The organism is Streptomyces sp. NPDC000880, from assembly GCF_053599675.1.
Genome location: NZ_JBSFMS010000030.1, coordinates 1 through 54,806, shown reverse-complemented (window position 1 = coordinate 54,806; position 54,806 = coordinate 1). Strand labels below are relative to the sequence as shown.

Sequence of the window (54,806 nt, the reverse complement as noted above, 5' to 3'; positions counted from 1 at the left end):
GCCGTGCACGGCGTTGCGGTGGACCCCGTCCAGCGCGGCAGCCGCGTCGGCCAGGCTGGTGGCCGAACGGAGCACGCCGGCGCCCTGCGACATGATCCGCTGGATGTCGGCCCGCGCCTCGGGGGCGATGAGCGGCAGTACGGACGGGGTGGCGGGGTCGGCGGCCGCGCCGGCCAGGAGCGGGGCGCGGGAAGCGATGTCGGCGGCGATGCGCTCGGCGAAGACCAGGCCCTCCAGAAGGGAGTTGGAGGCCAGCCGGTTCGCGCCGTGGACGCCTGTGCAGGCGACCTCGCCACAGGCGTAGAGCCCGGGCACGGTCGTGCGGCCGTGCAGGTCCGTGCGGACGCCGCCGGATGCGTAGTGGGCGGCCGGGGCGACCGGGATGGGCTCGGTGACCGGGTCGATGCCGTGGGCACGGCAGGCCGCCAGGATCGTGGGGAAGCGCTGCGCCCACATCTCGGCGCCGAAGTGGCGGGCGTCGAGGTACATGTGCGCGGCGCCCTGCTCCTGCATGCGACGCATGATGCCCTTGGCGACGATGTCGCGGGGGGCGAGCTCGGCCAGCTCGTGCTGTCCGAGCATGAAGCGGGTGCCGGATGCGTCGACGAGATGGGCGCCCTCTCCCCGTACCGCCTCGGAGACCAGCGGCTGCTGGCCCTCGGAGTCCGCGCCGAGGAAGAGCACCGTCGGGTGGAACTGCACGAATTCGAGGTCGGAGACCTCCGCTCCGGCGCGCAGCGCGAGTGCGACGCCGTCGCCGGTGGAAACGGCGGGGTTGGTGGTGGCGGAGAAGACCTGGCCCATGCCCCCGGTGGCGAGCACGACGGTGGGGGTGTGGACCGCGCCGACGCCGTCGTGCTGGCCCTCGCCCATGACGTGGAGGGTGATGCCTGCCGTACGGCCTTCGGCGTCCGTCAGCAGGTCCAGGACCAGGGCGTTCTCGATGGTGCGCAGACCGGCCGCGCGGACCGCCTCGACCAGGGCGCGGGAGATCTCGGCGCCCGTCGCGTCGCCGCCCGCGTGCGCGATACGGCGGCGGTGGTGGCCACCCTCGCGGGTGAGCTCGATCTCGCCGGCATCGGAGGTGTCGAAGTGCGCGCCTGTGGCGATCAGCCGGCGTACGGCGTCGGGGCCCTCGGTGACCAGGGTGCGTACCGCCTCCTCGTCGCACAGGCCCGCGCCTGCGACGAGGGTGTCGTCCAGGTGCTGCTCGGGGGTGTCGCCGTCGCCGAGCGCCGCGGCGATGCCGCCCTGCGCCCAGCGCGTGGAGCCGTCGTCCAGCCGGGCTTTGGTGACCACGACCGTGCTCAGCCCGGTGGCCGCGCAGCGCAGCGCGGCCGTGAGGCCGGCGACGCCGGAGCCGACCACGACGACATCGGCATCGATGGCCCAGCCGGGAGCGGGGGCGGTCAGCCGTATTCCGGTCACTTGGCGGCTCCGAAGGTCGGGGGTTCGAGGGTCGGGGGATCGGGCGTCGGCGATTCGAGGGGCGGCGATTCGAAGACCGGAGAGCCGAAGGTCAGGGGGACGTTGTCGATCAGGCGCGTCGCGCCGACCTTCGCGGCTACGGCGAGGATCGCCTCGCCGGTGTGGTCGTCGGGGACCTCGGCGAAGGTGGCCGGGTCGACCAGGGCCAGATAGTCGAGGACGAGGGGCGGCACGGCCTGCGCCGCCTCGCCGAGGACGGTACGGGCCGCGGCCCGCACGCCGTCGGCGCCGCCCGGTCCCGCCTGGGCCACCGCGTGCGCGTCGGCCGCGGCGCGCGCCTCACCGATCGCGGAGAGCGCGGCGGCGCGGGCGTGCGTGCCGGGGATGGCCTCGGCGCGGGCGTGCAGCGCCTGCTGGGCGGCGAGCCGGTCGCGAGCCGCGAACAGCGCGCCGGACAGGGCGAGCGCGGTGCGCCTCTCGGCCGCCGACAGGTAGCGGTTGCGGCTGGACAGTGCGAGGCCGTCGCTCTCGCGGACGATCGGCACGCCGACGATCTCGACCGGGAAGTTCAGGTCACGGACCATACGGCGGATCAGGGCGAGCTGCTGCGCGTCCTTCTGGCCGAAGAGGGCGACATCGGGGCGGGTGAGGTGGAGGAGCTTGGCGACGACGGTGAGCATGCCGTCGAAGTGGCCGGGGCGTGCAGCCCCTTCGAGGCGCTCGGCCATCGGGCCCGCGGCGATCCTGACCTGCGGCTCGCCGCCGGGGTAGACCTCGTCGGCGGACGGCGCGAACACCACGTCCGCGCCCGCCTGTTCGGCCGTCTTGAGATCGGCTTCGAGGGTACGGGGATAACGGTCCAGGTCCTCGCCCGCGCCGAACTGCAGCGGATTGACGAAGACCGTGACCGTCACAAAGCCGTCGGGCCCGACCTGCGCGCGGGAGGCGCGGATCAGGGAGGCGTGCCCCTCGTGGAGCGCGCCCATGGTCATCACGACGGCGGTGCGGCCGGGGGTGGTGCGGTGGTCGAGGGCGTACTGAAGCGCCTCGCGCGTCGGTACGAGTTGGAAACCGCGGCTCATCGGGGGTCCCCGTCCGCGAGGACGCCCAGCAGATCCTCCGCCGTCTCCGGTTTGAGCATGCCGTGCGCGAGCGCCCGGTCGGCAGTGGTGCGGGCCATCGCCAGATAGCCGGCGACCATGCCCGGGGCGTGCCTGCGCAACTCTGCGACGTGGGCGGCGACGGTGCCGGCATCGCCGCGGGCGACGGGTCCTGTGAGGGCCGCGTCGCCGGAGCGCAGGGCGTTGTCGAGGGCCGCGCCGAGCAGCGGGCCGAGCATCCGGTCAGGGGCGGCGACCCCCGCCGTACGCAACAGCTCCATCGCCTGCGCGACCAGCGTGACCAGGTAGTTCGCGCCGAGGGCGAGAGCCGCGTGGTAAAGCGGGCGGGCCTCCTCCTCAACCCACTCGGGCTCGCCGCCCATCTCGATGACCAGCGCCTCGGCGGCCAGCCGCAGTTCCTCCGGGGCCGTCACACCGAACGAGCAGCCCGCCAGCCGCTGGACGTCCACGCTCGTCCCCGTGAACGTCATCACCGGGTGCAGCGCGAGCGGCAGCGCGCCGGCCCGCATGGCGGGATCCAGCACCTTGGCGCCGTACCGCCCGGAGGTGTGCACAAGCAGCTGCCCGGGGCGTACCGCACCGGTCTCCACGAGTCCGTCGACCAGCGCGGGCAGCGCGTCGTCGGGGACGGTCAGCAGCACCAGTTCGGCGCGGGCGAGGACCTCTGCGGGGGTCACCAGGGGTACGTCGGGAAGGAGGGCGGCCGCCCGTCGTACGGACGCGTCCGAGACACCGGAGACGGCGACCGGCCGGTGTCCCGCCAGCTGCAGCGACGCCGCGAGGACCGGGCCGACGCGGCCGGCTCCGACGACGCCGACGGTCAGGCGGGCGGGGCGGTCCCGCGGGTCGAGCGGTTCCTGTGGTGCTGAGGCATTCACGCGGCGGGGCCTTCCGTTCCAGTCCGCGGGGGGTACCGGACGATTTCTCGTCATGCTACGCCAGCGCCTCTCGAGCCCTTCCGGTTGTCCACAGCCTGTGGGCGAAGTACGCGGCTGGCGGCGTGGGCGATGATCGGGGCATGGCTGAAGGCGAAGAGGCTGAAGTGGGCGAGCAGGACGAGCGACGGCGCAGGCTCGCCGCGTGGCGGGCCTCGCGCCGGGTGCTGTGGCGGGCCTCCGCGGACCGCCGCGTCGGGGAGCGGCTGACGGCGCTGGCGGCCGACGCGGGGACGGTCTACGACCTGGACGAGTGGACCGATGTGTACGGCAACGGGGTCGTCGCCGAGCTGGAGCAGCGGGTGGCGCAACTGCTCGGCTTCCCGGCCGCGGCGTTCTTCCCAACAGGGACGATGGCGCAGCAGGTGGCGCTGCGGTGCTGGGCGGGGCGTACCGGGAACGCGACGGTCGCGCTGCATCCGATGGCCCATCCGGAGCTGCACGAGCGGGGTGCGTTCGGGGTGGTGGGCGGGCTGCGTACGGTCCACCCGACGAGCGCGCCGCGGCTGCCGACGGCCGATGAGGTACGCGACTTCGACGAGCCCTTCGGGGCGCTGATGCTGGAACTGCCGCTTCGGGACGCGGGTTTCGTGCTGCCCACATGGGACGAGCTGGTGGCGGTCGTGGAGGCGGCGCGCTCACGCGATGCAGTGGTGCACTTCGACGGCGCGCGCCTGTGGGAGTGCGCCCCTCACTTCGGCCGCGCGCTGGACGAGATCGCGTCGCTGGCGGACAGCGTGTACGTGTCCTTCTACAAGTCCCTGGACGCCCTGTCGGGCGCGGTGCTCGCGGGCCCGCCGGAGCTGATCGACGAGGCCATCACCTGGCGCCACCGGTACGGCGGCCAGGTCTTCCAGCAGTACCCCGCTGCCCTGTCGGCGCTGCTGGGCCTGGCACGGGAGCTGCCGCGGCTGCCGTCGTACGTCGCCCACGCAAAGGTCGTCGCGGCGGCGCTGCGGGAGGGCTTCGCGGAGGCGGGCGTCCCGTGGTTCCGCATCCACCCGGAGGAGCCGCACACGCACCAGTTCCAGGTCTGGCTGGCGTCGGAGGCGGACGCGCTGAACGCGGCGGCGCTCGGCCAGTCGGAGGAGACCGGAGTGACGCTGTTCCGCAGGTGGTTCACGGACAACTGCCCGCCGGGGATCGCGGTCACGGAGGTAACGGTGGGGGCGGAGGGGCTGGAGTGGACGGGGGAGGACGTGCGGAAGGCGGTGGGGGAGTTTGTGCGGCGGGTGGGGTAGCTCCCCCGCCCCGCCCCTTCCCGGAACTGGGGATGCTCCCCAGCCCCGTGGAGGGGGAAGGGGAACGTGGGGCTGCCGGCCCCCACGTTCGCCGGGAGCGCCGGCTTCGCGGCGGGGCGCGGCCCGGCCGCGAAGCCGCGGCGGCATCGTCCGGTGCGGCCCGAAGCCGACGTGCTCCGGATCGCAGACGACGCTGCCGGGCAGCCGCCGCCGCAGCTCGTACGCGGTCTGCGTCTTGCCGCCCCCGAACGGGCCGTTGATCCACAACAGGATGCGGCTCAGCCTGCCCCGCCAGCCCGCACCAGCCCCGTCTCGTACGCCAGCACCACCACCTGCACCCGGTCCCGCAGGCCCAGCTTGGTGAGGATGCGGCCCACATGCGTCTTGACCGTGGCTTCCGAGAGCACCAGTCGGCGCGCGATCTCGCCGTTCGACAAGCCCTGCGCGACCAGCAGCATCACCTCGCGCTCCCGCTCGGTGAGCTTCTCGATCTCCTTGTGCCGCGGCTCCTTGCCGCTGCTCGGCAGCAGCGGCGAGAACCGGTCCAGCAGCCGCCGCGTCGTGGACGGCGCGACGACCGCGTCGCCGCTGTGCACGGAGCGGATCGCGCCGAGCAGTTCGCCGGGCGGCACATCCTTGAGCATGAAGCCGCTGGCGCCCGCCTTCAGCCCGGAGAAGGCGTACTCGTCCAGGTCGAAGGTCGTCAGTATCAGCACCTTCGGCGCGTCCGGCTCCGCGCAGATCCGGCGGGTCGCCTCGACGCCGTCCAGCCTCGGCATACGGACGTCCATCAGCACCACGTCCACGGCCGTGGAGCGGAGGTTCTCGATCGCCTCCGCGCCGTCGCCCGCCTCGGCGACGACCTCCATGTCCGGCTGGGCTGCGAGCACCATCCGGAATCCGGTGCGAAGCAGCACCTGATCGTCGACGAGCATCACACGGATGGACATGTCAGGAGGGTCCTTAAGTCTTTAGTGGGCGGGCTTGAGTGGAAGCAGTGCGCTGATCCGGAAGCCGCCGCCGGGCCGCGGCCCGGCGTCCAGCGTGCCGCCGACCATACCGACGCGCTCGCGCATGCCGATGAGCCCGTGGCCCCGGCCGTCGGCGCCGCCGTCCTCGTACATCTCGTGTGCCGCGCCACGCCCGTCGTCCTCCACCAGCAGGCCGAGGCCGTCGTCGAAGTAGACCAGCCGTACGCTGGCGCCGACTTCCGGGCCGCCGTGCTTGCGGGAGTTGGTCAGCGCCTCCTGGACGATGCGGTACGCGGTGAGTTCGACGCCGCTCGGCAGGGGCCGCGGCGTGCCCTCGATCTTGAAGTCCACGGTCAGACCCGCGCAGCGCACCTTCTCGACCAGGTCCTCGATCTGCTGCACATCGGGCTGCGGGACGTACTCACCACTCTCCTTGGCGTCGCCGGTGCGCAGCACACCGAGCAGCCTGCGCATCTCCGCGAGCGCCTGGCGGCCGGTGGTCGAGATGGTCTCCAGCGCCTGCTTGGCCTGGTCGGGCGCGGCGTCCAGGACGTACGCGGCGCCGTCGGCCTGCACCACCATCACCGAGACGTTGTGGGCGACGACGTCGTGCAGCTCGCGGGCGATCCTGGCGCGCTCGGCCGCGACCGCGACCTTCGACTGAGCCTCGCGCTCCTTCTCCAGCCGGGTCGCGCGCTCCTCGAGCTGGGCGAAGTACGCGCGCCGGGTCCGTATCGAGTCGCCGAGCACCCAGGCGAGGGCGAAGGTCGCGCTCAGGACGATGGTGAAGAAGATCTTGCCGCCGGTGCCGGTCTCCTGCATCGGCCAGCGCAGCTGCGCCAACGTGGCCGCGGACAGCCCGCCGACGAGCGCCAGCCGGGACGCCCAGCGCGAGGCGTCGTACGCGGCGACGGTGTAGATGATCACCAGCAACGCGAAGTCGGCCGGGTTGACCTCGACGTCCAGCGCGAGCTGGGCGACGCCCAGTACGGCGGCGAGGACCAGCATCCTCACCGGCATACGGCGGCGCAGGGCCACGACCAGACTCAGCAGGAGAACGATCACGGCTGCCGCCGTCCGGGTCTCGACCCCGACGGGCACCTGGATCACCCACAGCATGGAGAACCCGAAGAGCATGACAGCCCAGAAGCTGTCGACGCCCGTCGGGTGCCTGCGGATGAAGTCATAAAGGCGCTGCACGTAACCCAGCGTAGGGAAGGCAGATAGGTGCAAGGGTCAACCGGAGGAGCGATCCGGTCGGCGGAAGCGTACTCCGCAAGGTGGAGACTTGGTCGTGTGATGGATGACGTAACGGGTGAGAGGTGTAAGTGGCGCGGCTGGCGGGAAGCGGCAGAGACCGCGCTGTACGGGCCCGACGGTTTCTATCTGAAGCCCGAAGGACCGGCCGGGCACTTCCGTACGTCCGTGCACGCCTCGCCCCTCTTCGCCGCGGCGGTCGCGCGTCTCCTCCTCACCGCGGCGGAGGGGGCCGGTCTCGACGAGGTGGCGCTTGTCGACGTCGGCGCGGGCCGCGGGGAGCTCCTCACCGGCGTGCTGGCGGTGCTCCCGTCCGGCTTCCCGGTCCGGGCGTACGCCGTCGAACGTGCCGCCCGCCCCGCCGGCCTCGACCCCCGTATCGAGTGGACCGCCGAACTCCCCACGGGCGTGAGCGGACTCCTCTTCGCCAACGAGTGGCTGGACAACGTCCCGGTTGACGTCGCCGAGGTGGACCCGGACGGGGTGGCGCGCTACGTCCTCGTATGCCCGGACGGCACGGAACGCCTCGGCTCCCCCGTGGGCGGCGCGGACGCGGACTGGCTGGCCCGCTGGTGGCCGCTGACGGAACCGGGCACGCGAGCCGAGATCGGCCGCCCGCGCGACGAGGCGTGGTCGGCGGCGGTGGACACCCTGGAGACCGGTCTGGCGGTCGCGGCCGACTACGCGCATGTACGGGACGCCCGGCCGCTCTTCGGCTCGCTGACCGGGTTCAGGGCGGGCCGCGAGGTCCCTCCCGTGCCGGACGGCAGCTGCGACATCACCTCCCATGTGGCGCTGGACGCGTGCGCGCTGCCGGGCGGGGAACTGCTGCCCCAGCGGGATGCGCTCGCCCGCCTGGGCGTCACGGGCGGACGGCCCCCGCTGTCGCTGGCGACGTCCGACCCCGCGGCGTACGTCCGCGCGCTGGCCTCGGCGGGCGAGGCGGCGGAACTGAGGGCGCGGGGCGGCCTGGGTGACTTCGGCTGGCTGGTGCAGCGAGTGGGCGGCCCGGCGCGATCTTCAAGCTCGTCCGGAGATTGAGGACCGGGGTCTGGGGCGGAGCCCCAGCCGTACCCCGGCCGGGGGATACTGGCGCTATGACGGAGACCACGGTCGGCATCGGCGGCGCGGCGGAAAGCACCGACATGGTGCTCAACATCGGCCCCCAGCACCCCTCCACCCACGGCGTCCTCCGCCTCCGTCTCGTACTCGACGGAGAGCGCATCCAGCACGCCGAGCCGGTCATCGGCTATATGCACCGCGGCGCTGAGAAGCTCTTCGAGGCGCGCGACTACCGCCAGATCGTGATGCTGGCCAACCGCCACGACTGGCTTTCCGCCTTCTCCAACGAGCTCGGCGTCGTGATGGCCGTCGAGCGGATGCTCGGCATGGAGGTCCCGGAGCGCGCGGTCTGGACCCGTACGCTCCTCGCCGAGCTCAACCGCGTCCTCAACCACCTGATGTTCCTCGGGTCGTACCCCCTCGAACTGGGCGGAATCACCCCGATCTTCCACGCCTTCCGTGAACGCGAGGACCTCCAGCACGTCATGGAGGAGGTCTCCGGCGGCCGGATGCACTACATGTTCAACCGTGTCGGCGGCCTCAAGGAGGACCTCCCGGCGGGCTGGCTCGGCCGGGCCCGCGAAGCCGTCGCCGCCCTCCGGTCGCGGATGGACGTGTACGACCGGCTGGTCCTCGGCAATGAGATCTTCCGTGGCCGTACGCGCGACGTGGGCGTACTGTCGGCGCAGGCGGTGCACGCCTACGGAGTGAGCGGCCCCATCGCCCGGGCGTCCGGCGTCGACTTCGATCTGCGACGCGACGAACCGTATCTGGCGTACGGGGAGCTGCAGGACACCCTCAAGGTCGTCACACGGGCGGAGGGCGACTGCCTGGCCCGCTTCGAGGTGCTGCTCGACCAGACCCACAACGCGCTGGAGCTGGCGGACGCGTGCCTGGACCGGATCGCCGAGCTCGCGCCGGGGCCGATCAACCAGCGGCTGCCGAAGGTGCTGAAGGCGCCCGAGGGCCACACCTACGCCTGGACCGAGAACCCGCTCGGGATCAACGGGTACTACCTGGTCTCCAAGGGCGAGAAGACGCCTTACCGGCTGAAGCTCCGTTCGGCGTCGTACAACAACATCCAGGCGCTGACGGTGCTGCTGCCGGGGACGCTCGTCGCGGACATGGTGGCGATCCTGGGCTCGCTGTTCTTCGTCGTCGGCGACATCGACAAATAGCACTCGGACCAAGCAGGACTCCGAGCAGCACTCGGACCGAGCAGCACTCCGACGAAGTAGCACCCGGACCGTCGGCCGGGTCCGTCAGCTGACCGCGTCGCGCAGCTCCGCCACGTCCAGCTGCTCCGTCTCGTCGTGCGCGGTCAGGTCGATGACCTTGCCGACCGCGCGCGAGTCCGCCCTACGCTGCGCGGCCAGCTCCTCGCCCACCACATCCGCGAGGTCCTCGTTCTGCACGGCCTCTATGGCCTTCTGCGTACCGGGACCCGGAGCGCCATCCGCACCCGTGCCGAAGAAGTCGAAGCCGCCCTCGGGGCGCCCCGGCCGACGGCGCTGCGGACCGTACGGAACGATCGCTGTCGCCGCCGGGACGGGACGACGGGCGGGGACGGCGGACGACGGGCGGGTGTGCTGCTCTCCCCCGGCGACCGCCGCGTGCTTCCCCTGCGGCTCGTCCGCCTCACGGGCCCGCTCGGCCAGATCGCGCTTCCGGGCCTCCTCGACGGTGCGTTTGGCCTCCTGCGCGGCGGCGTTGCGCGACAGGTCGTCCAGCGCCTTGGCGGCGCGGAGATACGTGGCCGGCGTGGGCGTGGACCCGGCCGCGGGCAGCGCCTTGACCGGTACGGCCGCTTCCAGGGCCAGCTGGCGGCGGCCCTCGAGCGCACTGGCCCGTTCCGTCTCGGCGGTCGCGTACCGCCGCAGCAGCGCGGCGTGCTCACCGCGCAGCGCGGCCAGTTCGACCCGTTTGGCGCGCAGCTTCGCGTCGAGCTTGGCACGCAGCTCGCGCGATTCCTCGACGTCGGTCTCGAGTTCGGCTATGCGCTCCTCGGTCTTCCACTGGTCGCTCGCGCGGCCGCGGGTGAGCTCGGCGACCCGGCGCCCGGCGGCCCGGTCCCAACTGCGCATCAGGACCGCGCCGGTGACGGCGGCGGCCGCCGCGGCGGTGACCAGCGAACGGAGCACGACTGGCTCCGCCAGAAACCACGCGCCGGCGGCGCACAGCACCGACGCTCCGGCGACCGCCGAGGGCGGCAGCAGCCTGTGAAGGGGCGGGGAATGGCGGTGGCGTCCACGTGGCATGGCCAGAAATTTACCGTGCGTAGACGCCGAATGGGGTGTCGGCCCGGCAAATCTCTCATTGAAAGAAGCCGGGCCGCGCCGCCGCTACTTCTTGAGCAGGCTCTTCGACTCGAGATATGCCTTCGCCGCGTCCTCGGGCTTCGCGCGCTCGGCGTCCACCTTGCGGTTCAACTCCGCGAGATCCTCAGTGGTCAGCACCTTGGTGAGCTTGTCGAGGACGTCGGCAATCTCCTTCGATCCCGCGTCCTTCGCATTGACCACCGGCAGGACGTTGTCGGCGTTCTGGAGCTTCTTGTCGTCTTCCAGGAAGACCAGACCGTCCAGCACCGCGTCGGTGGTCGTGGTCAGCACCAGCTGGTCGGCACCGTCCTTGACCGCCTGCTTGGACTGCGGGGTGCCGACTCCCTTGGGGTCGATGCCCGTGACGTCAATGCCGTACGTCTTCTTCAGCCCAGGCGCGCAGAACGGCCGCACCTCGCACTCGTCGCCCGCCGCGATCTTCACCTTGAGCTTCGACTTGCCAAGATCGGAAAGGGTCTTGAGGTTGGTCTTCTCAGCGAATTCCTTGCTCACCGCGAAGGCGTTCTGGTCGACGGCCGCGCCGGCCGGCAGCACCTTCAGTCCGCGCGGCTCGGCGAGCTTGGTGAGCGCGGCGACGGTGGCGTCGACATCGCCGGACGCCACCGGCTTCTCGTCGGGCGCCTTCGGCCCGTTCACCTTCGCGTTGAGGAATTCGGCGATCGTCGCGGCGTATTCCGGTACGACATCGATCTCGCCCTTCTCCAGGGAGGGTTCGTACAGCTCACGGTTCTTCACCGTGGTGACCGACGTCCTGTATCCGGCGTCGGCCAGGATCTGCGCGTACAGCTCGGCAAGCACCTTGGACTCCGTGAAGGACGCGGCGCCGACGACGAGCGCGCCCTTCTTGCCCGTCCCACCGCCCGATACCGAGCCGCCCTTCGCCTTCTCCAGGCTGTCGCCGCCGCACGCGGCGAGAGAACCCGTCAGGGCCACCACGCCAAGTACCGCACCCGCGATGCGCGAGGTCTTGATCATCAGGTTCTCCGTCCAAGTGTTGTCACACGGTCTTTCGGAGGGGGTTCAGCAGCCGGTCGGCCACCACCAGCGCCCCCTCCACGAGCAGCGCAAGCAGCGCCGCGAGGAGCGCGCCCGCCACCACCTGCGGGGTGTTGTACGTGTTGAATCCAGCGGTGATGATCCGGCCCAGGCCGCCCTGACCGACCATCGAGGCGATCGTGGCCGTGGCCACCACCTGGACGGCGGCCGACCGCAGCCCGGTCATGAGCAACGGGTAGGCCAGGGGCAGTTCGACCCGGTAAAAGAGCTGGCCGCCCGACATCCCCATCCCACGAGCGGCCTCCACCACCGCCTGGTCCACCTCACGCATGCCGACATAGGCGTTGGTCAGCAGCGGCGGGACCGCGAACAGCACCAGGGCGATGATCGTCGGCAGATAGCCGGCGCTGCGCAGCGGTGTGAGCATGAAGAGGGCGAGGACCGCGAAGACGGGGATCGCCCTTCCGGCGTTGGAGATATTGACCGCGAGGGCGCCGCCCTTGCCCAGATGCCCCAGCCACAGCGCGACCGGCAGGGCGATCGCGCAGGCCAGCGCGAGGGCGATCCCGCTGACGTACACATGCTCGCCAAGACGGTGCCAGGCGCCGCTCTCCCCCGACCAGTTGGAGCCGGTGGTCAGCCACGTCCACGCGTCGGCCACTACCCCCATCAGCCCGTCACCTTCACCTTCGCCGTGCGTATTCGGGTCCAGGGCGTCAGCAGCCGCTGGAGTCCGAGCAGCAGCACATCCGCCACGGCCGCCAGCAGCACACAGAGCACGGACGCGGTCAGCACCTGCGCCTTGAAGGTGGTCTGCACCCCGTCGTCGATGAGATTGCCCAGACCGCCCTTGCCGACCAGCGCGCCGACGGTCGTCAGCGCGATCGTCGAGACGGTCGCTATCCGCAGGCCTGCCATCAACACGGGCAGCGCGAGCGGCAGTTCGACCTCCCAGAGCAGCCGCCCCGCTCCGTACCCCATGCCGCGCGCGGCTTCCCGCGCCTCGTCGGGCACCGCGTCGAGGCCCGCCATGATGTTCCGTACGAGAATGGTGAGCGAATAGAGCACCAAGCCGGTCACCACCAGCGCCGCCGAAAGGCCGAAGACCGGCAGCAGCAGCGAGAACATCGCCAGCGACGGAATTGTGTAGAGCAGGGTCGTGAGCCCCAGCACCGGGCCCGCGAACCGCGGCTCGGCGCGGGCGAGCAGCGCCAGCGGAAAGGCCACGGCAAGGCCGATCAGGACGGACACCACCGTGATCCAGACATGCTGGACAGTCGCATCGGTCAACTCCTGGCTGCGGGTGCGGACGTACTCCCCGCAGATCCAGTCATTGGCCGTCAGACAGCTTTGCGCCACAAACTGCGTACTCACCCATCCCCACCTCCCCGGCAGTGCCGAACGCATGTATGCCTGGCGACCATATCCCTGAGTTCTGACAATCGCCGAGGGCCGCCACGTTGCAGCAACATGGCTTTCACACAACACCCGTCACAATGGGGAACCATGATCCGTTTCGAGCACGTCACCAAGCGGTACCCGGACGGGACGACAGCGGTCGACGACCTGTCGTTCGAGGTCGCCGAGGGCGAACTGGTCACGCTCGTCGGACCGTCCGGCTGCGGCAAGACCACCACCATGAAAATGGTCAACCGCCTGATCGAGCCGAGCAGCGGCCGGATATTCCTCGACGGGGCCGACATATCCGCCATCGACCCCGTGCAACTGCGCCGCCGTATCGGCTATGTGATCCAGCAGGTCGGCCTTTTCCCGCACAAAACGGTCCTGGAGAACACGGCGACCGTCCCCCATCTCCTCGGCTGGCAGCGCGGCAAGGGCCGTGAGCGCGCCGCCGAGCTCCTCGACCTGGTGGGCCTGGACCCCAAGACGTACGGCGACCGCTACCCCGAGCAGCTCTCCGGCGGCCAGCGCCAGCGCGTCGGCGTGGCCCGGGCGCTGGCGGCCGACCCGCCCGTTCTGCTGATGGACGAGCCTTTCGGCGCGGTCGACCCGGTGGTGCGCGAGCATCTGCAGAACGAGTTCCTCAGGCTCCAGTCCCAGGTCAAGAAGACCGTCCTCTTCGTCACCCACGACATCGAGGAGGCCGTCCGCCTCGGCGACCGTATCGCCGTCTACGGACAGGGGCGGATCGAGCAGTTCGACGCCCCGGCCGCCGTCCTCGGCGACCCCGCGACCCCGTACGTCGCGGACTTCGTCGGCGCGGACCGCGGCCTCAAGCGGCTGTCCGTCACGCCCATCGAGGAAGGCGATCTGTTGCAGCCGCCCGTCGTGCATCTCGACGACCCGCTGCCCCGGGAGCTCGGCTCCCGCTGGGCCGTCGTGCTGGACAGCGAGGACAATCTGCACGGCTGGATCTCCGCCGAGCAGGCACGGCAGCCCGGCTCCGTGCGTGAACACGCCCACTGGATGGAGGCCTGGCTGCCCGTCGGCGCCTCCCTCAGGCAGGCCTTCGCCACCATGCTCCAGCACGATGCGGGCTGGATCGCGGTCATTGACAAGGAGGAGACCGGGCGCTTCCTCGGGGTCCTCACACCGGCCCGGCTGCACGAGGCGCTGCGCCGCTCGATCGACGCGGACGCACAGGACATCCCCCGTACCGCGGTAGCGCTGGAGACGATCGAAACGGTCAAGACGGCCAGTTAGTCAACAAAGCGCAGTTTACGAAGCGCTGAGCCTGCCGCTGATCCACACCAGGGCCGGCGGGATCTCGCGCCGCCAGGTGTTGAAGTTGTGCCCGCCGCTGTCGAGCGTGATCGACGAGACGCGCGCGGGCGACTTCACCTTGTCGATGAACTGCAGGGTCGACCTCAGGTTCCCCTCGCCCGCCTTGGAACTGGTCACCAGGAAGGACGACTTCCCCTGCGGCAGGTGGTCCAGACTCCACAGCAAGTTGGCCCGGTTCTTCTCCTTCTTGTTGCCGTGGAAGAGATCCCCGGTGGTGGGGTCGTCGGCGGCCTTGTAGTACGCGGAGAGGCCCGCACTCGCGGCGAACTGCTCCGGGTGGTGCAGCGCGATCTTCAGGGCACAGTAGCCGCCGGTCGAGTTCCCGATGAAGCCCCAGTTCCGGGGCTTGGTCCCGACCCGGTAGGTCCGAGAGACCGCCTTCGGCAGATCCTTGGCGAAGTAGGTCTCGGTCTGCGGCCCGCCCGGTATGTCCACGCATTCGGTGTCCCGCGGCGGCGCGACGGTCGGTCGCAGCATGACCAGGATCATCGGCTGCACCTTGCCGTGCTTGGCCAGCCGATACGCCGTCCTGGGGTACTGCAGCCCCTTGAGCAGATTCTCCGCGGTCCCCGGGTACCCGGTCAGCACGACAGCAGCCGGAAATGTTCTCTCCGCGTATTTAGCCTGGAAATACTCCGGTGGCAGATAGACATATGCCGGGCTGTGGATCTTCGACTTCTCGCCCGCGATGACGACCTTCTGAATCTGACCGCCCATCGCGGGCCGCGAGCCGCCCGGCACATCCAGCTTCCGCTTCTCGACGACCTTGATCCGCTTTCCGCCGGCCGAGTGGTCCACGACCACACCGAGGTCCTGCTTCTGACCGAAGAGGTCGGCCCAAGAGCCGTAGAAGAGGAAGGAGCTGTTGGCCGCGAGGCCGACCGCGGCGAAGAGCGCGAGCTGGGTCGCCAGCAGCAGCCCGATCCTGCCGGTCACGGCGCGCCAGCCGTGGCGGGCGAGCCGCGGCCAGAGCCAGATCGTGGCTGTGAACAACAGCACCGCCACGAGGATGGCCAAGGCCAGAACTTTGTTACTGGTCAGACCCATGAGTCAGGTGAGCTTTCTTCCTTGAGAATTTTCTGTGAATGAGTGAACCCACCCCCCGGAAGTCCCGTCCTAGAGAACGCAAATCGTCCGGAGCCCAAAGTTTTACGGCCCACGGACACGGATCTCTCGCGGAGCCACGGGAAGCGATGTCTGTAACGGTAGATGAGGACAAATCAGGATTGGTTCCGTATTGGGTGCGTCGCGTGCTGCGCGGCCCCCGCCCGGAAGCGGTCCCTACGCTGGTCGGCACGGCCTGCACACTCGTCGGCCTGATCGACATCGGCTCCGGGGTCTTCCCCCGCTTCCGGCACAGCCGCATGCACTCCCTCGCCGAGGTGCTGCCGGGGGCCGGGCCGTTTGCCGCGGCGCTCTCGCTGAGCGCCGGCGTACTGCTGCTGCTGCTCGCCCACGGGCTCAAGCGCCACAAGCGCCGGGCCTGGCGGGCCGCGGTGATTCTGCTGCCGGCCGGGGCGGTGGGGCAGTTCATCTACCGGCACTCGGTCATCGGCGTACTGCTCTCGCTGGCGCTTCTGACGCTGCTGGTGCGCCACAGGAGTGAATTCGCGGCGCTGCCAGATCCGCGCAGCCGGTGGAAGGCGCTCGCCAACTTCATCCTCATGGGCGTCGGTTCGCTGGGTCTTGGCCTGGTCATCGTCAGCGCGCACCCGCGCAAGGTGGTCGGCAGCCCGAGCCTGACGGACCGCCTGGAGCATGTCCTGTACGGGCTCTTCGGCTTCGAAGGTCCCGTCGAGTACGGCGACGGGGTCTCCTGGACCGTCGGTTACTCCCTCGGTGCGCTCGGCCTGCTGACCGCCGTCACCACGATCTACTTGGCCTTCCGGCCGGAGCATCCGGCCGCGCGCCTCACCGAGGACGACGAGCGCCGACTGCGCGACCTGCTGGTCAGGCATGGCAGCCGCGACTCGCTGGGGCACTTCGCGCTCCGCCGCGACAAGGGCGTCGTCTTCTCACCCAGCGGCAAGGCGGCGGTCTGCTACCGCGTGGTCTCCGGCGTGATGCTCGCCAGCGGCGACCCGATAGGCGACGTCGAGGCCTGGCCGGGCGCGATCGAGCGCTTCATGGACGAGGCGAAGGCGCACTCCTGGACCCCGGCGGTGATGGGCTGTTCGGAGACCGGCGGCGAGGTCTGGACCCGGGAGACGGGGCTGGACGCGCTGGAACTCGGGGACGAGGCGGTGGTGGATGCCGCGGATTTCTCCCTCACCGGGCGCGCGATGCGCAACGTACGCCAGATGGTGAAGCGCATCGAGCGCAACGGCTATGAGACCCGGGTACGGCGCGCTCGTGACATCTCCGACGAGGAGCTGAAGCAGATACGGCTGGCCGCGGCGGCCTGGCGCGGCACCGACACCGAGCGGGGCTTCTCGATGGCGCTGGGCCGGATAGGCGACCCGGCCGACGGCGACGCGGTGATCGCCACGGCCCACAGGGAGGACGCGGAGTCCCCCTACGGGGACCTGAAGGCGATCATCCACTTTGTCCCGTGGGGCACGGACGGCATGTCCCTGGAACTGATGCGGCGCGACCGCTCGGCCGACCCGGGCATGAACGAACTGCTGATTGTCGCCTCGCTGCAGGCGTCGCCGGGGCTGAAGATCGAGCGGGTCTCGCTCAACTTCGCGATGTTCCGCTCGGCGCTCGCCCGCGGCGAGAAGATCGGCGCGGGCCCGGTCCTGCGAATGTGGCGCGGACTGCTGGTGTTCTTGTCCCGCTGGTTCCAGATCGAGTCGCTGTACAAGTTCAATGCGAAGTTCCAGCCCCGATGGGAGCCGCGCTTCGTGGTCTTCCGCAACACCCGCGACCTCCCGCGCATCAGCTTCGCCGCGATGCAGGCAGAGGGCTTCGTGAACATCGCGCTCCCCCGCCTCTTCCCCCGCCGCCGCCCGACGCGCCAGCCGCGCCCGTGCGCCCACGTCACGCCCCCCCAGCCGGAACACGAGATCCGCGCGGCGTAGGAAAGGGGGCCGGCCCGGCCCGCCCGGACGGCCCAACTGCCCGCCACGGGGCGGCCCGGCTGCCCGCCACGGGGCGGTCCGGCCCGCCCGCCTGCCGTGACGACAGTCGGCCCCGCCCAGCTGCCGCGCAGCGGCACCCCGGGGGTCGGGGGTACCCCGCCGCCCCCGCCGGGCAGCGGGGCCCTGGCCGGCTTCCCGCCCGAAAAGGCTCACCCTCAACCCCGCGGCGCGAGGCTGCCGCACCCGACGGGGCCCGTGGGGGGTGCCCAGTACCCCCACATCTCACGGGCGGGCGGGTGGGGAAACAAACCCTGCCCGAGCCCACCGGCGTGACTGGTGGCCCGACTCGCGGGCCTAGGCTGGGCGTATGAGTACGTTGCGCGGACGGGGCACAGCCAGTGGGCTGCCGGAGTGGGATCGCTGTGCGGTCATGGGGGTCGTCAATGTGACGCCCGATTCCTTCTCCGACGGCGGCCGCTGGTTCGACACCACCGCCGCCGTCAAGCGCGGCCTCGGCCTCGCCACCGAAGGCGCCGATCTCGTCGATGTCGGCGGCGAGTCCACCAGGCCCGGCGCCAGCCGCGTCGACGAGGACGAGGAGTTGCGGCGCGTGATCCCCGTCGTACGCGGCCTCGCCGCCGAGGGCGTCACCGTTTCCGTCGACACCATGCGCGCCTCCGTCGCCGAGAAGGCCGTCGCCGCCGGCGCTGTCCTCGTCAACGACGTCAGCGGCGGCCTCGCCGACCCCCGCATGGTGCCCGCCGTCGCCGCTACCGGCGTCCCCTTCGTCGTCATGCACTGGCGCGGCTTCAGCCACGACATGAACAGCCGCGCCGTCTACGCCGACGTCGTCGCCGAAGTCGTCACCGAGCTGCGCGACCGCATGGACGCCGTCGTCGCCGGCGGCATCGCCCCCGAGCGCCTCGTCATCGACCCCGGCCTCGGCTTCGCCAAGCAGGCCGAGCACGACCTCGCCCTCGTCGCCCACCTCGCCGAGCTACGCGCGCTCGGCCGCCCCGTGCTCGTCGCGGCCTCCCGCAAGCGGTTCCTCGGGCACGTACTGGCGAAGGAGGGCGCTCCGCCACCCGCCAGGGAGCGGGACTCCGCCACCGCCGCGGTCTCCGCCATCGCGGCACACGAGGGCGCGTGGGCCGTCCGCGTCCACGAAGTGCGAGCCACGGCCGACGCCGTCCGCGTCGCCCGGGCCATCGAGGCCGCCCGGTGAGCCGTACCGAGGTAGAGCTGGTCGAAGCTGCCAACACCACGTTCTACGAGACGATGGAGCGCGGTGACTTCGATGAGCTCTCCAGCCTCTGGCTGGACGAGGGCATCTCGTGCATCCACCCCGGCTGGCCCGTGCTCTCCGGTCGCGGCGAAGTGCTCCGCTCGTACGCCCTGATCATGGCGAACACCGAGTACATCCAGTTCTTCCTCACCGACCTCAAGGTGAGCCTCGCCGGCGACACCGCCCTGGTGACCTGTACGGAGAACATCCTCAGCGGCGGCCCCGCCGAGGAGAGCGGTGAACTCGGCCCGCTCGTCGGCCAGCTCGTCGTCGCCACCAATGTGTTCCGTCGCACATCCGACGGTTGGAAGATCTGGTCACATCACGGATCACCCGTACTGGCGGAAAGCGACGACGAAGAGGACGAGGACAGCCCCTCGTAAGTGGGTAAGCGCCCCTATGGAGGTTGGAATTCCGGGCCTCCGGGTAGGGGCGGCTACCAGCCTCGCGGGGCGCCCGGCCACAGTGCCCCCGTGGGCGAGCGCTGTCAGTGCTCGCAGGTAGATTCGATGGTGGACACGGGCCGCCCGCACGCGGCCATGTGCCCGCAAGACCAACGACAGCAGGAGTGATTCGCGTGGATCGTGTCGCGCTGCGCGGCCTCAAGGCCCGCGGGCACCATGGCGTTTTCCCCCGGGAGCGCGAGGAGGGCCAGACGTTCATCGTGGACCTGATGCTCGGCCTCGACACCCGCCCCGCGGCGGCCGACGACGACCTGGCGAAGACCGTGCACTACGGCATTGTGGCGGAGGAGGTCGTCGCGGTCGTCGAGGGCGAGCCCGTCGACCTGATCGAGACGCTGGCGGAGCGGATCGCCCAACAGTGTCTCAAGCACGACGGCGTCGAAGAGGTCGAGGTGGTCGTGCACAAGCCGGACGCACCGATCACGGTGCCGTTCGACGACGTGACCATCACGATCACCCGGAGCCGAGTATGACCGTGTTTTCCAACGGGACGCAGAGCGACCCGACCGTGCAGCCGGTGCCCGCCTCCGTGGTGGAGCAGGTCGACGCGGCGGACATCACCCTGTCCAATCCGAAACGGGCCGTGATCGCCCTCGGCTCCAACCTCGGCAACCGGCTGGAGACCCTCCAAGGCGCGATCGACGCGCTCGAGGACACGCCCGGGCTGCGGGTCAAGGCCGTGTCTCCGGTGTACGAGACGGAGCCGTGGGGGGTCGAGCCCGGCAGCCAGCCCTCGTACTTCAACGCGGTCGTTGTGATCAAAACCACGCTTCCGCCGTCCTCCCTGCTGGAGCGCGGGCAGGCCATCGAAGAGGCCTTCGACCGGGTCCGCGAGGAGCGCTGGGGTCCGCGCACCATCGACGTCGACATCGTGGCGTACGCCGAAGTGGTCTCCGACGACCCGTCGCTCACGCTCCCCCACCCGCGCGCCCACCAGCGCGCGTTCGTGCTCGCCCCGTGGCACGACATCGAACCGGAGGCGCAGATTGCGGGTTACGGTTCGGTGACGCAACTGCTGGCCGGCGTCGGGCGGGAGGCCGTGGTCCCCCGCGCCGACCTGGAACTCCGTCTGCCCGACTAGTCGTTAGGCTCTTGCGTACGGCGGACAGGTGAAGGGCGGCACTCTCGGTGAAGCAACTACGGCTCGGTGTACTTGCCGGTCTCTTCGCCGCGGCGGGGGTGCTGTCCTGGGGCGGCGCCCGCCTGTGGGAGGCGTTCGGCACCCTGCCGAGCGTGCCGCTGGCCGCGCCGATCGTGCTGGCGGTGATCGCCGTCATCCTCACCGCGACCGCGCTCTCGCTCCGCGCGCGGCTGCGGGCCCAGCGGGAACGACGCCCGGGGGCGAAGGGCGTAGAGCCACTGATGGCGGCCCGCGCGGTGGTCTTCGGCCAGGCGAGCGCGCTGGTGGCGGCCCTGGTCTCGGGCATGTACGGCGGCACGGGCGTGTACCTACTGAGCTCCCTGGACATCCCGGCGCGCCGGGACCAGGCGATCTACGCGGCTTTGTCGGTGGTGGCGGGGATCGGCGTGATCGCGGCGGCGTTCTTCCTCGAGCGGGTCTGCAAACTCCCGGAGGACGACGACGGCGAGGGCACGGCCCGCGCGTAGGTCCGGTTTGGCCGTGCTCCGCCTCCCCACGCGGCGGAGCCGCACATCGGCAGTGAGCCTCGAAGGGGCGGGGCTGCACCCCCTCAGCGCGCCATGATCAAGCTCATCGCCTCATTGCGCGTCGCCGGATCCCGCAACTGCCCCCGCACCGCCGACGTGATCGTCTTCGCCCCCGGCTTACGCACTCCCCGCATCGTCATGCACATGTGCTCGCACTCGACGACCACAATCACGCCGCGCGGCTCCAGGATCTCCATCAGCGAGTCCGCTATCTGCGTCGTCAGCCGCTCCTGCACCTGCGGCCGGCGCGCGAAGACGTCCACGAGGCGGGCCAGCTTCGACAGCCCCGTGATCTTCCCGTCCGACGACGGGATGTACCCGACATGCGCCACCCCGTGGAACGGCACCAGGTGATGCTCGCAGGAGCTCATGACCTCGATGTCCTTCACCAGGACCATCTCGTCGTGACCGAGGTCGAACGTCGTCGTCAGGACGTCCTTCGGCTGCTGCCACAGCCCCGCGAATATCTCCCGGTACGCGCGCGCCACACGCGTCGGCGTCTCCCGCAGGCCCTCGCGGTCCGGGTCCTCCCCGACCGCGATGAGGAGCTCGCGTACGGCGTTCTCGGCCCGCTTCTCGTCGAACTCGCCGATCGTGCCCTCGCCGTCCAGCGTCACCGGGTCGGTCATCTGTGCCTCGTTCCTCTTACTCTGACGTGCAGGCATACGGGAATGCCGCGTCCCCCAGGCTAAAACCTGGGGGACGCGGCATCCATTCCGGGCCCTGTGTGGCCACAGCGCAGGACGGGTCAGCTCTCCGGACGCTCCTCCGGGACCGCCTCGATCGCCGGGGCGGCGTCCGTGGGCACCGCCCCATTGGTGCCGACGGCGCCGTTGGTAAGCGCCAGCTCTTTCGGCGAGAGCACCGGCGGCCGCGTCGACGGCGTACGCCGCGAGGAGCCGGTCCACGCCGGGCGGGCCGGGCGCTTCACGATGGGCGCGAAGATCTCGGCGATCTGCTCCTTGCCGAGGGTCTCCTTCTCCAGCAGCTGGAGAACCAGGCTGTCGAGAACGTCGCGGTTCTCGACGAGGATCTCCCAGGCCTCATTGTGCGCGGTCTCGATGAGCTTCTTGACCTCTTCGTCGACCAGTGCCGCGACCTCTTCGGAGTAGTCCCGCTGGTGAGCCATCTCACGGCCCAGGAACGGCTCCGAGTTGTCGCCACCGAACTTGATCGCGCCGAGCCGCTCGGTCATGCCGTACTGCGTGACCATCGCGCGGGCCGTGGTCGTGGCCTTCTCGATGTCGTTGGCAGCACCAGTGGTCGGATCGTGGAAGACGAGCTCCTCCGCCGCGCGGCCACCCAGCATGTATGCCAGTTGGTCGAGCATTTCATTGCGCGTGGTGGAGTACTTGTCCTCGTCCGGCAGGACCATGGTGTAACCGAGCGCCCGGCCACGGGACAGGATCGTGATCTTGTGGACCGGGTCGGAGTTCGGCGAAGCCGCCGCGACCAGGGCGTGACCGCCCTCGTGGTACGCGGTGATCTTCTTTTCCTTGTCCGACATGATCCGGGTCCGCTTCTGCGGGCCCGCCACGACACGGTCGATCGCCTCGTCCAGGGCGTGGTTGTCGATCAGCTTCTTGTCGCTGCGCGCCGTCAGGAGCGCCGCTTCGTTCAGCACGTTCGACAGGTCCGCGCCGGTGAAGCCGGGCGTACGCCGGGCGACAGCGCCCAGGTCGACGTCCGGGGCGACCGGCTTGCCCTTCTGGTGGACCTTGAGGATCTCGAGACGGCCCTGCATGTCCGGACGGTCTACGGCGATCTGCCGGTCGAACCGGCCCGGGCGCAGCAGCGCCGGGTCAAGGATGTCCGGCCGGTTGGTGGCGGCGATCAGGATGACGCCGCCCTTCACGTCGAAGCCGTCCATCTCGACGAGCAGCTGGTTGAGCGTCTGCTCACGCTCGTCGTGGCCGCCGCCGAGACCCGCACCGCGGTGCCGGCCGACGGCGTCGATCTCGTCGACGAAGACGATCGCCGGGGCGTTCGCCTTGGCCTGCTCGAAGAGGTCGCGCACCCGGGAGGCGCCGACGCCGACGAACATCTCGACGAAGTCGGAACCGGAGATCGAGTAGAACGGGACGCCCGCCTCGCCCGCAACGGCGCGCGCGAGCAGCGTCTTGCCCGTGCCGGGCGGGCCGTACAGCAGCACACCCTTCGGGATCTTGGCGCCGACCGCCTGGAACTTGGCCGGCTCCTGCAGGAACTCCTTGATCTCGTGGAGCTCCTCGACCGCCTCGTCGGCCCCCGCCACATCGGAGAAGGTCGTTTTCGGGGTGTCCTTGGTGATCAGCTTGGCCTTGGACTTCCCGAAGTTCATGACTCGGGAGCCGCCGCCCTGCATCTGATTCATGAGGAAGAGGAAGACCACGACGATCAGAACGAAGGGCAGCAGCGAGAGCAGCACCGATACGAACGGGCTCTGCTTCGACGGCGAGACGGTGTAACCCTTCTCGATGTCGCCGGCCTCGTACTTCGTCTGCAGCTTGTTGGCCAGATCGGCACCCTGGGTGCCGATGTAGCTCGCCTGGATCTTGTCGCTGCCCTTGACCTTCTGGTTGCCCTTCAGGTCAACCTTGATGATCTGTTCGTCGCCTGTGGTCAGCTTGACCTGGTCGACCTGGTTCTTGTCGATCGCCTGGACGACCTCGCCGGTGTCCACCGTCTTGTAGCCGCCGGACGAGCCGACGACCTGCATCAACACGACCACGGCGAGGACGGCCAGCACGATCCACATGACCGGCCCACGGAAGTATCGCTTCACGTCCATCCATACGGAGCGAATTCGCCCCGTCCCTCCTGCCCGTAGGTAAATGCTGCTGTGAGAAAAGACTGTTCTTCGGACGGTACCCCAGCATTGTCACCCGCGGCCGCCTTCCCTTGCTCCAACGGCGGGAAGGAGGCAAGGGTTCCCGTTGCCTCTGTGGGGCTTCAGCCGCCGTATACGTGCGGTGCGAGCGTGCCGACGAACGGCAGATTGCGGTACTTCTCGGCGTAATCCAGGCCATACCCGATGACGAACTCATTGGGAATGTCGAAGCCGATCCACTTCACGTCGATCGCGACCTTCGCGGCATCCGGCTTACGCAGCAGGGTGCAGACCTCGAGGGAGGCCGGCTCGCGCGAGCCGAGATTCGACAGCAGCCAGGAGAGCGTGAGGCCGGAGTCGATGATGTCCTCGACGATCAGGACGTGCTTGCCCTTGATGTCGGTGTCCAGGTCCTTGAGGATCCGAACCACGCCCGAAGACTGGGTGCCCGCGCCGTAGGACGACACAGCCATCCAGTCCATGGTGACGGGGGTGGACAGGGCACGCGCCAGGTCCGCCATCACCATCACGGCGCCCTTGAGGACACCGACGATGAGCAGGTCCTTGCCCGCGTACTCTGCGTCGATCTTCGCCGCCAGCTCGCCCAGCTTCGCGTCGATCTCTTCCTTGGTGATGAGCACCGACTGGAGGTCGGTGCCCATGTCCTTCTCGTTCACCCGGGCCACTTTCGTCGTGCTGCGTCAGCCTTGCCGAATGACCAGTCTGCCACCCTGCCGTCGAGCCTCGACGCGGCCGGGCAGATTGATGGCTCCCTGGCCGCGCCAGCTCGTGATCAGGCGGTCGACTTCCTCGACGTGCCGGGCGAAGAGTGAACCGGCGGGCGCACCGGCCTCGATGACGGCCCGGCGCAGCACCCGGCGGCGCACGGCGGGCGGCAGCGCGTACAGCTTCGCGCACTGCAGCTGACCTGTGTCGTCCCGTACGGCGGCGTCCGCGTCGGCGGCCCAGGTGTCCAGGGCGTCGGCATCGTCGCGGGAGAGCTGTGCGGTACGGGCCAGGGCCTCGACGACGCCTTTGCCGAGCGCCTTCTCCAAGGCGGGCAGGCCTTCGTGGCGCAACCGGGAGCGGGTGTAGGCCGGATCGGCGTTGTGCGGGTCGTCCCAGACGGGCAGCGACTGGACCATGCAGGCCTTGCGGGCGGTCTGCCGGTCGAGCTGGAGGAAGGGGCGGCGGTAACGGCCGGTGGCCCCCGAGATGGCGGCCATTCCGGACAGCGAGCGGATGCCGGAGCCGCGGGCGAGGCCCAGCAGGACGGTTTCAGCTTGGTCGTCGCGGGTGTGGCCGAGCAGCACGGCCGCGGCGCCGTAGCGCTCTGCGGCATCGTCGAGGGCCGCGTAGCGGGCGTCGCGGGCCGCGGCCTCGGGTCCGCCGTCGCGGCCGACCCGTACCGAGATGGCTTCGACGGGGTCGAGCTGCATCGCGGTGAGCCGGGCGGCGACCTCGGCGGCGCGGAGGTCGGAGCCATCCTGGAGGCCGTGGTCGACGGTGATGCCGCCGGCCCGGACGGAGAGTTTGCGGGCTTCAAAGGCGAGGGCGGAGGCGAGGGCCATGGAGTCGGCGCCGCCCGAGCACGCCACAAGGACGAGCGGCTGCTCGCCTGCGGAGGTGGGGTTCGCGGGATTCGTCGCGGTCTTCGTCGCGGAGGGCGAGGGGGACGCGGAGTAGGCGGAGTACGCGGAAGTCGCGTGGCTCACGGAGCGCGCGACGCGATCGGAGTGTTCAGTGAGTACGTCGTGGAGTACGCGGCGGACCGCCAGGCGTATCGCCGCGACCGCAGGATGGGGACCCATGTCCGGTGCCCTTCGTGAAAAGTTGGGGGGTGCCTCGGTCGGAGTCGGGACGGAGGATTAGTCACTCAGAGTGCGTCGATGGTGACAGATCCGAGCCGATATCCGAGCATTGCACGCCTACCCATTGCCTACGGTCCCTCGGATGGGTGATTACTGGGGCGTTCTTCTGCCGTTGGCGGCCGCCCGCTCACGACTCTGCTTTACGGTGCACTCTCGCGACCCAGTCCGCCGGTTTGGCGATCTCCGCCTTGGTGGGGAGGGTGTTCGGAGACGTCCAGACACGGTTGAATCCATCCATACCGACCTCCTCCACGACGGAGCGCACGAATCGCTCGCCGTCGCGGTACTGACGCAGCTTGGCGTCGAGCCCGAGCAGCTTGCGCAGCGCCTGGTCGAGACGGCTCGCGCCACGTGCCCTGCGCTGCTGGAACTTCTCCCGGATCTCGGCGACGGAGGGCACGACATCGGGCCCGACGCCGTCCATCACATAGTCCGCGTGGCCCTCGAGCAGCGACATGACGGCGGTCAGCCGGCCGAGGATCTCGCGCTGGGCGGGGGTCTGCACCAGCTCGACGATGGAGCGGCCGCCCTCGTCCTCCTCGCCCTCGGGGCGCGCGCCGGACAGCGACTGGGCAGCCTCCCGGAAGCGCTCCAGGACTGTCATAGGGTCGACCTCGGTCTCCCCGAGGAATGACTGGATCTCGCCCTCGAGGTGGTCGCGCAGCCACGGCACGCCGGTGAACTGGGTGCGGTGGGTCTCCTCGTGGAGACAGACCCAGAGCCTGAAGTCGTGCGGCTCGACTTCCAGTTCACGCTCCACGTGCACGATGTTCGGGGCGACGAGCAGCAGCCGTCCGCCGCCGTTCTTTGAGGCGGGCAACTCACGGGTGGGCGGGGCGAAGGTCTCGTACTGCCCGAGAACCCGCGAGGCAAGGAACGACAGCAGCATCCCCAGCTCCACGCCGGTGACCTTGCCGCCGACCGCGCCGAGCACCGCGCCGCCGGGGCCGCCCGGACGGCGTTCCTGCATCTTGTCCAGCAGCGGCTTGAGCAGCTCGCGGAAGCCCGCGACGTTCGCCCTGACCCACCCGGCCCGGTCCACGACCAGCACAGGCGTGTCCAGCGGTTCGTGGCCTTCCGGGATCATCCGGGTGAAGCCCCGCACATGTTCCTCGGACGCCTTGGCATGCCGTCGCAGCTCGGCGACGACGGCGCGCGCCTCTTCCCTGCTCACGTCGGGCCCGGGCCGCACGAAGCGGGTCGCGGTCGCCACAGCGAGGTTCCAGTCGACCATCTCGGCACCACCGATGCTCGTCATGCGTCAACCGTACGTTGTCGGCTCGTCCGTCGGTGAGTCGTTGGAACCGGCCGGTTCGCCGGGAACATCACGATGCCAGCGCCGCGGCCAGCCGGTCCAGGGCGGGCTGGGCGTCCTCCCTGGAGGCGGTGTTCCCGGCGAGGAAGGCGAAGGCGAGGAGACGGCCGTCCGGGGCGACGACCGTGCCGGCCAGGGTATTCACACCGGTCAGCGTGCCCGTCTTGGCGCGCACCAGTCCGGTGCCCGGCGAGGTCTCGGTGTAGCGGGTCTGAAGGGTCCCGCTGAAGCCCGCGACCGGGAGGCCGGTGAGGACCGGGCGCAGCTCGGGGTGGGCCGGGTCGGCGGCGCGGGCCAGCAGTGCGGTCAGCAGGCCGGCGGAGAGTTTGTCCTGGCGGCTGAGTCCGCTGCCGTCGGCGAAGCGGGCGCCGGTCAACGGGAGCTTCAGCCGGGTCAGTTGCTTGGTGACGGCGCGCTCCGCGCCCGCGAAGCTCGCCTCCTCTCCGGTCGCCAGGGCGGTCTGGCGGGCGAGGGCCTCGGCGATGTCGTTGTCACTGTGCGTCAGGGCCCGCTCGACCAGAGCCGAGAGGGGCGGGGAGAGCACCTTGGCGACGGGCTTGGCTCCGGCAGCGGGCCGGCCGGGGGCGGGCGTCGCTGAACTGTGGATGCCCCGCTCGTTCAACAGCCGCCCGAAGGCGCGGGCGGCGTCGCCCGCCGGGTCGCCGCTGCGGTCCGCGGCGCCGGTGGCCCCCTCTCCCTCAGAGCCTGAGGCCTGGAAGGTACCCGCAAGCCGCCCTTCGCCGACCATCAGGGCGCTGACCGGGGCGATGTTCACGTTGGGGCCGATGGGGTGCAGCCCGGGGCCCTTGTAGAGCGAGGTGTCGTACGCCAGGCGGACCGTCGTCACCCCGCGCTCGCGCAGGGCGCGCGCGGTACGGTCGGCGAGGGTGCGCAGGCCGGCAGTGTCGAGGGTCGCGTCGCCGCCGCCGACCAGCGTGAGCTCCTTCGCGTCCTTGGAGGCGACGACCGTGGTGGGGATGCGGTGGTCCGGACCGAGCGCCGACAGGGCCGCGGCCGAGGTGGCGATCTTGATGGTGGAGGCCGGGGTCATGGGGTCCGCGGCCCCCTTTCCGTACAACTGCCTGCCCGTCGCGACATCGATGACCGAGGCCGTACGGACCGTGCCGAGACCGGGGTCGCCGAGCAGCGGGGCGAGCACCCTGGCGAGGCCGGCAGGGGTGGTCCGCGGGGCCGGCGCCGTGGTCGTGGGGGCGCCCAGGGCGGCGAGCACGCCGGGCGCGCTGGGCGCGGGCGCCGGGCGCTTCGGCCTGGCGGCCTCGTGATGTGCGCCACCTGGGACGCTCAGGGCAGCGGCCCGCTCTCTCTCGGCCTTACGCTGACCGGAGTCCCACGGACCGGCCGCGGCCACAGCCCCGGCGGCGAGGGCGAGGCCGACCACGGCGGCGCCCGCGGTGAGCTGCCATGTCCTGACCTCTGGCACCTCGCACCAGCCCCTTTCGCGATCACACACCTGCGTGAGGGACACTTAACCACCAGTTGTATGTGTTGATCATGGAGGAGCCACCCGTGGAGTTCGACGTCACCATCGAGATCCCGAAGGGTTCGCGGAACAAGTACGAGGTGGACCACGAGACCGGTCGGATCCGCCTGGACCGTCGACTCTTCACCTCGACCAGCTACCCGGCCGACTACGGCTTCGTCGAGAACACCCTCGGCGAGGACGGCGACCCGCTGGACGCACTGGTCATCCTTGACGAGCCGACCTTCCCCGGCTGCCTGATCAAGTGCCGCGCGATCGGCATGTTCCGGATGACGGACGAGGCGGGCGGCGACGACAAGCTGCTCTGCGTGCCGGCCTCCGACCCGCGGGTGGAGCACCTGCGGGACATCCACCATGTGTCGGAGTTCGACCGCCTGGAGATCCAGCACTTCTTCGAGGTCTACAAGGACCTGGAGCCCGGCAAGTCGGTCGAGGGCGCGAACTGGGTCGGCCGCACCGAGGCGGAGGCGGAGATCGAGGCGTCCTACAAGCGCCTGGAGGCACACGGCGGCGCGCACTGACCTCGCGCTGAGCTGCTCGTACGGGCGGCGCACCCCACGGGTGCGCCGCCCGTCGTGCGCCCTGGACCGGTGGCCGACGGCCGGGGTTCGTGTGGTCTTGTGGGCGTGTCCATACTGATCTGACACGGCGACACGATCGGGAGCGAGGGCAGCACGTGGTGGCGGAGCCGGAGGGTCCGGAAGACCGGAAGCCTCAGTCCGACGAGGCGCACAGCGCCTTCACCCCGCCGGCAGGGGTGGGACAGCCGGAGGCACCCGAGGAGGACCATCCGTCCTCGGAGTTCGCGGTTCCGGCCGGGCTCGCCCCCGAAGCGCCCGCCGAGCAGGAGGGCTCCGCGTTCGCACCGCCCAGCACCTACAGCGCCAGGAAGTCGCCGCCCGCCTTCACCCCCGCGCACGGCATGCCGATGATCCGGCTGACCAAGCACGCGCCCTGGCAGGACCGGATGCGGGCGATGCTGCGCATCCCGGTCGGCGAGCGGCCGGTGCCGGAGTACGCGCAGCGGCAGGACGAGGCCGGTCCCGCCGTGCCGCGTGTGCTGGACCTGACGCTGCGTATCGGCGAGCTGCTGCTCGCGGGCGGTGAGGGCGCGGAGGACGTCGAGGCGGCCATGTTCGCCATCTCGGTTTCGTACGGCCTCGACCGCTGCGAGCCGACCGTCACCTTCACCCTGCTGTCGATCACCTACCAGCCGTCGCTGGTCGACGACCCGGTGACGGCGAACCGGACCGTACGGCGCCGGGGCACCGACTACACCCGGCTGGCCGCCGTCTACCGACTCGTCCACGACATCAGTTCCGAGGACGTCGACGTATCGCTGGAGGAGGCCTACCGGCGTCTCGCCGAGATCCGCCGCAATCGCCACCCCTACCCCGGCTGGGCGCTCACCTTGGCCGGCGGCCTGCTTGCGGGCGCGGCGTCCGTGCTGGTCGGCGGCGGGGTGCTGGTGTTCCTGGCGGCGGCGGTCAGCGCGATGCTCGGCGACCGGCTGGCCTGGCTGTTCGCGGGCCGCGGACTGCCGGAGTTCTACCAGTTCGTCGCGGCGGCCATGCCGTCGGCCGCGATGGGCGTCGCGCTGACGCTGTCGCCGCTGGACGTACGCGCCTCCGCGGTGATCACCGGTGGGCTGTTCGCGCTGATCCCGGGGCGGGCCCTGGTCGCCGGCGTACAGGACGGCCTGACCGGCTTCTACATCACCGCCGCCGCGCGGTTGCTCGAAGTCGGCTATCTCGTCGTCGGCATCGTCATCGGCGTACTGAGCGTGCTCTATCTGGGCATCGCGCTGGGCTCGAGCCTCAACCCGGAGACGGCCATCCACAGCGTCGAGCGGCCGATCGTCCAGACGCTGGCGGCCATGGCACTGTCGCTGTGCTTCGCCATACTGCTGCAGCAGGAACGCAACACCGTGCTGCTGGTGACACTCAACGGCGGGGTGGCCTGGGTGGTGTACGGCGCGCTCGCGGACACCGCCGAAATCCCGCCGGTCGTGGCCACGGCCGCAGCGGCCGGTCTGGTGGGCCTGTTCGGGCAGCTGCTCTCGCGCTACCGGTTCGCCTCCGCGCTGCCGTACGTCACCGCTGCCATCGGCCCACTGCTGCCCGGTAGCGCGACGTACTTCGGACTGCTGGAGATCGCCAGGAACGACCTGAACGCGGGTCTCGCCTCGCTGTCCAAGGCCGCCGCCCTGGCGCTGGCCATCGCGATCGGGGTGAACCTGGGAAGCGAGATCTCCCGGCTGGTCCTGAGGGTGCCGGCCGGCGAGGGGCGGGCCGAACGCCGCGCGGCCAAGCGGACGCGCGGCTTTTAGTTCTCGTACGGACGGATTCAGCGCTTGGCGTGGCGGCCGTGCTGCGCCGGGGGCACCTCGTCGGCCGGTCCCGCTGCGGCGGCTTCCTTCTTCCCCCGGGAACGGGCCCGCAGGAACTCGATCGCGATCGGCAGCACCGAGAGCAGCACGATGAGGATCAGGATCGATTCGATGTGCTTGTTGACGAAATCGACCTTGCCCAGCGCGGCGCCGAGCAGGGTGACGCCCGCACCCCACAGGGTGCCGCCGATGACGTTGAAGGTGATGAACGAGCGGTAGTTCATCCGGCTCACACCGGCGATGATCGGCGTGAACGTACGCACAATGGGCACGAAGCGGGCGAGCACCAGCGACTTGGGGCCGTACTTCTCGAAGAAATCGTGCGCCTTCTCGACGTTCTCCTGCTTGAAGAGCCTGGAGTCGGGGCGCTTGAAGAGCGATGGGCCGACCTTGCGGCCGAAGAGATAGCCGACCTGGTCGCCGATGACGGCGGCGAGGACGATCAAGGCGCACACCGCCCACAGCGGGACGTCAAGCGCTCCGGTGGTCACCAGCAGGCCGGTGGTGAACAGCAGCGAGTCACCCGGCAGGAAGAAGCCGATGAGCAGGCCGGATTCGGCGAAGACGATGACCAGGACCCCGATCAGGCCGAAGGTCGAGATCAGATAGTCCGGGTCCAGCCAGCTCGGTCCGAGCGCAAGGGTAGTCACGAGGTCCGGGCTCCTGAGTAGTCGATAGTCGGTCGATCGTCGATTCGGCCGTGTATTCGGCGTAGTCGGCAGCCCAAAGCTATCAACGCATCGCGGCCGTTCCACGTTCCATCGGCCAGCTCAGGATGCACCGTGCTCCGACTGGGACAAAGCTGTGCGTCACAAGCCTCAGAAAGCTGCATGGGAGCCGTACGGAAGGTGGACGCTGATGGGCATCGAAGATTTCGGCGGCGGACAGGGACCGGGGTCCGACGTACTGGTCGTCACCACGAACGACGTAGCCGGATTTCAGGTGCAGGAGGTCATCGGAGAGGTCTTCGGCCTCACCGTGCGCTCACGGCATCTGGGCAGCCAGATCGGCGCGGGCCTCAAGTCGATGATCGGCGGCGAGCTCAAGGGGCTGACCAAGACCCTGGTCGAGACCCGCAATCAGGCGATGGAGCGCCTGGTCGAGCAGGCGCGCTCGCGCGGGGCCAACGCCGTGCTGATGTTCCGCTTCGACGTGTCGGAGGCGGCGGACGTGGGCACGGAGGTCTGCGCGTACGGCACGGCGGTGGTCCTGGCCCGGAGCTGAGCCGGGCTCGCGCCCGGGCCGGGTCCGGGCCGGGGCCCGGACGCGATCAGCTGCCCCGCACCGCGTTCGCGAGGATCGCGTCACGCAGATGGACGGCGAGCCCCGGCCTGGTGGAGTCGTAGAACGCGCGGAACCGCTCGTCCGAGACATACATCTCGCCGAGCCCCGTGTGGATCTCGTAGGTGCACTCGTAGAACCACTTGGTGATGTGCTGCCGGTGCTCCTCGGCCATGTCCATGGCCCGCTCTCCGGTCGGCGGCTCACCGTCCGTCATCAGGGCGTCGTAGCGGGCGCCCCAGTCGGCGACCTCCTCCTGCATGCGCTTCCAGTCGTCCTTGGTGTAGCCCGCGACCCGCCGCTGCGACTCGGCGTAGTTGGCGGTGCCGCCCCAGCGCCGCTCGGCCTCCTCGGCGTACTGCTCGGGGTCCTTGTCCCCGAAGACCTCGAACTTCTCCTCGGGCGTGAGATTGATGCCCATTTTCCGTGCCTCCATGGCGTGTTCGACGGCCTCGGCCATCTTCTGCAGCTTCTCGATCCGGACCGTCAGCAGCTCGTGCTGCCTGCGCAGGTGCTCCTGCGGGTCCGCGTCCGGGTCGTCGAGAAGTGCCGCGACCTCGTCGAGCGGGAAGCCGAGCTCCCGGTAGAACAGGATCTGCTGCAGCCGGTCGAGGTCGGCGTCGTCGTAACGCCGGTGGCCCGCGTGGCTGCGGCCGCCCGGCGAAAGCAGTCCGATCTCGTCGTAGTGGTGCAGCGTGCGCACCGTCACTCCGGCAAACGCGGCAACCTGTCCCACCAAGTAGCTCATCGCTCTCCGCTCCTTCGTTTTCGTTACGCGCCTCAGCCTGCTGCCTCACGTTGCGTGAGGTGCAAGCCCGTACGAGCCTGGGACCTGAACGCTTACAGCCCGGAGCAGAAAGGCGGTGAGGACGATGCCACTCCACAAGGGCGCGGGCAGCAGTGCCCCCGAGGACGCGGAGGAAGCTCGCAGGCTCTCCCTCAACCCTTTCTACGGCGCGGCCGACCCGGTCAGCGGAATGACCTCGGCCCCGCCCACCCACCGGCTTCCCGACGGCCCGCTGCCACCCTCGACGGCGTACCGCCTGGTCCATGACGAGCTGATGCTCGACGGCAACTCCCGGCTCAACCTCGCCACCTTCGTCACCACCTGGATGGAGCCACAGGCGGGGGTGCTGATGTCGGAGTGCCAGGACAAGAACATGATCGACAAGGACGAGTACCCGCGCACCGCCGAGCTGGAGCGGCGCTGTGTGGCCATGCTCGCCGACCTCTGGAACGCCCCGGACCCGGCCGCCGCGGTCGGCTGCTCGACCACCGGCTCCAGCGAGGCCTGCATGCTGGCCGGCCTGGCACTCAAGCGCCGCTGGACGAAGCGCAACGCCGACCGCTATCCCGCGACAGCCCGCCCGAATCTCGTGATGGGCATCAACGTCCAGGTCTGCTGGGACAAGTTCTGCACCTTCTGGGAGGTCGAGCCGCGGCTTGTGCCCATGGAGGGCGACCGCTTCCATCTCGATCCGCAGGCGGCGGCCGATCTCTGCGACGAGAACACCATCGGCGTAGTAGCCGTGCTCGGCTCGACCTTCGACGGGTCCTACGAACCGGTCGCCGAGGTCTGCGCCGGCCTGGACGCCCTCCAGGAGCGCACCGGCCTGGACATCCCCGTCCATGTCGACGGGGCGTCCGGCGCGATGGTCGCGCCCTTCGTCGACGAGGACCTCGTCTGGGACTTCCGGCTGCCACGGGTCTCCTCGATCAACACCTCCGGGCACAAGTACGGCCTGGTGTATCCCGGCGTCGGCTGGGCGCTGTGGCGCACGGGTGCCGAGTTGCCCGAGGAACTGGTCTTCCGGGTCAACTATCTGGGCGGCGACATGCCCACCTTCGCCCTGAACTTCTCGCGCCCCGGCGCCCAGGTCGTCGCGCAGTACTACACCTTTCTGCGGCTGGGCCGGGAGGGCTACCGGGCCGTCCAGCAGACATCCCGGGACGTCGCCCGCGGGCTCGCCGCCCAGTTCGGGGCCCTGGGCGACTTCGAACTCCTCACCCGCGGCGACGAGTTGCCCGTGTTCGCCGTCACCACCGCGCCAGGCGTGCAGAACTTCGACGTCTTCGACGTCTCGCGGCGGCTGCGCGAGCACAGCTGGCTGGTGCCCGCGTACACCTTCCCGGCCAACCGAGAGGATCTCTCCGTACTCCGCGTGGTCTGCCGCAACGGCTTCTCCTCCGATCTCGCGGAGCTGCTGATGGAGGATCTGAACCGGCTGCTGCCCGAACTGCGCCGCCAGCCCTACCCGTTGAGCAAGGACACGGCGGCGGCGACCGCCTTCCACCACTGACGGCCGCCCCGCCCCGGCAGTCAGTGACTGAGCCGCCTGAACCGCCGAACCGCCAACGGGAAGAACACCGCCACCAGCGCGAGTGGCCACACCGCCGCCATCAGCTGGGCGTGCTCCGCCGCCCAGGAGCCGTCCGCCACGCCCGGGATGCCGGACAGATCCCTTACCGCCGTGGCCGTAGCCGACATGGGGTTCCACTCGACGGCCGCGCCCAGCCAGCCCGGCATCGACTCCGGCGTCGCGAAGGCGTTGGAGAGGAAGCCGATCGGCCACACCAGGATCTGCACGGCCTGCACCATCTCCGGCTTGCCCGCGACCATTGCCAGATGGATCCCGATCCACAGCATTGCGAACCGCAGCAGGAGCAGCAGACCCACCGCCCCCAGGAGCGAGACGAATCCGCCGTGCCAGCGCCAGCCGATCGCGTACCCGACGCCGATCATCACGACCAGGCTGAGCGCCGACTGGAGCATGTCCGCCACGCTCCGCCCGACCAGCACCGCGGAGCTCGCCATCGGCATGGAGCGGAACCGGTCGATGACCCCCTTGCCCAGGTCCTGGGTGACGGCCAGCATCGTCGACTCCAGGCCGAAGGCCATGGTCAGCGCGAGCATGCCGGGGACCAGGAAGTCGACGTACCCCCCTTCGACGCCCCGTCCGCCGCCGACCAGATAGCCGAACATCAGCAGCAGCATCACCGGGAAGACCAGGCCGACGACGACCTGCACCGGCTGCCGCGCCCAGTGGGCGAGTTCGCGCCGGGTCATGGTCCAGGAGTCGGTGAGAGCCCATACGGTCATGCGGACACCTCCTGAGTGAGGTGCAGGAACACCTCGTCGAGCGTGGGGCGCCGGACGGCGATGTCCTCCGCCTCGATGCCGGCCGCCTCCAGGGCGCGCACGGCCTCGGTCAGGGCCGCCATCCGGTCGTCCACCGGCGCGCTGACCAGCCTCCGGTCCTCATCCACGATTGCCTCGCCCGGCAACAGCGAGGCAATGCACGCCAGTTGTCCCGCGTCACGCAGGACGATGTCGATCCGGTCGCCGCCGAGCTTCGCCTTCAGCTGGTCCGCCGTGCCGTCCGCAATCACCCGCCCGGCGTCGATCACCGAGATCCGGTCGGCCAGCTGATCCGCCTCCTCCAGATACTGCGTGGTCAGCAGTACGGTCGTGCCCCCGCCGACCAGTGAGCGCACCGCGCTCCACACCTCGGCCCGCCCGCGCGGGTCGAGCCCGGTCGTCGGCTCGTCCAGGAACAGCACCTCCGGCTCGGTGATCAGCGACGCCGCCAGGTCGAGCCGCCGGCGCATCCCGCCGCTGTACTGCTTGACCGCCTTTCGGCCCGAGTCCGCGAGCCCGAACCGCTCCAGGAGTTCGTCCGCCCGTGCGACCGCCCGCCGAGCGCCCAGGTGGTACAGCCGCCCGAACATCTCCAGTGTTCTGCCGGCCGCCGAGCTCCTCGTCGACCGCCGCGTGCTGCCCGAGCAGCCCGATCCGCCGCCGTACTTCGGCCGCCTCGGTCCGTACGTCGTGGCCTGCCACCCGCACCACGCCCTCGTCGTGCCGCATCAGCGTCGCCATGATGCGTACGGCGGTGGTCTTGCCCGCGCCGTTGGGCCCGAGCACCCCGTGCACCGTGCCGCGGACCACCGCCAGATCCAGTCCGTCCAGTGCCCGTTTCTCCCGGTACCGCTTCCGCGCGCCCTCGACGACGATCGCGTCCGTCATGCGTCTTCCTCCAGCACCTCAAGCACCCGCAAAACCAGTAGTCAAACTTGATTACTGCTTCGAAGGCATCCTCCCCGGATCCACGATTGGTCAAACTTGATTAGCCCTGATCGCCCTCATGCGGCACACCCGTGGCATACGGGTTCTCCTCGCCCTCGGCGAGCACCCCCACAAAGGGATCCCCCTCCCCCGAGAAGGTGTACGCCCCCTCCTCGATCCGCCGGATCAGGCCCCGTGTCCACTCGGCTCCGAAGTCCGCGGAGCCGACCCACAGGTTCATGATCTCGCCGATGTGCCCGAGCGACTGGGGACCGTCCTCGGGGGTGTAGTACTCCGTCACCGCGGCCCGCCACTCCTCCAGGCCGCGCACCCGCTCCTTCAGCAGCGCGACGGTCTCGTCCCGCCTCAGATCGACGATGAAGCCGATCCCCGCCGAGAGCATGTCCAGCTTCTGGTCGTAGACCGTCAGGGATTCCCGAAGCAGTTTGAAGAACTCCTCGGTGCCCTTCTCGGTGATCTCGTACTCGGAGCGCGGCGGGCCGCCGGCAGTCGACGGCGCGATCTCATGGGCGTGCAGCAGGCCTTGCTTCGCCATCTGCTTCAGCGCGTGGTAGATCGAGCCGGGCTTGGCGTTGGACCACTCGTGGGCGCCCCAGTACTCCAGATCGTTGCGGACCTGGTAGCCGTGCGCCCGCCCGTGCTGGCGTACGGCTCCAAGGACCAGCAGCCGGATCGCTGACATGCGCGTACCCTTCCTATTCAACTTTGACTAGGGTACGCGGAGAACCACGGATGTACGCGGACCGGGCCGGCGAGAGCACCCCCGCCGGCCCCCTACTCGCCCCAGCTCCGACCGCTCTCCAGCGCCACGAGCTCGAACGAGCCCTTGCCGTCCAGCGACTCACGGATGATGTCCGCGTGGCCCGCGTGCCGGCCGACCTCCTCCACCAGATGCAGCATCAGCCAGCGCATCGAAACCGCGCCGTCCTTGGGGAACCAGGGCGCGTCGGGCAGCGGGAAGGTGTCGTCCAGGCTGGGCACGGAGTGGATGAACTCGTCGGTCTCCTTGGCGACCGAGTCCCAGAACGCCAGCATTTCCGGGATCGTCTCCTCGCCGACGAGCCGGAGGCTGTCGCCCCAGGTCTCCTCGTTGCGCGCCCTCTCTCCCCCAGAGCTGCCTCTGGAAGGTGCCCCCAGCTTTTGCTGCGCCATCCGCAGCCAGTTCAGCTCCGTCTCAGCGACGTGCTTGAGCAGTCCGGACAGCGAGAACTCGCTGGCGCTCGGACGGCTCGCCGCCTGCTCCTCGGTCAGTCCCAGAACCGAGCGGCGGATCGCGCCGCGCTGCGCCTCGACGAAAGAGAGGAGCGCGCCGCGCTCGTCGCCGTGGGCCTCCGCGGGAACGTGAGTGACCATGATGTCCGCCCTTCCGAGCTTGGCTGTGCCGTCCTGACAACAACCAAGCTACGGACCCTTGCGGTCAGCTTCTGTCCGCAAGGGCCGGACGTCGCGGAGATGTATCAGAAGGGGAACTGCGAGCGGCCGTGCTGCACCGAGATCCACTTCTGCGTGGTGAACGCCTCGATCATCGACTCACCGTTCAGCCGCCCGCTGCCGGAGTGCTTCTCGCCGCCGAAGGGGACGATCGGCTCGTCGTGGACGGTGCCGTCGTTGATGTGGATCATTCCGGTGTTGATCCGCTGGGCGATCCGTACACCCCGCTCGATGTCGCCGGTGTGCACCGCGCCGCTCAGTCCGTACGGAGTGTCATTGGCGATCTTGACCGCCTCGTCCTCCCCGTCGAACGGCACGATCAGAGCAACCGGGCCGAAGATCTCCTGCTGCAGGACCGGCGAGTCGGCCTCGAGATCGGTCAGCACCGACGGGCTCACCAGATTGCCCTCGGACGTCCCGTGCAGCAGCGCGGTCGCGCCGGCCTCGACGGTCTGGTCGACCAGTGCCGTGACCGCGTCGGCCTGCGTGGAGTTGATGAGCGGGCCGATGTGGGTCTGCGGGTCCGCCGGGTCGCCGACTTTCAGGGTCTTGACCTTGGCGACGAACTTCTCGGTGAACTCCTTCTCCACGCTCCGGTCCACCAGGACGCGGTTGGCGGCCATGCAGACCTGCCCCTGGTGCACGTAACGGCTGAAGACCGCCGCGTCCACCGCGTAGTCGATGTCCGCGTCGTCCAGCACGATCAGCGCGCTGTTGCCGCCCAGTTCGAGAATGGCGCGCTTGAAGTTGGCCGCGCAGGCGATGGCGACATGCTTGCCCACCTTGTCCGAGCCGGTGAAGGAGATGGCCTTCGGCACCGGGTGCTCCAGCAGCGCGTCGCCTATCTCGGCTATGTCGGTGATGACGACGTTCAGCAGTCCGGCGGGCAGGCCGGCGTCCTCGAAGACCTTGGCCACCAGGGACCCGCCGCAGATCGGGGTGTTCTGGTGCGGCTTGAGGACCACCGCGTTGCCCAGCGCCAGCGCCGGGGCAACCGACTTGATCGACAGCAGGAAGGGGAAGTTGAAGGGGCTGATGACGCCCACGACGCCGACCGGCAGACGGTAGACACGGTTCTCCTTGCCGTCGACCGGCGAGGGGAGGATCCGGCCCTCGGGCCGCAGGGAGAGCTGCACCGCCTCGCGCAGGAACTCCTTGGCGAGGTGCAGCTCGAAGGCCGCCTTGAGATGCGTGCCGCCCAGCTCCGCGATGATCGCCTCGGTGATCTCCTGCTCGCGGTCCTCGATGATCCGCAGGGCGCGCTCGAAGACCAGTCGGCGGGCGTAGGGATTGGTCGCACCCCAGGCTTCCTGCGCGCGCTCCGCGGCACGGTAGGCCAGGTCCACCTCCACGGCGGTGGCGACCGGGATCGAGGCCAGCTTCTCCCCGTCGTACGGGTTGAAATCGATGATGTCCCAGGAGCCGCTTCCCGGCCTCCACTCGCCATCAATGTACTGGTGGGCCAGCTCGGTGAAGAAGGACATGTGATCCGATTCCTTACTGCAGAAGCAGATGCCTGACTTCACGTCATCGTACTTGTGTTTTAGATCAGTTGGATGAGCCCACGGAGAAGGTCCCGACTCTCGGCCGGATCCGGACTGTCCTGCTGGAGACGCTCCATCACCCGTTCGTAAAGAGCGACTTCTTCGCGCTTGTCCAGATACAGGGCGCTGGTGAGCTGCTCCAGATAAACGAGGTCGGAGAGGTCCGACTCGGGGAAGCGCAGCATGGTGAAGGAGCCGCTCTCGCCCGCGTGCCCGCCGAAGCTGAAGGGCATCACCTGCAGGGTGATGTTCGACTGCTCGGAGATCTCGATCAGATGTCTCAACTGGCCCTGCATCACCGCCCGGTCGCCGTACGGGCGGCGCAGGGCCGCCTCGTCGAGGATGGCGTGGAAGCGGGGCGCGCGCTCGGAGACGAGGACCTTCTGGCGCTCCAGGCGGAGCGCGACCCGGCGGTCGATCTCGGCGCGCGGGGCGTCGGGGATGCCGCGGGTGACGACCGCGTGCGCGTACGACTCGGTCTGCAGCAGTCCGTGTACGAACTGCACTTCGTAGATACGGATGAGCGACGCGGCGCCCTCCAGGCCGACATATGTCTGGAACCAGCCGGGCAGCACGTCGCCGAAGCTGTGCCACCACCCGGCGACATTGGCCTCCTTGGCGAGGCCGAGGAGGGATTCGCGCTCGGATTCGTCGGCCACTCCATAGAGCGTCAGCAGATCCTCGACGTCCCGTGCCTTGAAGCTCACCCGTCCCAACTCCATGCGACTGATCTTGGATTCGGATGCGCGGATGGAGTAACCAGCCGCCTCGCGGGTGATGCCGCGCGACTCGCGCAGCCGCCTCAACTGGGAGCCCAACAGGATGCGCCGCACCACGGAACCGGAAGACTCGCCTGCGGTCACGACTCCAACCCTCCCCATCGCTAGGTCTCGCTACGTCGATGTGTGTGCCGATGTGTGTCGACGTGTGTCGCCATGTGTCTCGCGGAGTCCCCCCGAACCCCGAGACCGGGATTGTGCCACCAAAACGCTTCAGCCCGTACTCATTCGATTACGGAAATGAGACGGCTTTGAGAAGGGGGTAGAAGAGATCTGAGGAAGAAATGAGTCAGAACCGGCACCGGGCTGGACAGGTCGGGCACGTGCACGTGCATCTGCCCTTGCATCTGCTCTACGCATTCGGAACCATGGTCCTCGCGCACCTGCGTGCTCGTTCGTGTTGTAGCGTCACAGCCGCGATTCCTGGGAGAGCCTCGCATGGGGACGAATGGATCGACCATGCTCGAGCCGTTACGGCAGGGGCTTCCCCCAATCGACCCCGCAGCGGTTTCCAGCTCCGCCTCATGCGCCCTGCCCGCCCGCTATGAAGCGGTGCGCGGAGCACGGCAGTTCACCAAGGCGACGCTAGGGCAGTGGGAGCTGAGTGACCGTTTCGACGATGTCGCGCTGGTCGTCTCCGAACTTGTCACCAACGCACTGCGGCACGCGCTGCCCGCCGACACCCCGCGGGAGATCCGGGAGTCCCAGGACCCGCCCGTACGCCTGCATTTGATGCGCTGGACGGGCCGGCTGGTATGCGCGGTGCGCGATCCCAGCCACGACAGTCCAGGGGCGTCCGGCGAGAGCGAGGACGCCCCTTTTCCGGACCCGAGCGGGGGTGCCGAGTCGGGCCGCGGTCTGTTCCTCGTGGACTCCTTCAGCGACAGCTGGGGCTGGCACCCGCTGGCCGGGGCGCTGCGCGGCAAGGTCGTCTGGGCGCTGTTCCGGCTGGGCTAGGCCGCCGGGGCCGAGCAGCCCTGGCGGCTCGCCGGCGAAGCCACCCACCGGACAGCAACCACCAACGCCCCCTGGCCCACAGCCTCCACGGACCCGGACGCCTAGACCAGGTGATCGAACTCCCCGTCCTTGACGCCGAGCAGCAACGCTTCTATCTCGGCGGGCGTATAGACCAGGGCCGGGCCGTCGGGGTGCCGTGAATTGCGCATCGCCACGTCGCCACCGGGCAGTTTGGCGAACTCCACGCAGGATCCCTGGGAATTGCTGTGCCTGCTCTTCTGCCAGACAACCCCGTGAAGCTCCGTGGCCGCCATGCCGTTGTACGCGTGGTGCACGAGAACGCTCCCGGGGTACAGGTGCAGGTGTCAACTGTCCCGGATCATAGCTGTGTTTCATATGCCAATGCATGAGCGGCTGCACGGGCAGATGCACGTGCACGCCGGGTGGTCCCTCGGTTACAGCTTCTCCAGCTGTCGCGCAGGCCCGCAGGACCTGCCACCGCCCGCCGCCGTCCATCAGCTTGTGCGCCATGGCCTGAGCCGGATCGTCCGGAGCGAATCCCTCGCGCACAAGGATGAGACGTGTTCCACGCCCTTCTGGCTCCAACGTCCAGGTAATCGTCCAGTCGGCGGGGTTCAGGGCGCCGGCTCGGGCTCGGTCAGCACGCGCCGGCGCACGGTCGTCACGTTCGTACGGGGAGGTCATGGCTCATCGTCGGGCATACGGTCAAGCAGCTCGCCGAGGCGCCTTCTACATATCACTTGCCGGAGGAGTACGGCAGCAGCGCCATCTCGCGGGCGTTCTTGATCGCACGGGCCAGCAGACGCTGCTGCTGGGCGCTGACCCGGGTCACGCGGCGGCTGCGGATCTTGCCGCGGTCGGAAATGAACTTCCGCAGCAGGTCAGTGTCCTTGTAGTCGATGTACGTAATCTTCGCCTGGTCCAATGGGTTGGGGCGGGCCTTGACGGGCTTGCGCGGGTCGGTGCGGCGGGGGGACATCAGACCTCCAGGAGGGAGTCGAAGGCGGGCGGCAGCCGCTTCCAGGCTTCGCGGCCCGCGGCGTACTCGGCATCGGTCAACAGGCAGGATTCGAGGAGCCGTTCCAGGCCGTCGCGGTCCAGGCCCGGCGAGGTGAAGACCAGGTGCTGGCAGCAGTCCCCGTGCTCGGGGTGCCAGTCCAGCGCGGCTGCAGCCCGTCGGACCGGCGGGACCAGTTCCCAGGCGGCGTCCGGCAGCGAGGCGAGCCAGGGGCCCGCGTTCTCCACGCAGAGCGCGCCGCCCGCCGCGTCCCAGGCCAGCAGGGTGTCAGGGCGGTCCGCGAGCCAGAAGCGGCCGCGGCTGCGGGCCGCCGCACAGGTCAGGTCCTCCAGCGCCTGATAGAGCCGCTCCGGGTGGAAGGGGCGGCGGCGGTGCCAGACGTACGTACCGACCCCACAGTCGTCCGCCTCCTGCGGCAGCAGCGCACAGGCCGGGTGCTGGGCTGCCGCGGCCGCCTCCACGTCGAAGCCGGCCAGCGCGGCGGCGGCCAAATCGGCTCCGCCGACTGCCACTTGGCGGGCCGTCGGGTGCAGTTGGGCGAGCAGCGCACGGTCCTCGTCGTCGGCCTCCTCACCGTCCACGACGGCGAGCACGGGCGCGTACTCCAACTGGCGCGCCCAGGTGTCGGCGACAGTGCGCCGGTCGCTGATGGCGGCCGCGAGCCCCACGTCGATCAGGTCGTCGCTGTTGCCGAGGTAGGGCAGCAGCAGGGCCGGGTCGACCGCGGTCATCACCGAGGTGACGGTGAGGCGTTCGCCGCCGTGCGCCGCGACGACCTCGGCCATCGCCTTCGGTTCGACCGAGTCCCACAGCTCGACGATCGCGAGCCGGGTCGTGCCGCCCTCCGCGAGCCGTTCCAGCTCGGGCACCAGGTCCTCGCGCAGCGCACAGCAGGCGCAGTCGTTGACCAGCGGCGTCTCGCCGGTGTTCTGCACGCCGTGCGCGTCGCGGACACTCCGTACGACCGTCCCCCGCGCGGCGGTCGACAGGTCGTGGTGGAGCGCGACGCTGCCGGGCACCGTGGCCAACAGCCGGTCCACGGCGGCCTTGCGGGCGTCCGAGTGCAGCCCGGCGACCAGCGCGACGGGAAGCCTCACGCTCGTCCTCCGTACCGCCGCTCGAAGCGCTCCACCCGCCCGGCCGTGTCGAGCACCCGCGCGGTCCCCGTATAGAAGGGGTGGCTCGCCGAGGAGATCTCGACGTCGATGACGGGGTAGGTGTTGCCGTCCTCCCATTCGACGGTCTTCTCGCTGGTGGCGGTGGAGGAGGTGAGGATGGCGAAATCGGCCACCTTGTCACGGAAGACGACGGGGCCGTACTGGGGGTGAATACCGGGCTTCATCGCGCTTCTCAGCGCTCCTCTCGGAAGTCGACGTGCTTGCCGGCCATCGGGTCGTACTTGCGCAGCGTCATGCGGTCGGGGTTGTTACGGCGGTTCTTGCGGGTCACGTAGGTGTAGCCGGTGCCTGCGGTGGAGCGGAGTTTGATGATGGGGCGGAGTTCGTTGCGGGCCATGGGGTTAGTATATGGAAATGGTTTCCATTACCAAACAGGATCCCGTCAACGAGAGGTGAATCACCTGTGTCCGCCCACTGCCAGCTGACCGGCGCCCAGCCGGGCTTCGGCAACAACATCTCCCACTCGCACCGGCGCACGTCGCGCCGCTTCGACCCCAACATCCAGCGCAAGCGCTACTGGCTGCCCAGCGAGGGCCGCCATGTCCGGCTCACTCTGAGCGCCCGCGCGATCAAGACCATCGACACGATCGGGATCGAGGCCGCCGTGGCCCGCATCCGTGCCCGCGGGGTGAAGGTCTGATGGCAAAGAAGAGCAAGATCGCCCGCAATGAGCGGCGCAAGGAAGTCGTCGAGCGATACGCCGAGCGGCGGGCGGAGTTGAAGGAGATCATCCGCCGCCCGGGCACGAGCGCGGACGAACGGGTCGCCGCTCAGGAAGAGTTGCGACGTCAGCCACGCGACGCGAGCGCGACGCGGGTGCGAAACCGGGACAGCGTCGACGGCCGACCGCGCGGGCATCTGCGGAAGTTCGGCATTTCGCGGGTGCGGCTGCGTGAGCAGGCACACGCCGGATTCCTCCCGGGAGTTCGCAAAGCCTCCTGGTAGTTTGGCGCGGTCCTGAAGCCGACAACGGGAGACCGACAAGTGCACAAGCGCGTACGTACTTCAGTGGCCGCGGCGGGTCTTGTCGCCGCTCTGGCGTTGACCGGCTGTGGCAGCGGCGGCGGTGCCGATGCGGGCAAGGACACCAAGACGTCTGCCGCACCCACGCAAGCGGGCGACGGCGCGACGGGCAGCGGGAGCATCGAGGGCGCCTGGACCGGTGTCACCGACGGCAAGGCCGTCGCGCTGACCGTTTCGGGCAAGACCGCCGCGGTCATTGCCGACGGGCACGTCTGCACGGGCGAGGTGATGGACCATGGCAAGCCGATGCTGTCGCTGAAGTGCGCCGATGGGAACACCGACCGATCGATGGGCTCGATCGAGTCCAATGACGGCACGACGCTGGTTGTCTCGTGGGGCGCCGGCGCGAAGGACACGCTCACCAAGACCGACCCGGCCAAGCTGCCGACGGGGCTGCCGACCGGCATCCCGACTCCCTGACGCTCCTGACGTCTCTGACGTCTCTGACGTCTCTGACGTACGAGGTCGGTTACGGGCCGCGGACCCTGCACGGGTTCGCGGCCCGTCGTCGTCCGGTGCCCTACCCGTGGCCGGCGTCCCTCACGGGTTGAGCTTCCCGCGGTCCTGCGCCACGCGCGCGCTGTCCGCCGCCGCCCTGCCGTGGGTCCAGCCCGCTTCGTCCGTCACGCCGCGGACCCGCGTGGTCGTCGTCTGCGGGAACATTTCCTCCGCGCGGTCCGTGACAGCCACGTCCCGCGATGCCAGTACCGGCAGCAGGTCCGCGGTCACCACTTCGTCCGCCACCGCCGCGAGCCGCTCGCCCAGCCGGTCGGCGTACGCCATCAGGAACGACTGGCGGAAGGTCTTCGTACGCTTGCGGCCGCCCGCGCGCTGGCCCGCCTCCGCCCGGCTCATCGCCGCCGTCCCCTGAACCAGCAGCGAGGTGTACATCAGCTCGACCGCCTCCAGGTCGCCGTCGAAGCCGACGACCGTCGAGAAGCCGAAGCCGCTGTTCCACACCGCGCGGCAGCGGTTCGCGGAGGCGACCGCGTCGAGGAGGATCGCCTTGGCCGTTTCGTACGGGGCGTCCACGCCGATACGGCAGGCCGCGGGTGCGTCGGGGCGGTGGGTCCGGGCGGCGAGCAGGGCCTCGTCAACGCTGTGGCGCGCCATCAGTTCCTGCGCCTTCGCGGTGAGCGCCTCTGCCTCCTCGGGGTAGCCGGTCGCCTCCGCCTTGGCGAGCAGGGCGCGGATGCGGGTGAGCATGCGCGGCTCGTGCGGGGCGGACTCGGTGGAGAAGGGTGCGCCGGGGACCGGGCCGACCGGTTCGGTCGCCGGGAGCCGGACCAGCAGCCGGTACAGCTCCAGCACGACGGTGGCGTACGAGAAGCGGTCCGCGGCGTAAGGGGCCTGCTTCAGCTCGTCGAGCTGGGCCCGCCAGCGTGGGGCGAGATGTGCGTACCTGCCGCTCTCCCCCACGATCAGCTCGGCGACCAGCCGCTCGTGCGCCTCGTCGAGGTCGCGCCGGACGATCCTTACGACATCGGCGGGCTGCCAGCCGCGCTCCCAGGCCCGGCGTACGAACTCCTCGCCGCGCAGCCGCAGTTCGGCATCGGCGGCCGGGGCGGCAGCGAGCAGCGAGGCGCCGGTGTCGAGGCCTTCGTCGCCGTCCGCGTACAACGCGACGGCGAGGGCCTTCTCCACCGTACCGACCGTGCTCACGCCCAGATGATCCCACGGGTAGGTCTACCGCCAGGTCGCCCCCCGGTGGACGTGATCACCGCCCCGGGAGACGGAAGCCTGGAGGCACGGACACCAAGCGCGGGCCCGCCCCCGCCGTCAGGCGCCGCGGACGGTCTTCTTCGCCAGCTCGTACGCCGGAAGCATCGCCTCGTGCTCCTCGGAGTCCAGTCCGCCCAGATGCACGACGACCACGCCCTTTCCAGTGGTGAAGGCGAGCGCCCGCTCCTTCTTGGGCTGGTCCAGGAACTCGTCGGTGTTGAGGTAGTTCACCTCGGCCGCCGCGTACTGGCCCGCCTTCGTCTGTGAGTACGCGACCTTGTCCCGGCTCTTCGCCTCGTCCGCGACAAAGGCTTCGAGCGCCTTGCGCGGGTCGTCGCCACCGGCGCCCCCGGTCCAGACGCGGATGAAGCCGATGTGCCCGGCGGGCTTCGCGTCGATCTCGCAGACGAGCGTGACGGGCCCCTGCTTGAGCACCCCGAGTGCGGGGTCGCTCTTGACCGCCTTCGGCCTCCAATCGGCCGCGAGGTCGAACGCGACGGGCAGCGCGCACGGCGAACCGGCGCCCCCGACCGTGCCGCCCTTCGCCGCGGTTCCGGGCCCATCACCCTTCGCCGCGTCCTTCGCACTCGCCTTGCCCCCGGCGGGCTTCTCCGGCTTCGGCTCCGTCGAACAGCCGGTAAGCACCCCCGTCACCAGCACCCCCATCACCAGCGCCGCCGGGACCGACCCCGCCCCCACACCACGTATCGGACTTCGCACCACGAATCTCCACCCCTGGTTCAGTTCGAACAAACGTGATCGATCCTAGAGACGTCGACCACGGTGGAGGGACTGGGATGGGCGAGAACAAGGACCGCATGCTGGCCGGTGAGTGGTATCTCCCGGACGACCCCGAGCTGGGTGAGGACTCCCAGCGGCGCTTCGAGCTCTGCGCCGCGTACAACGCGAACGGCGGCGCGACGCCCGCGGAGAGGGGGACCATCCTCGCTGAGCTGCTCGGCTCGCTCGGCGAGGACGTACGCATCCGGCCACCGTTCCAGTGCGACTACGGCCACCTCATCTCCATCGGCGACCGTACGTTCATCAACTTCAACGCGGTCTTCCTCGACGCCGCCCCGATCACCGTCGGCTCCGACGTGCAGATCGGCCCGAACGTCCAACTCCTGACCCCCACACATGAGTTGGACACCGAGCGCCGCCGGGCCGGCTGGGAGAAGGCGTCCCCCATCACCATCGGCGACAACGTCTGGCTGGGCGGCGGGGTGATCGTCTGCCCCGGGGTGACCATCGGCGAGAACACCGTGGTCGGCGCGGGATCGGTGGTCACCAAAGACCTGCCGGCCGGGGTGCTGGCGGTCGGCAACCCGGCCCGCGTCATCCGTACGCTCACGCCGGCGGCGCAGTGACCTCCGGCGGAGTGACCATCAACTTCCCCCGTACGTGGCCCGTCTCGCTCAGCGCCTGAGCCTTGGCCGACTCCGCCCGGGGATCGCCCTCGCCGAGCATGCGCGGCCGGCGGTGAACGGCAGGCTCCGGGTCCCGGTCGTGGAGGTCTTCCCGCTGGCAGGCGAGCGCCTCGAAGTGCTGGGCGGGCGGCTGGACATCGATGCGGTGCCCGGCTGGGGCACGACGGTCACAGCGACGATCCCGCTGGGGGCGCCGGACACCTCGCCCGCCGATCCGCTCGGCTCGCTGGGGGCGCGGGAGCTGGAGGTGCTCACGCATCTGGCCCGCGGGCACCGCAACCGGGTGATCGCGCAGGAGCTGCACATCAGCGAGTCGACGGTGAAGTTCCATGTCGCGAACATGCTGACCAAGCTGGGGGTCGCGTCGCGGGGCGAGGCGTCGGCGCTCTTCCATGCCGTGGCCTGACACCCCTCGGCACGAGGAGCGGTTGTCAGACCCGGCTGCCACACTCGCACCCATGAGCGATCGATGGGCTCTGGCGGCGGAGGGCGACGGGGCGCGGCTCGTCCCCCTCGGTCCCGACGGCCTGCCCACCGGTCCCGTCCGGATGGAGCCCGATCTGGTCGAGGCCGTCCGGTCCCGGCCGGAGGTCGGCCGGTGGGTCTGGCGCTCCACCGCCGAGATCTATCCCCGCCTGCTGGCGGCCGGGGTGCGCGTCGAGCGGTGTTACGACATAGAGGTCGCGGAGCTGCTGCTGCTCGGCCACGAGGGCCGGCTCGGCGAGCCCCGGTCGGCGACGGCCGCCCTGGCCCGCCTGCGGAACGCTCCCGTACCACCCGATCCGCCGCAGCGCGCCGCCGAACCGGGCTCGCAGTCCTCGCTGTTCGAGCCGCAGCCCGTGCCCGTACCGCTCGAGGCGCTGCTTGAGGTCTACGCCCACCAGCAGCGAAGACACGAATCCGCCGAGCACCCCGGGCGGATGCGGCTGCTGACGGCCGCCGAGTCGGCGGGGATGCTGGTGGCCGCGGAGATGAACCGAGCGGGGCTGCCGTGGCGGGCGGACGTCCACCGGGAGGTTCTGCACGAGCTGCTCGGCGAGCGGTACGCGGGCGGGGGCGAGCCGCGCCGGCTGGCGGAGCTGGCGGAGGAGGTGTCGGCGGCATTCGGGCGCCGCGTGCGCCCCGATCTGCCCGCGGACGTGGTGAAGGCCTTCGCGCAGGCCGGGATCAAGGTGAGGTCGACGCGCCGCTGGGAGCTGGAGGAGCTCGACCATCCGGCCGTGAAGCCGCTGATCCAGTACAAGAAGCTGTACCGCATCTGGACGGCGCACGGCTGGAGCTGGCTCCAGGGCTGGGTGCGGGACGGGCGGTTCCGCCCCGAGTATCTGCCCGGCGGCACGGTCTCCGGCCGCTGGACGACCAATGGCGGCGGGGCACTTCAGATCCCGAAGGTGATCCGGCGCGCGGTGGTCGCGGACGAGGGCTGGCGGCTGGTGGTCGCGGACGCCGACCAGATGGAGCCCCGGGTGCTGGCCGCGATCTCCCGCGACCGGGGCCTGATGGAGATCGCGGGCCACGACGGCGACCTGTACTCCGCGCTGTCCGACCGGGCCTTCTCCGGCGACCGCGACCACGCGAAGGTCGCGCTGCTGGGCGCGATCTACGGCCAGACGTCGGGCGACGGCCTGAAGAACCTGGCCATGCTGCGACGCAGATTCCCGCTGGCCGTGGCGTACGTGGACGACGCGGCCCGCGCGGGCGAGGAAGGCCGGCTCGTACGCACCTGGCTGGGCCGCACCAGCCCGCGGGCGGCCGGGTCGGGCGACGACGAGGAGGCGGGGATCCCTCAGGAGAGCGAGGAACTCCCGTCCCCGGACACCGAATTCACGCCCGGCTACGCGTCGTCGAACGCACGGGCGCGAGGCCGTTTCACTCGTAACTTCGTGGTCCAGGGCAGCGCGGCGGACTGGGCGCTGCTGATGCTGGCGGCGCTGCAGCAGGCCACCGCGGGGATGCGCGCGGAGCTGGTGTTCTTCCAGCACGACGAGGTGATCGTGCACTGCCCGGCACACGAGGCGGAGGAAGTGGCGAAGGCGATCCGCGCGGCCGGGGAGCTGGCCGGGCGGATCGCTTTCGGTCAAACGCCGGTGCGGTTTCCGTTCACGACGGCGGTGGTTCAGTGCTACGCCGACGCGAAGTGAGTCATGGGGTGGGCAATGGCTCCTCCTCCATCGCCTTGAGGTAGGCCTGGTCGTTCCACTGGGGGTCCAGAGCGATCTTCTTGAGGAGCGGCAGATTGAGCGGCGGGCTGTTGCGCGTCGCGTCGGCGTCCGGGGTGGGCGCGTTGTAGGCGGCGATGGTCACCTGCTTACCGCCCGGCAGACTGGCCGTGACGGTCCAGCGGATCACACCCTTGCCGCCCGTCTCCACCCGCTCCTGGCGGACATTGAGCAGCGTGTCCCCAGTCTTGTTCGTCTTGCTCTTGTCGAGGCTGACCTCAACGGATCCGACGCCGAGGCCGTCTTCGTTCAGGATGAGCCGGGACCAGCACGTGCTGTCGCATCCCTTGGCGTACGGGGCGCCGGACTTGGCCGGCTTGTGCATATGCATCAGTCGCGTGACCTGTTGGTCGGCCTCGGCCCAGGTCGGCCGGGTGGCGCCGCCGACCAACTCCTTGGGAGCGGCGGGCAGTTCGTCAAGGGCGGGCTGCCATTTCTTGGACGACGCCAGGGCCTTCAGCTGCTGGACGGTGAGGGGCGGCGTGTCCCGGGTCGCCTTGGCGCCCTCCCGGTCGGGGGTGTTCCATTCGGAGACCTCGACCATGTGTCCGTGCGGGGCGAGATAGGTGGCCGTCCAGAACTTGCGGAACCCGCCGCTCTTTCCGTACTCCTCCTGGTAGATCCGCACCTTGGATCCGTCCGCCGACGTGGTGACGGTGCAGTGGGGCACCCGGCGGCAACTGGTGTACTGCCGGGTCGAGTACCCAAGGGGATCGACGCGATACAGCTCGGCGGTGAAGCCCGCCTTGCCCTTGCCGTCGTCGTACACGAACGACGCCGCCGGGCCGAGCTGATCGCCCGTGCCCCGGCCCGGCGAGATGGGTGTCGCCGCTGGTGAGCAGGCATGCGGAGCGAAAGAGATGGCCTGTACGGCCGGCTGCGAATTCCATGAAATCGTCCGCGCGGGACTGTCTCATGCCCTCCCCGTTCATCCCCGTTGTCCAGCTTGCTTGTCACTCGAGGGCCTCTCGCCCCTCACCTGAATGACGCGGTGACCCGGACGGAATGTTTCACAGGGAGTTCAGCAGGTCACGGCGCGCCCTCGTCGGGGAGCGCCATGCCTCGCGACGGCCCTCGTGGCCGGCGGTGTGCCTCGTGTGTCAGGGGACGACCCAGTGGCCACCGCTCATCAGCTCGCGACCCCCGATCTCGTTGGCCTCGCGCCACGCCTGGATCCGCTGCGGATGAATCCGGAAGTAGAGGTAGGAGCTGGTCAGTTGGCGCGGATCGAACCCCGTCTTCGCCGCAAAGGCGTCGCCGACCTCGTCCTTCAGCTCGGCAGCTTCCAGTGCGAGCACGGTTCCCTCGATGAGTACGAGATCGCGAGTAGGGCCGATGCCGAGGCGGACCTTTCCGGTGGCCTGCAGATTGCGGCTGGTCGGGCTTGAGGACGGCGTGGCCACCAGCAGCGTGACGCCGTCCCACAGGAAGGACAGCGGCACCAGATAGGGCGTCCCGCTCTCCGGGTCGGCCGTCGCCACCCAGGCGTCGATGTCCTGCTCGAGCCGAATCAGTGCGTCCAGCTTGCGTTGTTCCGGGGTCCGGGCGGGCGGGGTCATCCGAAGCGGCCTCCTTGGCGTCCACGTCGTCGCGGACGGGCGGCGCGGTCAGTGCATGCTGCCGTGGGATCGCGCCGCCCATGCGGCTGAGGTGACTCGTACCCTCAAGCAGACTGAATGAGGCCGATGACGTTGCCGTCCGCGTCCTTCACCATGGCGGTCAGCTTGCCGCCGCCGACGTCCTTGACGCCTTCCAGCTCCTCCGCCCCGGCGTCGAGGAGCGCCTTCACGCTGGTCTTGATGTCGTCCACGTGCCAGTAGGCGACGGGGCCGGTCATGCCCTTGCTGTGGCCGTGGGGATCGAGGCCGATGTCCTGGCCCGCGGCACGGAAGCCGACGTAGTACGGCTCGTCCATGCTGGGCTCGACGCCCAGCAGCTCGCGGAACAGGGCCTTGGCACTCGCAAGGTCCGTCACGGGGTAGATGATCGTCTTGATGCCTTCGGTCATGGCGCACTCCTCAGGTGGTGGTCATGCTGCTCGTCACGTGGACGGCGTTCGGTCCGTCAGAGGTATGACACGCCGCGACCGAGGAGTGTGACCGTGGCGACACGGTCTTCTCGACGGGCCGTGGGCGAGCGCAGCCCAAGGCAGGCAGGTCTGGTGATCCAGATCCCCGGACCTGCCAAAAAGGCGTCGGCCTCATGCGATCTTGTGGAGGGCGTGCGTGACCAGTCCGCGCTCCTGGAACGCATCGAGCACGCGCGAGACCTGGCTGCGGCTGAGCGTGGTGCTGTTGCCCAGGGACGAAGCCGGGGACCGGGATGGGTCACTGAGCGCCAGGCGCCGGTACTGATTCAGGACGGGGCGTCACGACCGTAGCGCTCTCTACCAGGCGCACCGCTTCTCTCAGCTCTTCGGAATACCAGTCGAAGTGGTCCTCCAGCTGCGCACGAACCGCTGGACTGGAGCTGTGGATCGACTTCAGCAAGGAGAGCCAAGAGGTCCGGTTCGCCGAGGAGACGTTGCCGCTTTGCGTCGCAATCTCTTGCATGTATATGCAGTACAACTCCGCAATGGATGCGATCCGGCCGGACTCGGGGTGATCGGCCGGCGCCCGAAGATTGTCGAAGAAGTACGGCCGCAGGTGCGGGTACTCGATGAACACGTCCTTGAGCCGGATGCCGATGTCGTATGTCGCGCGCCGAGCGCTCGAGCGAAGGTTCTCGACGAGGTGGCGCAGTTGCACAACCACGGCGACCAGCCCGATCAGAGACACAGTGCCGCCGCCGATAGCCGCCCACGCCTGGGCCGTCTCAGTCCAGCGCATCGCGCCCTCTCAAGGTGGTGAGGACCACAGGGCTTACAGAAGTGGCGCCAAAGCCCCAAGCCGGAAATCGTTCCGGATGAGATGATGGTGCGTCAAGAGAGCCTGGGATCCAGGGGGTACCGCTCGCGCTCAGCTTGACGTTTAACCTCGGTGGGCTTGGTGTTCCTTGATGGATTCGGCGCGTTTGACCGTTTTGCCGACGTCGTGGTGCTTGGCCCGGTGCTTGTTCTTTGAGCCGGGAGGGCGTCCCGGGCCTGGGCGGGACGGTTTTGGTGCGGCTGCCGGGCGGGACACGGTCGCGCGGAGGTTGCGAAACCCCCGGCGGATACGTGCGGGGGTGAGGCGTCGTGGTTCGGCGGGCCGTTCCCAGGGGCGGCGGAGGTCCTTGGCGAGGGGGCGGGCGAGGCGGAGCTGTGTGTGGGCGGCGATGATCAGCCAGGTCCACAGGTCGGCGGTGTCCGCGTGGCGGACCTTCGGGGCAGTCCAGCCCAGGGTCTGCTTCATCAGCCTGAATGTGTGTTCCAGGTCGAATCTGCGGAGGAACGACTGCCACCAGCGGTCCACGTCCGCGGGTGCGGCGGCGGTGGCCGAGCACCACAGCCAGACCGGCTTCGGGTCGCGGTCGCTCGGCAGGCGCTCGACCTTGAGCCGCACCAACGTGCCGTGGAGGATGGGCAGTTCCTCCTTCGCGTGTTCCAGCCAGGGGCCGCGGTGGGTGAACCGGGGATGCATCCGGTCGCCCGGCCGCCAGTGCCCCGCCTGCGTCAACCGCTCGACGACGTCGCGCAGTTGGGCGGCGGTCACGAGCGGCCGTCGCCCGGCACGAGCCGTGAACAGGCCGTCGGCGCTGTCCTCAGCGAGTTCGTAGTCCGTCACCGTGGGGTTGTCGAACAGCACCGCCGCCGTCGGTGTGATCGGCGGCCTGATCTTCACCAGTACCTGAACCCGCTGGGCCCAGCCGCGGGGCTGGCCGCCGCCGACGTTCACCCGCGTCTTCGGCCCGCCACTGCGCGCCGCGCTCTTCGGCACCCGGCACACCCCGGCCGCCCCAATGAAGTAACGCGGGGAGCGGAACGTAGATGGAGTCGGCAAGTGGCGTCAGGCTGGTTCGGGCGCGGGTGGTTCGGCCGCGGATCCGCCACGACGGAGTAAAGTATGACCTCATGATCATCCGCAGTGTCTTGCGATTCCCATCCATCCCAGCACGGCCCTGGGCGGTCTCGCCCACATCCCTGGCTCCCACGCCGTCGGCGGCCGCCGAGTGAGCCGGAGGGTACTGGTTACGGGCGCCTCTCGCGGAATCGGTCGAGCGGTCGCGGAAGCGTTCGCGAAGAACGGTGATCGAGTCGCTGTTCACTACGGGTCACGGCGTGCGGCAGCAGAAGCCACTCTCGAAGGACTGGCGGGGGGTGGGCACATGGCGATTCAGGGGGACGTGAGTTCACCGGAGGGCGCTGCCGCCCTCGTCGAAGGCGTCGTGGAAGGTCTCGGCGGCATCGACGTCCTGATCAACAACGCAGCAGTGAACGTGACTCACCCGCTTCCGGATACTTCTTATGAGGACTGGCAGGTTGCCTGGCGTCAGATCGTGGACGTCAACATCCTCGGAGCGGCCCACGTCAGCTACTGCGCAGCCCGCAGCATGATTGCTCATCAGGTCGAGGGGCGCATTGTCAACGTCGGGTCGCGCGGCGCCTTCCGCGGCGAACCCAACCACCCCGCGTACGGGGCGAGCAAGGCCGCCCTGCACGCACTCGGGCAGTCGCTGGCGGTGTCACTCGCGACGTACGGGATCGTAGTCGGCTCGGTCGCTCCCGGTTTCGTGGCCACCGAGCGTGTCGCCGACCGCATCACCGACGAAGTCCTGTCCCAGAGCCCCTACGGGCGGGTCGCCACGCCACAGGAGGTGGCGTCAGCCGTGCTCTACCTTGCGTCACCCGAGGCGACATGGTCGTCCGGTGCCGTCCTTGACGTCAACGGCGCTTCGTATCTTCGCTGATCGCCGCATTGCGTACGGGGTAGAAGTCCACCGGCGCGCCCAGCTCCGAGTGATCACGAAGCTGGTCAGGAGCACGCGCGATCAGCGATGCCGCGTCAGGACGCCGCTGTCCCGGTGCTGGCCAAGGCGGTCACCACCTTCACCGGACAGTTCTGCATGACCGGCAGCCGGATCCTGGCCCAACGGGGTGTGGCCGACGAATTGCGCACCCGGCTCTCCGCCGCCCTGGAAGCGGTACGGGTCGGTCCCGGCGACGACCCGGCCAGCGAGATGGGTCCGCTCATTGACCAGGCGAACGCCGACCGTGTGCACCAGGCCGTCGCCGACGCGGCCGCCTACGCCAAGATCCTCGTCCGGGGCGGCCGGGTCACCGACGGCCCGCTGGCCGCGGGCGCCTTTGTCCGGCCGAGCCTGGTAGAGGTCGAGGACGTGGACCGCCCGATCGTCCAGAAGGAGATCTTCGGCCCGGTCGCCACCTTCGAGGTCTTCGACGACGAAGCCGCCGCGAGATCTCGTCCCGCCTCCGGCGCAAGGGGCGGCGGCGCGCTGTTGCGTGCCTGGACGTTGCGGTGAGGAGTTCGTTGTCCGGGCAAGTAGTCCGAAGAATCCGGGCCCGGAGGTGCTTGAACCGGGTGCGCGGCACGGCGCCTCGCAGCTCAGATCGACCAGGAGATCTCGATGACCAGTCCCAAGGGCCTTCTCGACCCCAGCGAAGCAGTGATCGTCTTCATCGACCACCAGCCGATGACCCTGTTCGGCGTGCACTCCCACGACCCGCAGCAGGTCGTCAACAACACCGTGGCGCTCGCCGAGATCGCCAAGGTGTACGACGTCCCGGTCATCTACACCACCGTGGCTCGCGAGGCCCTCGG

At 69.8% G+C, this 54,806-nt stretch carries 56 protein-coding genes and 6 pseudogenes (1 of these 62 running past the window's edge); 24 read left to right on the top strand and 38 right to left on the bottom strand.

Translation table 11 applies throughout. The features are described from left to right. The 3 genes in view from ACWDO5_RS13265 to ACWDO5_RS13255 are tightly spaced (each overlapping or abutting the next) and all read right to left on the bottom strand, a layout consistent with a single transcriptional unit that may run on beyond the window. Positions 1-1,428 carry the 5' portion of an L-aspartate oxidase gene (locus ACWDO5_RS13265; protein ID WP_450530390.1) on the bottom strand. It extends 321 nt beyond the left edge of the window, so only the first 1,428 of its 1,749 coding nucleotides appear in the window; it begins with the start codon at positions 1,426-1,428; the stop codon falls past the left edge of the window. Next, entirely contained in the window at positions 1,425-2,510 is a 1,086-nt protein-coding gene (gene panC, locus ACWDO5_RS13260) for a pantoate--beta-alanine ligase (RefSeq protein WP_450530389.1), read from the bottom strand. Before panC ends, ACWDO5_RS13265 begins: the two co-directional genes overlap by 4 nt. Then, positions 2,507-3,427, bottom strand: coding sequence for a Rossmann-like and DUF2520 domain-containing protein (locus tag ACWDO5_RS13255; protein ID WP_450530388.1), 921 nt, complete (start codon positions 3,425-3,427; stop codon positions 2,507-2,509). The genes panC and ACWDO5_RS13255 overlap by 4 nt, the downstream gene beginning before the upstream one ends. 140 nt (positions 3,428-3,567) lie before the next feature. Between ACWDO5_RS13255 and ACWDO5_RS13250 the strand changes: the two genes are divergently transcribed. Then, complete coding sequence (locus ACWDO5_RS13250) at positions 3,568-4,725, top strand: threonine aldolase family protein (RefSeq protein ID WP_450530387.1); 1,158 nt, start codon at positions 3,568-3,570, stop codon at positions 4,723-4,725. Between the two features lie 126 nt (positions 4,726-4,851). Here the strand turns inward: ACWDO5_RS13250 and ACWDO5_RS13245 are convergent. From ACWDO5_RS13245 to ACWDO5_RS13235, 3 genes and pseudogenes are all read right to left on the bottom strand, one after another. Continuing rightward, a pseudogene (locus ACWDO5_RS13245) lies at positions 4,852-4,998 on the bottom strand (ATP-binding protein); the annotation flags it as partial. Between the two features lie 5 nt (positions 4,999-5,003). Next, positions 5,004-5,675 carry a response regulator gene (locus tag ACWDO5_RS13240; RefSeq protein ID WP_450530386.1) on the bottom strand — a complete coding sequence of 224 codons (672 nt, stop codon included), beginning with the start codon at positions 5,673-5,675 and terminating at the stop codon, positions 5,004-5,006. Positions 5,676-5,696: 21 nt separating this feature from the next. Next, the gene (locus ACWDO5_RS13235; RefSeq protein ID WP_450530385.1) at positions 5,697-6,896 is read right to left on the bottom strand and encodes a sensor histidine kinase; all 1,200 of its coding nucleotides are present in this window, start codon (positions 6,894-6,896) and stop codon (positions 5,697-5,699) included. A 99-nt stretch (positions 6,897-6,995) separates the two neighbouring features. Here ACWDO5_RS13235 and ACWDO5_RS13230 point away from each other — a divergent pair, with 99 nt between their 5' ends. Both ACWDO5_RS13230 and ACWDO5_RS13225 read left to right on the top strand, forming a co-directional pair. Next, the gene (locus ACWDO5_RS13230) at positions 6,996-7,994 is read left to right on the top strand and encodes an SAM-dependent methyltransferase (RefSeq protein WP_450530384.1); all 999 of its coding nucleotides are present in this window, start codon (positions 6,996-6,998) and stop codon (positions 7,992-7,994) included. A gap of 56 nt (positions 7,995-8,050) precedes the next feature. Further along, complete coding sequence (locus tag ACWDO5_RS13225) at positions 8,051-9,193, top strand: NADH-quinone oxidoreductase subunit D (protein ID WP_450530383.1); 1,143 nt, start codon at positions 8,051-8,053, stop codon at positions 9,191-9,193. 84 nt (positions 9,194-9,277) lie between these two features. Here ACWDO5_RS13225 and ACWDO5_RS13220 read toward each other — a convergent pair whose 3' ends face one another. The 4 genes from ACWDO5_RS13220 to ACWDO5_RS13205 form a co-directional block, all read right to left on the bottom strand. Next, entirely contained in the window at positions 9,278-10,273 is a 996-nt protein-coding gene (locus ACWDO5_RS13220) for a hypothetical protein (RefSeq protein ID WP_450530382.1), read from the bottom strand. 84 nt (positions 10,274-10,357) lie between these two features. Then, a complete protein-coding gene (locus tag ACWDO5_RS13215) occupies positions 10,358-11,329 on the bottom strand; it encodes an ABC transporter substrate-binding protein (protein WP_450530381.1) in 972 nt (323 codons plus the stop codon). A gap of 22 nt (positions 11,330-11,351) precedes the next feature. Further along, complete coding sequence (locus tag ACWDO5_RS13210) at positions 11,352-12,020, bottom strand: ABC transporter permease (protein WP_450530380.1); 669 nt, start codon at positions 12,018-12,020, stop codon at positions 11,352-11,354. Next, on the bottom strand, positions 12,020-12,724 hold the full coding sequence (locus ACWDO5_RS13205) for an ABC transporter permease (protein ID WP_450530379.1): 705 nt from the start codon (positions 12,722-12,724) through the stop codon (positions 12,020-12,022). The genes ACWDO5_RS13210 and ACWDO5_RS13205 overlap by 1 nt, the downstream gene beginning before the upstream one ends. A gap of 132 nt (positions 12,725-12,856) precedes the next feature. Here ACWDO5_RS13205 and ACWDO5_RS13200 point away from each other — a divergent pair, with 132 nt between their 5' ends. Beyond that, positions 12,857-14,014 carry an ABC transporter ATP-binding protein gene (locus tag ACWDO5_RS13200; protein WP_450530378.1) on the top strand — a complete coding sequence of 386 codons (1,158 nt, stop codon included), beginning with the start codon at positions 12,857-12,859 and terminating at the stop codon, positions 14,012-14,014. A gap of 15 nt (positions 14,015-14,029) precedes the next feature. Here ACWDO5_RS13200 and ACWDO5_RS13195 read toward each other — a convergent pair whose 3' ends face one another. Beyond that, positions 14,030-15,142, bottom strand: a complete 1,113-nt coding sequence (locus ACWDO5_RS13195; RefSeq protein ID WP_450530377.1) for an alpha/beta hydrolase — start codon at positions 15,140-15,142, stop codon at positions 14,030-14,032. 146 nt (positions 15,143-15,288) lie between these two features. Here ACWDO5_RS13195 and ACWDO5_RS13190 point away from each other — a divergent pair, with 146 nt between their 5' ends. The 6 genes from ACWDO5_RS13190 to ACWDO5_RS13165 all read left to right on the top strand — a co-directional run bounded on the left by ACWDO5_RS13190 (position 15,289) and on the right by ACWDO5_RS13165 (position 20,475). Continuing rightward, on the top strand, positions 15,289-17,118 hold the full coding sequence (locus tag ACWDO5_RS13190; protein ID WP_450530376.1) for a phosphatidylglycerol lysyltransferase domain-containing protein: 1,830 nt from the start codon (positions 15,289-15,291) through the stop codon (positions 17,116-17,118). A gap of 367 nt (positions 17,119-17,485) precedes the next feature. Then, on the top strand, positions 17,486-18,343 hold the full coding sequence (gene folP, locus ACWDO5_RS13185; protein ID WP_450530375.1) for a dihydropteroate synthase: 858 nt from the start codon (positions 17,486-17,488) through the stop codon (positions 18,341-18,343). After that, on the top strand, positions 18,340-18,786 hold the full coding sequence (locus ACWDO5_RS13180) for a nuclear transport factor 2 family protein (RefSeq protein ID WP_450530374.1): 447 nt from the start codon (positions 18,340-18,342) through the stop codon (positions 18,784-18,786). The genes folP and ACWDO5_RS13180 overlap by 4 nt, the downstream gene beginning before the upstream one ends. Positions 18,787-18,980: 194 nt before the next feature. Then, positions 18,981-19,340 carry a dihydroneopterin aldolase gene (gene folB, locus ACWDO5_RS13175; RefSeq protein ID WP_450530373.1) on the top strand — a complete coding sequence of 120 codons (360 nt, stop codon included), beginning with the start codon at positions 18,981-18,983 and terminating at the stop codon, positions 19,338-19,340. Continuing rightward, the gene (gene folK, locus ACWDO5_RS13170; RefSeq protein ID WP_450530372.1) at positions 19,337-19,948 is read left to right on the top strand and encodes a 2-amino-4-hydroxy-6-hydroxymethyldihydropteridine diphosphokinase; all 612 of its coding nucleotides are present in this window, start codon (positions 19,337-19,339) and stop codon (positions 19,946-19,948) included. Before folB ends, folK begins: the two co-directional genes overlap by 4 nt. A gap of 47 nt (positions 19,949-19,995) precedes the next feature. Beyond that, on the top strand, positions 19,996-20,475 hold the full coding sequence (locus ACWDO5_RS13165; protein WP_450530371.1) for a DUF3180 domain-containing protein: 480 nt from the start codon (positions 19,996-19,998) through the stop codon (positions 20,473-20,475). A gap of 83 nt (positions 20,476-20,558) precedes the next feature. Here ACWDO5_RS13165 and folE read toward each other — a convergent pair whose 3' ends face one another. The 6 genes from folE to dacB all read right to left on the bottom strand — a co-directional run bounded on the left by folE (position 20,559) and on the right by dacB (position 27,971). After that, positions 20,559-21,164 carry a GTP cyclohydrolase I FolE gene (folE, locus tag ACWDO5_RS13160; RefSeq protein WP_450530370.1) on the bottom strand — a complete coding sequence of 202 codons (606 nt, stop codon included), beginning with the start codon at positions 21,162-21,164 and terminating at the stop codon, positions 20,559-20,561. A gap of 119 nt (positions 21,165-21,283) precedes the next feature. Continuing rightward, positions 21,284-23,305, bottom strand: a complete 2,022-nt coding sequence (gene ftsH / locus ACWDO5_RS13155) for an ATP-dependent zinc metalloprotease FtsH (RefSeq protein ID WP_450530369.1) — start codon at positions 23,303-23,305, stop codon at positions 21,284-21,286. A gap of 161 nt (positions 23,306-23,466) precedes the next feature. Next, positions 23,467-24,006 (bottom strand): hypoxanthine phosphoribosyltransferase, encoded by a 540-nt coding sequence (gene hpt, locus ACWDO5_RS13150; RefSeq protein ID WP_307665870.1) that lies wholly within the window; start codon positions 24,004-24,006, stop codon positions 23,467-23,469. A gap of 39 nt (positions 24,007-24,045) precedes the next feature. Continuing rightward, positions 24,046-25,155, bottom strand: a complete 1,110-nt coding sequence (gene tilS, locus ACWDO5_RS13145; protein ID WP_450530368.1) for a tRNA lysidine(34) synthetase TilS — start codon at positions 25,153-25,155, stop codon at positions 24,046-24,048. A 187-nt stretch (positions 25,156-25,342) separates the two neighbouring features. Then, positions 25,343-26,473, bottom strand: coding sequence for a zinc-dependent metalloprotease (locus ACWDO5_RS13140; RefSeq protein ID WP_450530367.1), 1,131 nt, complete (start codon positions 26,471-26,473; stop codon positions 25,343-25,345). A gap of 67 nt (positions 26,474-26,540) precedes the next feature. Further along, a complete protein-coding gene (dacB, locus tag ACWDO5_RS13135; protein ID WP_450530366.1) occupies positions 26,541-27,971 on the bottom strand; it encodes a D-alanyl-D-alanine carboxypeptidase/D-alanyl-D-alanine endopeptidase in 1,431 nt (476 codons plus the stop codon). Between the two features lie 86 nt (positions 27,972-28,057). Between dacB and ACWDO5_RS13130 the strand changes: the two genes are divergently transcribed. Beyond that, complete coding sequence (locus tag ACWDO5_RS13130; protein WP_450530365.1) at positions 28,058-28,552, top strand: inorganic diphosphatase; 495 nt, start codon at positions 28,058-28,060, stop codon at positions 28,550-28,552. A gap of 155 nt (positions 28,553-28,707) precedes the next feature. Next, positions 28,708-30,360 (top strand): threonine/serine exporter family protein, encoded by a 1,653-nt coding sequence (locus tag ACWDO5_RS13125; protein ID WP_450530364.1) that lies wholly within the window; start codon positions 28,708-28,710, stop codon positions 30,358-30,360. Positions 30,361-30,377: 17 nt separating this feature from the next. Here the strand turns inward: ACWDO5_RS13125 and ACWDO5_RS13120 are convergent, their stop codons facing one another. Continuing rightward, positions 30,378-31,070, bottom strand: coding sequence for a DedA family protein (locus ACWDO5_RS13120; protein WP_450530363.1), 693 nt, complete (start codon positions 31,068-31,070; stop codon positions 30,378-30,380). Positions 31,071-31,278: 208 nt separating this feature from the next. Between ACWDO5_RS13120 and ACWDO5_RS13115 the strand changes: the two genes are divergently transcribed. Further along, on the top strand, positions 31,279-31,644 hold the full coding sequence (locus tag ACWDO5_RS13115) for a YbjQ family protein (protein ID WP_450530362.1): 366 nt from the start codon (positions 31,279-31,281) through the stop codon (positions 31,642-31,644). A gap of 46 nt (positions 31,645-31,690) precedes the next feature. Here the strand turns inward: ACWDO5_RS13115 and ACWDO5_RS13110 are convergent, their stop codons facing one another. Next, the gene (locus ACWDO5_RS13110; protein ID WP_450530361.1) at positions 31,691-32,449 is read right to left on the bottom strand and encodes a MerR family transcriptional regulator; all 759 of its coding nucleotides are present in this window, start codon (positions 32,447-32,449) and stop codon (positions 31,691-31,693) included. Positions 32,450-32,573: 124 nt separating this feature from the next. On the opposite strand from ACWDO5_RS13110, the gene ACWDO5_RS13105 reads away from it, so the two are divergent. Then, on the top strand, positions 32,574-34,001 hold the full coding sequence (locus ACWDO5_RS13105; protein WP_450530360.1) for a glutamate decarboxylase: 1,428 nt from the start codon (positions 32,574-32,576) through the stop codon (positions 33,999-34,001). 20 nt (positions 34,002-34,021) lie between these two features. Here the strand turns inward: ACWDO5_RS13105 and ACWDO5_RS13100 are convergent, their stop codons facing one another. From ACWDO5_RS13100 to ACWDO5_RS13075, 6 genes and pseudogenes are all read right to left on the bottom strand, one after another. Continuing rightward, positions 34,022-34,801 carry an ABC transporter permease gene (locus tag ACWDO5_RS13100; RefSeq protein ID WP_450530359.1) on the bottom strand — a complete coding sequence of 260 codons (780 nt, stop codon included), beginning with the start codon at positions 34,799-34,801 and terminating at the stop codon, positions 34,022-34,024. Beyond that, a pseudogene (locus ACWDO5_RS13095) lies at positions 34,798-35,728 on the bottom strand (ATP-binding cassette domain-containing protein). Before ACWDO5_RS13095 ends, ACWDO5_RS13100 begins: the two are co-directional and overlap by 4 nt. A gap of 100 nt (positions 35,729-35,828) precedes the next feature. Further along, the gene (locus ACWDO5_RS13090) at positions 35,829-36,470 is read right to left on the bottom strand and encodes a PadR family transcriptional regulator (RefSeq protein ID WP_450530358.1); all 642 of its coding nucleotides are present in this window, start codon (positions 36,468-36,470) and stop codon (positions 35,829-35,831) included. 92 nt (positions 36,471-36,562) lie between these two features. Beyond that, entirely contained in the window at positions 36,563-37,141 is a 579-nt protein-coding gene (locus tag ACWDO5_RS13085; RefSeq protein WP_450530357.1) for a DinB family protein, read from the bottom strand. 104 nt (positions 37,142-37,245) lie between these two features. Next, on the bottom strand, positions 37,246-38,703 hold the full coding sequence (locus ACWDO5_RS13080; RefSeq protein ID WP_450530356.1) for an aldehyde dehydrogenase family protein: 1,458 nt from the start codon (positions 38,701-38,703) through the stop codon (positions 37,246-37,248). Between the two features lie 59 nt (positions 38,704-38,762). Next, on the bottom strand, positions 38,763-39,626 hold the full coding sequence (locus tag ACWDO5_RS13075) for a helix-turn-helix domain-containing protein (RefSeq protein WP_450530355.1): 864 nt from the start codon (positions 39,624-39,626) through the stop codon (positions 38,763-38,765). 354 nt (positions 39,627-39,980) lie between these two features. On the opposite strand from ACWDO5_RS13075, the gene ACWDO5_RS13070 reads away from it, so the two are divergent. After that, positions 39,981-40,499, top strand: coding sequence for an ATP-binding protein (locus ACWDO5_RS13070; RefSeq protein WP_450530354.1), 519 nt, complete (start codon positions 39,981-39,983; stop codon positions 40,497-40,499). A gap of 101 nt (positions 40,500-40,600) precedes the next feature. Here ACWDO5_RS13070 and ACWDO5_RS13065 read toward each other — a convergent pair whose 3' ends face one another. From ACWDO5_RS13065 to rpmG, 5 genes are all read right to left on the bottom strand, one after another. Then, the gene (locus ACWDO5_RS13065; protein ID WP_307661922.1) at positions 40,601-40,834 is read right to left on the bottom strand and encodes a DUF397 domain-containing protein; all 234 of its coding nucleotides are present in this window, start codon (positions 40,832-40,834) and stop codon (positions 40,601-40,603) included. Between the two features lie 422 nt (positions 40,835-41,256). Next, positions 41,257-41,499 carry a 30S ribosomal protein S18 gene (gene rpsR / locus ACWDO5_RS13060; RefSeq protein WP_450530353.1) on the bottom strand — a complete coding sequence of 81 codons (243 nt, stop codon included), beginning with the start codon at positions 41,497-41,499 and terminating at the stop codon, positions 41,257-41,259. Continuing rightward, entirely contained in the window at positions 41,499-42,635 is a 1,137-nt protein-coding gene (locus tag ACWDO5_RS13055) for a CobW family GTP-binding protein (RefSeq protein WP_450530352.1), read from the bottom strand. Before ACWDO5_RS13055 ends, rpsR begins: the two co-directional genes overlap by 1 nt. Further along, the gene (locus tag ACWDO5_RS13050; RefSeq protein ID WP_450530351.1) at positions 42,632-42,880 is read right to left on the bottom strand and encodes a type B 50S ribosomal protein L31; all 249 of its coding nucleotides are present in this window, start codon (positions 42,878-42,880) and stop codon (positions 42,632-42,634) included. Before ACWDO5_RS13050 ends, ACWDO5_RS13055 begins: the two co-directional genes overlap by 4 nt. Positions 42,881-42,888: 8 nt before the next feature. Then, a complete protein-coding gene (gene rpmG, locus ACWDO5_RS13045) occupies positions 42,889-43,053 on the bottom strand; it encodes a 50S ribosomal protein L33 (RefSeq protein ID WP_450530350.1) in 165 nt (54 codons plus the stop codon). A 66-nt stretch (positions 43,054-43,119) separates the two neighbouring features. On the opposite strand from rpmG, the gene rpmB reads away from it, so the two are divergent. From rpmB to ACWDO5_RS13030, 3 genes are read left to right on the top strand one after another with little or no spacing between them, the layout of a single operon-like run. After that, positions 43,120-43,356: a 50S ribosomal protein L28 gene (gene rpmB / locus ACWDO5_RS13040; protein ID WP_450530349.1), complete on the top strand. Its 237-nt coding sequence runs from the start codon at positions 43,120-43,122 to the stop codon at positions 43,354-43,356. Further along, on the top strand, positions 43,356-43,661 hold the full coding sequence (gene rpsN / locus ACWDO5_RS13035) for a 30S ribosomal protein S14 (protein WP_450530348.1): 306 nt from the start codon (positions 43,356-43,358) through the stop codon (positions 43,659-43,661). Before rpmB ends, rpsN begins: the two co-directional genes overlap by 1 nt. A gap of 39 nt (positions 43,662-43,700) precedes the next feature. Continuing rightward, on the top strand, positions 43,701-44,159 hold the full coding sequence (locus ACWDO5_RS13030) for a hypothetical protein (RefSeq protein WP_450530347.1): 459 nt from the start codon (positions 43,701-43,703) through the stop codon (positions 44,157-44,159). A gap of 120 nt (positions 44,160-44,279) precedes the next feature. Here ACWDO5_RS13030 and ACWDO5_RS13025 read toward each other — a convergent pair whose 3' ends face one another. Both ACWDO5_RS13025 and ACWDO5_RS13020 read right to left on the bottom strand, forming a co-directional pair. Then, entirely contained in the window at positions 44,280-45,401 is a 1,122-nt protein-coding gene (locus tag ACWDO5_RS13025; RefSeq protein WP_450530346.1) for a DUF2786 domain-containing protein, read from the bottom strand. A gap of 117 nt (positions 45,402-45,518) precedes the next feature. Next, the gene (locus ACWDO5_RS13020; protein ID WP_450530345.1) at positions 45,519-46,181 is read right to left on the bottom strand and encodes a lipoprotein; all 663 of its coding nucleotides are present in this window, start codon (positions 46,179-46,181) and stop codon (positions 45,519-45,521) included. Positions 46,182-46,258: 77 nt separating this feature from the next. Between ACWDO5_RS13020 and ACWDO5_RS13015 the strand changes: the two genes are divergently transcribed. The 3 genes from ACWDO5_RS13015 to ACWDO5_RS13005 are packed head-to-tail and all read left to right on the top strand — an operon-like array spanning position 46,259 to position 49,029. Next, positions 46,259-46,828 (top strand): sugar O-acetyltransferase, encoded by a 570-nt coding sequence (locus ACWDO5_RS13015; RefSeq protein ID WP_450530344.1) that lies wholly within the window; start codon positions 46,259-46,261, stop codon positions 46,826-46,828. Positions 46,829-46,862: 34 nt separating this feature from the next. Next, a complete protein-coding gene (locus ACWDO5_RS13010; protein ID WP_450530343.1) occupies positions 46,863-47,294 on the top strand; it encodes a LuxR C-terminal-related transcriptional regulator in 432 nt (143 codons plus the stop codon). A 52-nt stretch (positions 47,295-47,346) separates the two neighbouring features. Then, positions 47,347-49,029, top strand: a complete 1,683-nt coding sequence (locus ACWDO5_RS13005) for a bifunctional 3'-5' exonuclease/DNA polymerase (protein ID WP_450530342.1) — start codon at positions 47,347-47,349, stop codon at positions 49,027-49,029. A 1-nt stretch (position 49,030) separates the two neighbouring features. Here the strand turns inward: ACWDO5_RS13005 and ACWDO5_RS13000 are convergent, their stop codons facing one another. From ACWDO5_RS13000 to ACWDO5_RS12975, 6 genes and pseudogenes are all read right to left on the bottom strand, one after another. After that, entirely contained in the window at positions 49,031-49,876 is an 846-nt protein-coding gene (locus tag ACWDO5_RS13000; RefSeq protein WP_450530399.1) for a hypothetical protein, read from the bottom strand. A gap of 43 nt (positions 49,877-49,919) precedes the next feature. Then, positions 49,920-50,024 (bottom strand): annotated as a pseudogene (locus tag ACWDO5_RS12995) (SigE family RNA polymerase sigma factor); the annotation flags it as partial. A 183-nt stretch (positions 50,025-50,207) separates the two neighbouring features. Beyond that, positions 50,208-50,666 (bottom strand): pyridoxamine 5'-phosphate oxidase family protein, encoded by a 459-nt coding sequence (locus ACWDO5_RS12990; RefSeq protein WP_450530341.1) that lies wholly within the window; start codon positions 50,664-50,666, stop codon positions 50,208-50,210. A 104-nt stretch (positions 50,667-50,770) separates the two neighbouring features. After that, a complete protein-coding gene (locus tag ACWDO5_RS12985) occupies positions 50,771-51,115 on the bottom strand; it encodes a VOC family protein (protein WP_450530340.1) in 345 nt (114 codons plus the stop codon). Positions 51,116-51,434: 319 nt separating this feature from the next. Further along, positions 51,435-51,935: a hypothetical protein gene (locus tag ACWDO5_RS12980; protein WP_450530339.1), complete on the bottom strand. Its 501-nt coding sequence runs from the start codon at positions 51,933-51,935 to the stop codon at positions 51,435-51,437. A gap of 141 nt (positions 51,936-52,076) precedes the next feature. Next, positions 52,077-52,673 (bottom strand): annotated as a pseudogene (locus tag ACWDO5_RS12975) (NF041680 family putative transposase); the annotation flags it as partial. Between the two features lie 523 nt (positions 52,674-53,196). On the opposite strand from ACWDO5_RS12975, the gene ACWDO5_RS12970 reads away from it, so the two are divergent. The 3 genes and pseudogenes from ACWDO5_RS12970 to ACWDO5_RS12960 all read left to right on the top strand — a co-directional run. Beyond that, positions 53,197-53,934: an SDR family NAD(P)-dependent oxidoreductase gene (locus ACWDO5_RS12970; RefSeq protein ID WP_450530338.1), complete on the top strand. Its 738-nt coding sequence runs from the start codon at positions 53,197-53,199 to the stop codon at positions 53,932-53,934. A gap of 99 nt (positions 53,935-54,033) precedes the next feature. Then, positions 54,034-54,498, top strand: a pseudogene (locus ACWDO5_RS12965) (aldehyde dehydrogenase family protein); the annotation flags it as partial. A gap of 114 nt (positions 54,499-54,612) precedes the next feature. Beyond that, a pseudogene (locus ACWDO5_RS12960) lies at positions 54,613-54,806 on the top strand (hydrolase); the annotation flags it as partial.

Bases quoted from the DNA above. Each gene is read 5' to 3' on its own strand.
- panC (WP_450530389.1), bottom strand. From the start codon at position 2,510: ATGAGCCGCGGTTTCCAACTCGTACCGACGCGCGAGGCGCTTCAGTAC.
- ACWDO5_RS13250 (WP_450530387.1), top strand. From the start codon at position 3,568: ATGGCTGAAGGCGAAGAGGCTGAAGTGGGCGAGCAGGACGAGCGACGG.
- ACWDO5_RS13240 (WP_450530386.1), bottom strand. From the start codon at position 5,675: ATGTCCATCCGTGTGATGCTCGTCGACGATCAGGTGCTGCTTCGCACC.
- ACWDO5_RS13230 (WP_450530384.1), top strand. From the start codon at position 6,996: ATGGATGACGTAACGGGTGAGAGGTGTAAGTGGCGCGGCTGGCGGGAA.
- ACWDO5_RS13225 (WP_450530383.1), top strand. From the start codon at position 8,051: ATGACGGAGACCACGGTCGGCATCGGCGGCGCGGCGGAAAGCACCGAC.
- ACWDO5_RS13220 (WP_450530382.1), bottom strand. From the start codon at position 10,273: ATGCCACGTGGACGCCACCGCCATTCCCCGCCCCTTCACAGGCTGCTG.
- ACWDO5_RS13215 (WP_450530381.1), bottom strand. From the start codon at position 11,329: ATGATCAAGACCTCGCGCATCGCGGGTGCGGTACTTGGCGTGGTGGCC.
- ACWDO5_RS13210 (WP_450530380.1), bottom strand. From the start codon at position 12,020: ATGGGGGTAGTGGCCGACGCGTGGACGTGGCTGACCACCGGCTCCAAC.
- ACWDO5_RS13200 (WP_450530378.1), top strand. From the start codon at position 12,857: ATGATCCGTTTCGAGCACGTCACCAAGCGGTACCCGGACGGGACGACA.
- ACWDO5_RS13195 (WP_450530377.1), bottom strand. From the start codon at position 15,142: ATGGGTCTGACCAGTAACAAAGTTCTGGCCTTGGCCATCCTCGTGGCG.
- ACWDO5_RS13190 (WP_450530376.1), top strand. From the start codon at position 15,289: ATGTCTGTAACGGTAGATGAGGACAAATCAGGATTGGTTCCGTATTGG.
- folP (WP_450530375.1), top strand. From the start codon at position 17,486: ATGAGTACGTTGCGCGGACGGGGCACAGCCAGTGGGCTGCCGGAGTGG.
- folK (WP_450530372.1), top strand. From the start codon at position 19,337: ATGACCGTGTTTTCCAACGGGACGCAGAGCGACCCGACCGTGCAGCCG.
- folE (WP_450530370.1), bottom strand. From the start codon at position 21,164: ATGACCGACCCGGTGACGCTGGACGGCGAGGGCACGATCGGCGAGTTC.
- ftsH (WP_450530369.1), bottom strand. From the start codon at position 23,305: ATGGACGTGAAGCGATACTTCCGTGGGCCGGTCATGTGGATCGTGCTG.
- hpt (WP_307665870.1), bottom strand. From the start codon at position 24,006: ATGGGCACCGACCTCCAGTCGGTGCTCATCACCAAGGAAGAGATCGAC.
- tilS (WP_450530368.1), bottom strand. From the start codon at position 25,155: ATGGGTCCCCATCCTGCGGTCGCGGCGATACGCCTGGCGGTCCGCCGC.
- ACWDO5_RS13140 (WP_450530367.1), bottom strand. From the start codon at position 26,473: ATGACGAGCATCGGTGGTGCCGAGATGGTCGACTGGAACCTCGCTGTG.
- ACWDO5_RS13115 (WP_450530362.1), top strand. From the start codon at position 31,279: ATGGGCATCGAAGATTTCGGCGGCGGACAGGGACCGGGGTCCGACGTA.
- ACWDO5_RS13110 (WP_450530361.1), bottom strand. From the start codon at position 32,449: ATGAGCTACTTGGTGGGACAGGTTGCCGCGTTTGCCGGAGTGACGGTG.
- ACWDO5_RS13105 (WP_450530360.1), top strand. From the start codon at position 32,574: ATGCCACTCCACAAGGGCGCGGGCAGCAGTGCCCCCGAGGACGCGGAG.
- ACWDO5_RS13100 (WP_450530359.1), bottom strand. From the start codon at position 34,801: ATGACCGTATGGGCTCTCACCGACTCCTGGACCATGACCCGGCGCGAA.
- ACWDO5_RS13090 (WP_450530358.1), bottom strand. From the start codon at position 36,470: ATGTCAGCGATCCGGCTGCTGGTCCTTGGAGCCGTACGCCAGCACGGG.
- ACWDO5_RS13085 (WP_450530357.1), bottom strand. From the start codon at position 37,141: ATGGTCACTCACGTTCCCGCGGAGGCCCACGGCGACGAGCGCGGCGCG.
- ACWDO5_RS13080 (WP_450530356.1), bottom strand. From the start codon at position 38,703: ATGTCCTTCTTCACCGAGCTGGCCCACCAGTACATTGATGGCGAGTGG.
- ACWDO5_RS13070 (WP_450530354.1), top strand. From the start codon at position 39,981: ATGGGGACGAATGGATCGACCATGCTCGAGCCGTTACGGCAGGGGCTT.
- rpsR (WP_450530353.1), bottom strand. From the start codon at position 41,499: ATGTCCCCCCGCCGCACCGACCCGCGCAAGCCCGTCAAGGCCCGCCCC.
- ACWDO5_RS13050 (WP_450530351.1), bottom strand. From the start codon at position 42,880: ATGAAGCCCGGTATTCACCCCCAGTACGGCCCCGTCGTCTTCCGTGAC.
- rpmG (WP_450530350.1), bottom strand. From the start codon at position 43,053: ATGGCCCGCAACGAACTCCGCCCCATCATCAAACTCCGCTCCACCGCA.
- rpsN (WP_450530348.1), top strand. From the start codon at position 43,356: ATGGCAAAGAAGAGCAAGATCGCCCGCAATGAGCGGCGCAAGGAAGTC.
- ACWDO5_RS13015 (WP_450530344.1), top strand. From the start codon at position 46,259: ATGGGCGAGAACAAGGACCGCATGCTGGCCGGTGAGTGGTATCTCCCG.
- ACWDO5_RS13005 (WP_450530342.1), top strand. From the start codon at position 47,347: ATGAGCGATCGATGGGCTCTGGCGGCGGAGGGCGACGGGGCGCGGCTC.
- ACWDO5_RS12990 (WP_450530341.1), bottom strand. From the start codon at position 50,666: ATGACCCCGCCCGCCCGGACCCCGGAACAACGCAAGCTGGACGCACTG.
- ACWDO5_RS12985 (WP_450530340.1), bottom strand. From the start codon at position 51,115: ATGACCGAAGGCATCAAGACGATCATCTACCCCGTGACGGACCTTGCG.
- ACWDO5_RS12980 (WP_450530339.1), bottom strand. From the start codon at position 51,935: ATGCGCTGGACTGAGACGGCCCAGGCGTGGGCGGCTATCGGCGGCGGC.